59 protein-coding genes and 1 pseudogene (1 of these 60 cut by a window edge) are annotated in these 56,678 nt (G+C 44.4%); 36 read left to right on the forward strand and 24 right to left on the reverse strand.

Going from position 1 to position 56,678, the window contains the following annotated elements; genetic code table 11:
* Positions 1-220: 220 nt before the first annotated feature.
* Both HC660_RS05430 and HC660_RS05435 read left to right on the forward strand, forming a co-directional pair.
* Positions 221-1,354, forward strand: a complete 1,134-nt coding sequence (locus tag HC660_RS05430) for a DUF445 domain-containing protein (protein ID WP_168747316.1) — start codon at positions 221-223, stop codon at positions 1,352-1,354.
* Between the two features lie 92 nt (positions 1,355-1,446).
* Positions 1,447-1,800: a YlbF/YmcA family competence regulator gene (locus HC660_RS05435; RefSeq protein WP_010333576.1), complete on the forward strand. Its 354-nt coding sequence runs from the start codon at positions 1,447-1,449 to the stop codon at positions 1,798-1,800.
* A 44-nt stretch (positions 1,801-1,844) separates the two neighbouring features.
* Here HC660_RS05435 and HC660_RS05440 read toward each other — a convergent pair whose 3' ends face one another.
* Positions 1,845-2,918 carry a DNA alkylation repair protein gene (locus tag HC660_RS05440; protein ID WP_168747317.1) on the reverse strand — a complete coding sequence of 358 codons (1,074 nt, stop codon included), beginning with the start codon at positions 2,916-2,918 and terminating at the stop codon, positions 1,845-1,847.
* Between the two features lie 486 nt (positions 2,919-3,404).
* Between HC660_RS05440 and HC660_RS05445 the strand changes: the two genes are divergently transcribed.
* Entirely contained in the window at positions 3,405-4,271 is an 867-nt protein-coding gene (locus tag HC660_RS05445; RefSeq protein ID WP_168747318.1) for a Cof-type HAD-IIB family hydrolase, read from the forward strand.
* A 111-nt stretch (positions 4,272-4,382) separates the two neighbouring features.
* On the forward strand, positions 4,383-5,888 hold the full coding sequence (locus HC660_RS05450; protein WP_168747319.1) for a coproporphyrinogen III oxidase: 1,506 nt from the start codon (positions 4,383-4,385) through the stop codon (positions 5,886-5,888).
* Positions 5,889-5,906: 18 nt separating this feature from the next.
* Here HC660_RS05450 and khtU read toward each other — a convergent pair whose 3' ends face one another.
* The 3 genes from khtU to HC660_RS05465 all read right to left on the reverse strand — a co-directional run bounded on the left by khtU (position 5,907) and on the right by HC660_RS05465 (position 8,032).
* Positions 5,907-7,127 (reverse strand): K(+)/H(+) antiporter subunit KhtU, encoded by a 1,221-nt coding sequence (gene khtU, locus HC660_RS05455; protein WP_010333580.1) that lies wholly within the window; start codon positions 7,125-7,127, stop codon positions 5,907-5,909.
* 7 nt (positions 7,128-7,134) lie between these two features.
* Positions 7,135-7,632, reverse strand: a complete 498-nt coding sequence (khtT, locus tag HC660_RS05460) for a K(+)/H(+) antiporter subunit KhtT (RefSeq protein WP_010333581.1) — start codon at positions 7,630-7,632, stop codon at positions 7,135-7,137.
* Positions 7,633-7,693: 61 nt separating this feature from the next.
* A complete protein-coding gene (locus tag HC660_RS05465; RefSeq protein WP_168747320.1) occupies positions 7,694-8,032 on the reverse strand; it encodes a hypothetical protein in 339 nt (112 codons plus the stop codon).
* A gap of 165 nt (positions 8,033-8,197) precedes the next feature.
* On the opposite strand from HC660_RS05465, the gene HC660_RS05470 reads away from it, so the two are divergent.
* Complete coding sequence (locus tag HC660_RS05470; RefSeq protein ID WP_168747321.1) at positions 8,198-8,965, forward strand: enoyl-CoA hydratase; 768 nt, start codon at positions 8,198-8,200, stop codon at positions 8,963-8,965.
* A 20-nt stretch (positions 8,966-8,985) separates the two neighbouring features.
* Here HC660_RS05470 and HC660_RS05475 read toward each other — a convergent pair whose 3' ends face one another.
* Positions 8,986-9,171, reverse strand: coding sequence for a YhzD family protein (locus HC660_RS05475; RefSeq protein ID WP_010333584.1), 186 nt, complete (start codon positions 9,169-9,171; stop codon positions 8,986-8,988).
* Positions 9,172-9,299: 128 nt separating this feature from the next.
* Here HC660_RS05475 and HC660_RS05480 point away from each other — a divergent pair, with 128 nt between their 5' ends.
* The 6 genes from HC660_RS05480 (at position 9,300) to HC660_RS05505 (ending at position 17,056) form a co-directional block, all read left to right on the forward strand.
* Positions 9,300-10,196 carry an ABC transporter ATP-binding protein gene (locus HC660_RS05480; protein ID WP_010333585.1) on the forward strand — a complete coding sequence of 299 codons (897 nt, stop codon included), beginning with the start codon at positions 9,300-9,302 and terminating at the stop codon, positions 10,194-10,196.
* On the forward strand, positions 10,189-11,448 hold the full coding sequence (locus tag HC660_RS05485; RefSeq protein WP_168747322.1) for an ABC transporter permease: 1,260 nt from the start codon (positions 10,189-10,191) through the stop codon (positions 11,446-11,448). The genes HC660_RS05480 and HC660_RS05485 overlap by 8 nt, the downstream gene beginning before the upstream one ends.
* A 117-nt stretch (positions 11,449-11,565) precedes the next feature.
* The gene (locus tag HC660_RS05490) at positions 11,566-12,792 is read left to right on the forward strand and encodes a metallophosphoesterase family protein (RefSeq protein ID WP_168747323.1); all 1,227 of its coding nucleotides are present in this window, start codon (positions 11,566-11,568) and stop codon (positions 12,790-12,792) included.
* A 4-nt stretch (positions 12,793-12,796) separates the two neighbouring features.
* Complete coding sequence (locus tag HC660_RS05495; protein ID WP_168747324.1) at positions 12,797-15,694, forward strand: ATP-binding protein; 2,898 nt, start codon at positions 12,797-12,799, stop codon at positions 15,692-15,694.
* 73 nt (positions 15,695-15,767) lie between these two features.
* Entirely contained in the window at positions 15,768-16,712 is a 945-nt protein-coding gene (yhaM, locus tag HC660_RS05500) for a 3'-5' exoribonuclease YhaM (RefSeq protein ID WP_168747325.1), read from the forward strand.
* 131 nt (positions 16,713-16,843) lie between these two features.
* Positions 16,844-17,056 (forward strand): sporulation protein YhaL, encoded by a 213-nt coding sequence (locus tag HC660_RS05505; RefSeq protein WP_010333590.1) that lies wholly within the window; start codon positions 16,844-16,846, stop codon positions 17,054-17,056.
* A 39-nt stretch (positions 17,057-17,095) separates the two neighbouring features.
* On the opposite strand, the gene HC660_RS05510 is transcribed toward HC660_RS05505, so the two are convergent.
* Positions 17,096-17,968, reverse strand: a complete 873-nt coding sequence (locus tag HC660_RS05510) for a peptidylprolyl isomerase PrsA (RefSeq protein ID WP_168747326.1) — start codon at positions 17,966-17,968, stop codon at positions 17,096-17,098.
* Positions 17,969-18,127: 159 nt separating this feature from the next.
* Between HC660_RS05510 and yhzE1 the strand changes: the two genes are divergently transcribed.
* Together yhzE1 and yhzE2 are read left to right on the forward strand one after the other, a co-directional pair.
* Complete coding sequence (gene yhzE1, locus HC660_RS05515) at positions 18,128-18,214, forward strand: sporulation protein YhzE1 (RefSeq protein ID WP_003327753.1); 87 nt, start codon at positions 18,128-18,130, stop codon at positions 18,212-18,214.
* 125 nt (positions 18,215-18,339) lie between these two features.
* Positions 18,340-18,426 (forward strand): sporulation protein YhzE2, encoded by an 87-nt coding sequence (yhzE2, locus tag HC660_RS05520; protein WP_003155248.1) that lies wholly within the window; start codon positions 18,340-18,342, stop codon positions 18,424-18,426.
* Between the two features lie 70 nt (positions 18,427-18,496).
* On the opposite strand, the gene HC660_RS05525 is transcribed toward yhzE2, so the two are convergent.
* Together HC660_RS05525 and HC660_RS05530 are read right to left on the reverse strand one after the other, a co-directional pair.
* Complete coding sequence (locus tag HC660_RS05525) at positions 18,497-18,715, reverse strand: hypothetical protein (protein ID WP_081720768.1); 219 nt, start codon at positions 18,713-18,715, stop codon at positions 18,497-18,499.
* Between the two features lie 71 nt (positions 18,716-18,786).
* Entirely contained in the window at positions 18,787-19,305 is a 519-nt protein-coding gene (locus HC660_RS05530; RefSeq protein ID WP_029441201.1) for a DUF3267 domain-containing protein, read from the reverse strand.
* 207 nt (positions 19,306-19,512) lie between these two features.
* On the opposite strand from HC660_RS05530, the gene HC660_RS05535 reads away from it, so the two are divergent.
* The gene (locus HC660_RS05535; protein ID WP_024120776.1) at positions 19,513-19,854 is read left to right on the forward strand and encodes a YhaI family protein; all 342 of its coding nucleotides are present in this window, start codon (positions 19,513-19,515) and stop codon (positions 19,852-19,854) included.
* On the opposite strand, the gene HC660_RS05540 is transcribed toward HC660_RS05535, so the two are convergent.
* Both HC660_RS05540 and HC660_RS05545 read right to left on the reverse strand, forming a co-directional pair.
* Positions 19,851-20,462 (reverse strand): HTH-type transcriptional regulator Hpr, encoded by a 612-nt coding sequence (locus HC660_RS05540; RefSeq protein WP_010333593.1) that lies wholly within the window; start codon positions 20,460-20,462, stop codon positions 19,851-19,853. The two genes, HC660_RS05535 and HC660_RS05540, sit on opposite strands and share 4 nt — an antisense overlap.
* Before the next feature lie 177 nt (positions 20,463-20,639).
* Positions 20,640-20,996 carry a YtxH domain-containing protein gene (locus HC660_RS05545; protein ID WP_010333594.1) on the reverse strand — a complete coding sequence of 119 codons (357 nt, stop codon included), beginning with the start codon at positions 20,994-20,996 and terminating at the stop codon, positions 20,640-20,642.
* Between the two features lie 127 nt (positions 20,997-21,123).
* On the opposite strand from HC660_RS05545, the gene yhzF reads away from it, so the two are divergent.
* The gene (gene yhzF / locus HC660_RS05550) at positions 21,124-21,315 is read left to right on the forward strand and encodes a membrane protein YhzF (protein ID WP_010333595.1); all 192 of its coding nucleotides are present in this window, start codon (positions 21,124-21,126) and stop codon (positions 21,313-21,315) included.
* 73 nt (positions 21,316-21,388) lie between these two features.
* Here the strand turns inward: yhzF and HC660_RS05555 are convergent, their stop codons facing one another.
* From HC660_RS05555 to HC660_RS05565, 3 genes are all read right to left on the reverse strand, one after another.
* Entirely contained in the window at positions 21,389-21,907 is a 519-nt protein-coding gene (locus tag HC660_RS05555; RefSeq protein WP_010333596.1) for a tryptophan transporter, read from the reverse strand.
* 123 nt (positions 21,908-22,030) lie between these two features.
* Positions 22,031-23,110, reverse strand: coding sequence for a 3-phosphoserine/phosphohydroxythreonine transaminase (serC, locus tag HC660_RS05560; RefSeq protein ID WP_168747327.1), 1,080 nt, complete (start codon positions 23,108-23,110; stop codon positions 22,031-22,033).
* A gap of 135 nt (positions 23,111-23,245) precedes the next feature.
* The gene (locus HC660_RS05565; protein ID WP_003327743.1) at positions 23,246-23,683 is read right to left on the reverse strand and encodes an HIT family protein; all 438 of its coding nucleotides are present in this window, start codon (positions 23,681-23,683) and stop codon (positions 23,246-23,248) included.
* A 489-nt stretch (positions 23,684-24,172) separates the two neighbouring features.
* On the opposite strand from HC660_RS05565, the gene ecsA reads away from it, so the two are divergent.
* The 3 genes from ecsA to HC660_RS05580 are packed head-to-tail and all read left to right on the forward strand — an operon-like array spanning position 24,173 to position 26,851.
* A complete protein-coding gene (gene ecsA / locus HC660_RS05570) occupies positions 24,173-24,916 on the forward strand; it encodes an ABC transporter ATP-binding protein EcsA (protein WP_010333599.1) in 744 nt (247 codons plus the stop codon).
* Positions 24,909-26,135, forward strand: coding sequence for an ABC transporter permease (locus HC660_RS05575; RefSeq protein WP_168747328.1), 1,227 nt, complete (start codon positions 24,909-24,911; stop codon positions 26,133-26,135). Before ecsA ends, HC660_RS05575 begins: the two co-directional genes overlap by 8 nt.
* A 23-nt stretch (positions 26,136-26,158) precedes the next feature.
* Positions 26,159-26,851: an EcsC family protein gene (locus tag HC660_RS05580; protein WP_168747329.1), complete on the forward strand. Its 693-nt coding sequence runs from the start codon at positions 26,159-26,161 to the stop codon at positions 26,849-26,851.
* A 31-nt stretch (positions 26,852-26,882) separates the two neighbouring features.
* Here the strand turns inward: HC660_RS05580 and HC660_RS05585 are convergent, their stop codons facing one another.
* From HC660_RS05585 to hmoB, 4 genes and pseudogenes are all read right to left on the reverse strand, one after another.
* Complete coding sequence (locus HC660_RS05585) at positions 26,883-28,073, reverse strand: M20 family metallopeptidase (RefSeq protein ID WP_010333602.1); 1,191 nt, start codon at positions 28,071-28,073, stop codon at positions 26,883-26,885.
* A gap of 72 nt (positions 28,074-28,145) precedes the next feature.
* Positions 28,146-29,537 (reverse strand): hypothetical protein, encoded by a 1,392-nt coding sequence (locus HC660_RS05590; RefSeq protein ID WP_168747330.1) that lies wholly within the window; start codon positions 29,535-29,537, stop codon positions 28,146-28,148.
* A 79-nt stretch (positions 29,538-29,616) separates the two neighbouring features.
* Positions 29,617-29,932 (reverse strand): annotated as a pseudogene (locus HC660_RS05595) (hypothetical protein).
* A 50-nt stretch (positions 29,933-29,982) separates the two neighbouring features.
* A complete protein-coding gene (hmoB, locus tag HC660_RS05600; RefSeq protein WP_044156545.1) occupies positions 29,983-30,483 on the reverse strand; it encodes a heme-degrading oxygenase HmoB in 501 nt (166 codons plus the stop codon).
* A 121-nt stretch (positions 30,484-30,604) separates the two neighbouring features.
* Between hmoB and HC660_RS05605 the strand changes: the two genes are divergently transcribed.
* The 6 genes from HC660_RS05605 (at position 30,605) to HC660_RS05630 (ending at position 39,485) form a co-directional block, all read left to right on the forward strand.
* On the forward strand, positions 30,605-32,749 hold the full coding sequence (locus HC660_RS05605; RefSeq protein ID WP_168747332.1) for a transglycosylase domain-containing protein: 2,145 nt from the start codon (positions 30,605-30,607) through the stop codon (positions 32,747-32,749).
* Positions 32,750-32,869: 120 nt separating this feature from the next.
* Positions 32,870-33,931, forward strand: coding sequence for a uroporphyrinogen decarboxylase (hemE, locus tag HC660_RS05610; protein WP_010333608.1), 1,062 nt, complete (start codon positions 32,870-32,872; stop codon positions 33,929-33,931).
* A gap of 74 nt (positions 33,932-34,005) precedes the next feature.
* Positions 34,006-34,938 carry a ferrochelatase gene (hemH, locus tag HC660_RS05615; protein ID WP_010333609.1) on the forward strand — a complete coding sequence of 311 codons (933 nt, stop codon included), beginning with the start codon at positions 34,006-34,008 and terminating at the stop codon, positions 34,936-34,938.
* Positions 34,939-34,952: 14 nt separating this feature from the next.
* Positions 34,953-36,365 carry a protoporphyrinogen oxidase gene (hemY, locus tag HC660_RS05620; RefSeq protein WP_168747333.1) on the forward strand — a complete coding sequence of 471 codons (1,413 nt, stop codon included), beginning with the start codon at positions 34,953-34,955 and terminating at the stop codon, positions 36,363-36,365.
* Between the two features lie 146 nt (positions 36,366-36,511).
* Positions 36,512-37,087, forward strand: coding sequence for a TetR/AcrR family transcriptional regulator (locus HC660_RS05625; protein ID WP_168747334.1), 576 nt, complete (start codon positions 36,512-36,514; stop codon positions 37,085-37,087).
* Positions 37,088-37,157: 70 nt separating this feature from the next.
* Positions 37,158-39,485, forward strand: coding sequence for a YhgE/Pip domain-containing protein (locus HC660_RS05630; RefSeq protein WP_168747335.1), 2,328 nt, complete (start codon positions 37,158-37,160; stop codon positions 39,483-39,485).
* A gap of 38 nt (positions 39,486-39,523) precedes the next feature.
* On the opposite strand, the gene fabHB is transcribed toward HC660_RS05630, so the two are convergent.
* Positions 39,524-40,504, reverse strand: coding sequence for a beta-ketoacyl-ACP synthase III FabHB (fabHB, locus tag HC660_RS05635; protein WP_168747336.1), 981 nt, complete (start codon positions 40,502-40,504; stop codon positions 39,524-39,526).
* Positions 40,505-40,623: 119 nt separating this feature from the next.
* Here fabHB and HC660_RS05640 point away from each other — a divergent pair, with 119 nt between their 5' ends.
* The 4 genes from HC660_RS05640 to HC660_RS05655 all read left to right on the forward strand — a co-directional run bounded on the left by HC660_RS05640 (position 40,624) and on the right by HC660_RS05655 (position 43,276).
* Positions 40,624-41,400, forward strand: coding sequence for a YhfC family intramembrane metalloprotease (locus HC660_RS05640; RefSeq protein ID WP_168747337.1), 777 nt, complete (start codon positions 40,624-40,626; stop codon positions 41,398-41,400).
* A gap of 97 nt (positions 41,401-41,497) precedes the next feature.
* Positions 41,498-41,680 carry a hypothetical protein gene (locus tag HC660_RS21005; protein WP_244956487.1) on the forward strand — a complete coding sequence of 61 codons (183 nt, stop codon included), beginning with the start codon at positions 41,498-41,500 and terminating at the stop codon, positions 41,678-41,680.
* Positions 41,681-41,813: 133 nt separating this feature from the next.
* The gene (locus HC660_RS05650) at positions 41,814-42,854 is read left to right on the forward strand and encodes a M42 family metallopeptidase (RefSeq protein ID WP_010333615.1); all 1,041 of its coding nucleotides are present in this window, start codon (positions 41,814-41,816) and stop codon (positions 42,852-42,854) included.
* Between the two features lie 14 nt (positions 42,855-42,868).
* Positions 42,869-43,276 carry an ASCH domain-containing protein gene (locus tag HC660_RS05655; protein ID WP_101863797.1) on the forward strand — a complete coding sequence of 136 codons (408 nt, stop codon included), beginning with the start codon at positions 42,869-42,871 and terminating at the stop codon, positions 43,274-43,276.
* 43 nt (positions 43,277-43,319) lie between these two features.
* Here HC660_RS05655 and gltT read toward each other — a convergent pair whose 3' ends face one another.
* Entirely contained in the window at positions 43,320-44,609 is a 1,290-nt protein-coding gene (gene gltT / locus HC660_RS05660) for a glutamate/proton symporter GltT (RefSeq protein WP_010333617.1), read from the reverse strand.
* Between the two features lie 272 nt (positions 44,610-44,881).
* Positions 44,882-45,016: a protein YhfH gene (gene yhfH, locus HC660_RS05665; protein ID WP_010333618.1), complete on the reverse strand. Its 135-nt coding sequence runs from the start codon at positions 45,014-45,016 to the stop codon at positions 44,882-44,884.
* Positions 45,017-45,174: 158 nt separating this feature from the next.
* Here yhfH and HC660_RS05670 point away from each other — a divergent pair, with 158 nt between their 5' ends.
* The 4 genes from HC660_RS05670 (at position 45,175) to HC660_RS05685 (ending at position 49,284) form a co-directional block, all read left to right on the forward strand.
* The gene (locus tag HC660_RS05670) at positions 45,175-45,909 is read left to right on the forward strand and encodes an MBL fold metallo-hydrolase (RefSeq protein WP_010333619.1); all 735 of its coding nucleotides are present in this window, start codon (positions 45,175-45,177) and stop codon (positions 45,907-45,909) included.
* A gap of 12 nt (positions 45,910-45,921) precedes the next feature.
* Positions 45,922-46,917, forward strand: coding sequence for a lipoate--protein ligase (gene lplA, locus HC660_RS05675; protein WP_168747339.1), 996 nt, complete (start codon positions 45,922-45,924; stop codon positions 46,915-46,917).
* A gap of 63 nt (positions 46,918-46,980) precedes the next feature.
* Positions 46,981-47,625 (forward strand): SDR family oxidoreductase, encoded by a 645-nt coding sequence (locus HC660_RS05680; protein ID WP_168747340.1) that lies wholly within the window; start codon positions 46,981-46,983, stop codon positions 47,623-47,625.
* 117 nt (positions 47,626-47,742) lie between these two features.
* Positions 47,743-49,284 (forward strand): long-chain-fatty-acid--CoA ligase LcfB, encoded by a 1,542-nt coding sequence (locus HC660_RS05685; protein WP_168747341.1) that lies wholly within the window; start codon positions 47,743-47,745, stop codon positions 49,282-49,284.
* A gap of 39 nt (positions 49,285-49,323) precedes the next feature.
* Here HC660_RS05685 and HC660_RS05690 read toward each other — a convergent pair whose 3' ends face one another.
* Positions 49,324-49,719 (reverse strand): YhfM domain-containing protein, encoded by a 396-nt coding sequence (locus HC660_RS05690; protein ID WP_168747342.1) that lies wholly within the window; start codon positions 49,717-49,719, stop codon positions 49,324-49,326.
* A 142-nt stretch (positions 49,720-49,861) separates the two neighbouring features.
* Here HC660_RS05690 and HC660_RS05695 point away from each other — a divergent pair, with 142 nt between their 5' ends.
* Positions 49,862-51,151, forward strand: coding sequence for a M48 family metallopeptidase (locus HC660_RS05695; protein ID WP_168747343.1), 1,290 nt, complete (start codon positions 49,862-49,864; stop codon positions 51,149-51,151).
* A gap of 42 nt (positions 51,152-51,193) precedes the next feature.
* Here the strand turns inward: HC660_RS05695 and aprE are convergent, their stop codons facing one another.
* Entirely contained in the window at positions 51,194-52,339 is a 1,146-nt protein-coding gene (gene aprE / locus HC660_RS05700; protein ID WP_168747344.1) for a subtilisin AprE, read from the reverse strand.
* A gap of 442 nt (positions 52,340-52,781) precedes the next feature.
* Here aprE and HC660_RS05705 point away from each other — a divergent pair, with 442 nt between their 5' ends.
* The 3 genes from HC660_RS05705 to HC660_RS05715 all read left to right on the forward strand — a co-directional run bounded on the left by HC660_RS05705 (position 52,782) and on the right by HC660_RS05715 (position 55,528).
* A complete protein-coding gene (locus tag HC660_RS05705; protein WP_168747345.1) occupies positions 52,782-53,231 on the forward strand; it encodes a GNAT family N-acetyltransferase in 450 nt (149 codons plus the stop codon).
* Positions 53,232-53,302: 71 nt separating this feature from the next.
* Positions 53,303-54,295, forward strand: a complete 993-nt coding sequence (locus HC660_RS05710) for an NADPH:quinone oxidoreductase family protein (protein ID WP_168747346.1) — start codon at positions 53,303-53,305, stop codon at positions 54,293-54,295.
* A gap of 261 nt (positions 54,296-54,556) precedes the next feature.
* Positions 54,557-55,528 (forward strand): ABC transporter substrate-binding protein, encoded by a 972-nt coding sequence (locus tag HC660_RS05715; RefSeq protein ID WP_168747347.1) that lies wholly within the window; start codon positions 54,557-54,559, stop codon positions 55,526-55,528.
* 26 nt (positions 55,529-55,554) lie between these two features.
* Here HC660_RS05715 and HC660_RS05720 read toward each other — a convergent pair whose 3' ends face one another.
* Together HC660_RS05720 and HC660_RS05725 are read right to left on the reverse strand one after the other, a co-directional pair.
* Positions 55,555-56,136 (reverse strand): histidine phosphatase family protein, encoded by a 582-nt coding sequence (locus tag HC660_RS05720; RefSeq protein WP_010333629.1) that lies wholly within the window; start codon positions 56,134-56,136, stop codon positions 55,555-55,557.
* A 70-nt stretch (positions 56,137-56,206) separates the two neighbouring features.
* Positions 56,207-56,678, reverse strand: the 3' end of a protein-coding gene (locus HC660_RS05725) for an acetyl-CoA C-acyltransferase (protein WP_168747348.1). It continues 623 nt past the right edge of the window; 472 of the gene's 1,095 nt are visible here — the last part of the coding sequence; its start codon lies off the right edge, out of view; the stop codon is at positions 56,207-56,209.

Genomic DNA, 56,678 nt, shown 5'->3' on the forward strand with positions numbered 1-56,678 from the left:
AGCAGCGTAACGCTTCAAAAAACATCAGGAACACAGCTGTCGGTAGTCTACTTTACAGATTACGATTCAGCATCTTGCCCTATTCCTGTTAAACAAGCTGATTTTATGGCACTGTGTTTTGTCTCCTTGTTTGCTAAGTGATCACACCAACCTCTATAATACAAATAGGTCATTCTATTTATGAAAAAGTAAAAGCACAGATGGAGGCAGATGAGCAGGAATGGGTATTGCAGGAACCTTTATATTTATGATCGTGATCGGCGCAGTTATCGGCGCGGTGACGAATCATTTAGCAATTCAAATGCTATTTAGGCCGTATAAGGCATATTATTTGTTTGGAAAACGAGTCCCTTTTACTCCGGGATTGATTCCGAGAAGACGTGATGAGCTTGCGAAACAAATGGGGCTGATGGTGGTAAACCATTTATTAACGCCTGAGGGTATTAAAAAGCGGCTTGTCTCAGATTCAGCCAAAAAGCAGGCGCTACAAGTCGGGGAACAGCTGATTCAGAACCTGTCGTTATCTGAAATGACAGTAAAAGCAGCGCTTGAAAAAATCGGAGTAAAGCATCCGGGTGAAGCGGCAGACGCCTGGATCAGCCGCTGGACGGATGATAAATTGAATGAACTATTCCGCCGATATGAGCATCAAACGTTAAAAGAAGCACTGCCATTGGAAGTGCAGGAAAAGCTTGAAGAGAAGATACCGATGATTTCAGGCTATATTTTATCGCGAAGCATTCGTTATTTTGAAAGTGAAGAGGGAAAAATCCGTCTCGGCAATATGATTGATGACTTCTTAAAAGAACGCGGTATGCTTGGAAGTATGGTGCAAATGTTTCTCGGCAATTCAAGCCTTGCTGATCGCGTGCTGCCGGAGCTTCTGAAGTTTTTGCGGAATGAGGAAACGAATAAGCTGCTTTCTGATCTTCTGAAAAACGAATGGGGCAAGCTGAAGGAGTATACATTTAATGAAGCGGACGAAAAATGGAACGCAAAAGTATTAATCTTTAGCCTGAAGCGAAGAGTGCTGCAAGCATTTTCAACTGCTCCGTTTTTTGAAAATACGATTGGCTCGCTTACTGCCCGCTATGAAGATGATCTGAACCATCGTGTCCTGCCGGCGCTTTTAGACAAATTGCTTGAGGGGATTTCAACCAATCTCGAAAGTGTATTAAAACGAATGCGCCTTGAGGAAATTGTAAAGGAGCAGGTGGATCAGTTCCCGGTACAGCGTCTTGAAGAAATGGTGCTGTCGATTTCGAAAAAAGAATTTAAAATGATAACCTATTTGGGCGGCCTTCTCGGCGGAATCATAGGTGCGATTCAAGCTTTGTTTGTCATCCTTTTTTAAGAAGAAACGGGTTTCGATTAATGAAAGGAGCTCCATAGTCTGTTATAGTGGAGGGGTATGTCAATTGGCAATGATGAAAGGAGCTATGTACAATGGCTGTTAATTTTTATGATGTAGCGTATGATCTGGAAAATGCATTGCGCGGGAGCGAAGAGTTTACCCGTTTAAAAAACCTGTATGATGAAGTAAACGCAGACGAGTCTGCGAAACGGATGTTCGAAAACTTCCGTGATGTGCAGCTGAGACTTCAGCAAAAACAAATGGCTGGAGAAGAAATTACAGAAGACGAAGTGCAGCAGGCTCAAAAAACTGTTGCGCTTGTGCAGCAGCACGAAAAAATCTCTCAGCTGATGGAAGCGGAGCAGCGTATGAGTATGCTGATCGGCGAATTAAACAAAATCATTATGAAGCCTTTAGAAGAGCTTTACGGCAGTGTCGAAGGCTAATCTATCAAAATCCCTTCTGGATAAGAAGGGATTTTTTTATTCGTTCAGCAAATTTGAAAATCCAGCGACTTTTTGACCTCTCCATTAATGATCACTGATAATGTGTGAATTCCTTTGTAATGTTTTCTTGTAGATAAATCCTTAAATGATTGCGTTTTGGTATATGATTTTGTTTCGTTTTTTCCTATATTCGTTTCTGTTATTTTAAATACCTTTCGATGACGCATCCCTCTGGCTTTTACGTAATCAATGGCGTACTCAATTCTTACTTTTTGATCCCTGTTTGAATGAATGTGAAAAGTAAACTTGAGGGTTTCACCAATAGAAATACGGCTGGGCTCGCACGTTAAATCCTGCAGTTGAATCGAATCAGCATCATGATAGCCAAAAAGTGATAAAGCCTGTTTATCGCCCTTTTTTAACAAGGTCCGGTAAGCGTGTTTGATGATCCAGTCTGTATGAGGATGTGTTCCATACCATTGTTCAGCGACTTTTTTCAGCAAGTGAGGATGTGTTTTTGATATATCATTAAGGTTGTTGGCCACACTTTTTCTCACATACAAAGACTCGTCCTGCATCAGCTGCTCAAGGATCGGCAGCACGGGGGAGGGGTCCGATTTTAAAGCGGGTATCGATTTTCCCCATGGAAGGCGGGGCCTGCTTCCTTCACTCGCAAGTCTTCTCACGTGCTCATTTTCATGCTTAGACCATATCAGCAATTGCGCAATCATTTTTTCCTGATCTAAAAGCAAAAAAGGCCTCACAGCAAATTCTGAAGTAGAATAATGCGTAAAGTATTCTAATGCCTTCATTGAATCATCCCAATGCTCTAATCCGTACTGTTCCACATAGTCAGGAAAAATGATTCCGCTGAGTCCCTTAAAATGAGGAGCTGCATCCCATAATACTGCAAGCGCTTCACCGTAATGTTTCGGCAGTGTTTCGTATAAAGCAACGGTAATGCGGCGCATGCGTTCTTTTAAAGCGAGCGCAGGCCATTCTTCCTGCATTGAGAGTTCCTCGAATCTGTCTTTGTTGAACGCTGGATAGGTTTCTTTTACAGTATCTATTAATTGAGAGATCAGTTCTTGATTATAAATTTCTTTTAAACCAGTCATCGGACCACCGCTTTTCAGTTGATTGTTTCTATTATATGCGAATGTATGTTCTTGTTCAAGTGATGATATCCAATAATTAACATTCTGCGCTACCTTAGTTACACAGATATTGGTTACTTTTTTTAGTTAAAAAAACCCTTGTCTTCTGCAGAGAAAACTGCGATAATAACATTGAAAGCGCCTACACTTACCTATTTCAAATGGATACGGTCGCATATCATGCCGTTATATAGAGGGGATAAGCAACAGAGAGTAAGTGTTCGGAGCGCATCATTGGTCAAATAAGGGGTTCCTAATACATGATTTTTCGTAAATCGAAATAACGATATTAGGGAGAATGGCTGCTTCGATCGTATCCTATCATGTTTGCATAAATAAAGCCTGCTGAGTCAGGCTTTTTTTGCTGTGCAGAAAAGGTTGTTCTAAACACAGAGACAGGGTCATATCCTATACATAAGTACAGTCATCAAGGAGGGGGACATCTCTGTGTCAAAACAATTGCTTGCCTTAAACATAGATGGAGCGCTGCTTCGATCGAACGGGAAAATTCATCAGGCGACGAAAGATGCGATTGAATATGTTAAGAAAAAAGGGATTTACGTCACACTTGTCACCAACCGCCATTTTCGCTCAGCTCAGAAAATAGCAAAATCGCTGAAGCTTGATGCAAAGCTGATCACCCACAGCGGCGCCTATATCGCTGAGAAAATAGAAGCGCCTTTTTTTGAAAAAAGAATTTCTGACGACCATACTTTTAATATTGTTCAAGTGCTAGAGAGCTATCAATGTAACATCAGGCTTCTTCACGAGAAATATTCGATTGGAAACAAGAAAAAGGTCAATTCAAATTTGCTTGGAAAAGCGCTGATCCACCCGTCAGATCCCATCTTTTACCCGGTTCAGTTTGTTGAATCGTTAAGCGATCTTCTGATGGATGAACCGGTTAGTGCGCCCGTCATCGAAGTGTATACAGAACACGATATTCAGCAAGACATTACCGAAACGATCACAAAAGCCTTCCCGGCGGTTGACGTGATTCGCGTAAACGATGAGAAAATGAACATTGTTCCAAAGGGAGTTTCGAAGGAAGCGGGCCTTGCACTTGTCGCTTCGGAACTGGGACTGGCGATGGAGGATGTAGTCGCTATCGGCCATCAGCAAGACGATCTTCCGATGATTGAGCTTGCCGGCCTTGGGGTAGCAATGGGGAACGCTGCACCGGAAATAAAGAGAAAGGCCGATTGGGTCACGAGGTCAAATGACGAGCAAGGCGTCGCATATATGATGAAAGAATATTTCCGTATGCAGCAGCGAAAAGGGTTCCTCGATAAGTTCCACATGAAACGCGTATAAAAAAGCCGCTCGCGCCCAGACAGGTGCGGCGGCTTTTTTGCCGGATTGATTTTAGCTATTTATTTCTGTACACTTAAGAAAGTTTTGAATCTGATAAATTAGGTGATGAAGTTGCAAATGAAAATAGAAGGCATACACGATGACCGCCTTCATCGGCCACTGCAAAATATCGCAAATTTGTTTTATGAGGAATGCGATCTTGTCTACGGCGGAGAGGAGCCGGCGGATCTTGTCATCTCTTTAGCGTGCACGCAAACGGATGAGCATGTGACGGTTTCAGGAGAAGTGAAAGGAACCGGAATTAAGGAACACCATACGAAATCTTTTTCTCCTGATATGAATGAAAAAGAAGCTTTCAAACAAGTTAAAAACACAATTTCTTATGTTTACTTAAATCTTCTTCAAGCGCATACGGGCATGACGCAAAAGTGGGGAATCCTCACGGGAATCCGCCCGACGAAGCTGCTTCATAAAAAGCTTCAAAGCGGGATGCCGAAGGAACAGGCGCATGCAGAATTGAAAAAAGACTATTTAATTCATGATGAGAAAATCGAATTGATGCAGCAAATTGTCGACCGGCAGCTGGCGGCGGTGCCTGATTTGTATCAAGTAAAAGAAGAAGTCAGTATTTATATCGGTATTCCTTTCTGCCCGACCAAATGTGCGTATTGCACCTTCCCTGCATACGCCATCCAAGGACAAGCAGGCAGAGTCGGCTCATTTTTGTGGGGGCTGCATTACGAAATGCAGAAAATCGGCGAATGGCTGAAGGAGCATGACGTCAAGGTCACAACCATTTATTTTGGCGGCGGGACGCCTACCAGCATTACAGCGGAAGAGATGGATCTTCTGTATGAAGAAATGGTCCGCTCCTTCCCGGATGTGAAAAATATTCGTGAAATTACTGTGGAAGCCGGCCGCCCCGACACGATTACTGAAGAAAAACTTGCCGTGTTGAACAAATATGATATTGACCGGATCAGCATTAACCCGCAATCCTATGAAAACGAAACGCTCAAGGCGATCGGCCGTCATCATACGGTGGAAGAGACCATTGAAAAATATCATCTGTCACGCCGGCACGGCATGAATAATATCAATATGGATTTAATTATCGGATTGCCTGGAGAAGGCGTGAAGGAGTTCAGACACAGCCTTTCAGAAACCGGGAAACTGATGCCGGAATCGCTGACTGTTCACACCCTTTCCTTTAAGCGGGCGTCAGAAATGACAAGAAATAAACATAAATACAAAGTTGCCGGGAGAGAAGAGGTTTCTCAAATGATGGATGATGCGGTAGCTTGGACGAAAGAGCATGGATACGTGCCTTATTATTTATACCGCCAGAAAAATATTCTTGGAAATCTGGAAAACGTCGGGTATTCGATTCCGGGCCAGGAAAGCATCTACAACATTATGATTATGGAAGAAGTGCAGACGATTATCGGCATCGGCTGCGGTGCGGCAAGTAAATTTATTGATCTGGATACAGGGAAAATCACACACTTTGCCAATCCGAAAGACCCGAAATCATACAATGACCGATTTGAGCACTACACGGACGAAAAGATCAAATATTTAGAGCAGATTTTTGAGAGAACGACAAAGCAGCACTGATCACAGTGCTGCTTTTTTTTATCCCCGCTGTTTTTTCACAGGCTGAACGTCCGGCTTCCATTTAAACACCTTGTTCAGCTGGCGGTAAATCCATTTTGATTCTTTTGTTAATAATGGCCCCAAAATCGCCAGAATAAGGACATATAGTGCGGCGAATGGCTTTAATGTGGCTGACAGGCCGCCGGCTATGCCGAGATTGGCGACGATAATCGAAAACTCTCCCCGTGATACGATCGTAAGACCGATATTGGATGAGGCTTTATGAGAAAGCCCTGCGCGGCGTCCCGCCACCATTCCGGCGATAAAGTTTCCGAATATGGTCAGGATCACAGCTCCCAATGCCAGCCAAACCGCTTCACCAAGTGAAAAAGGGTCTATGCTGAGGCCGAAGCTGAAGAAGAACATCGCGCCGAAAAAGTCGCGAAACGGAACGACAAGGTGCTCAATCCGATCGGAATGCTCTGTTTCTGAAAAGACCAAACCGAGCAGCAGCGCGCCGATGGCTTCTGCCACATGAATTGTCTCTGAAAACCCGGCGATGAAAAAGAGCGCTGCAAAAATGACGATAATAAACACTTCATTCGAGCGAATGTCCAACAGCTTATTCAAAAGCGGCGGGAGCTTTCTGGCTGCGATAAAAAACAGCAGCATATAGCCAAATGCGATCAGAATGGACAAAAGCGCACTCCCGACTGATGTCGCGTCTCCAAGCACAAGGCCGGAAACAACAGACAAATACACGGCAAGGAAAATATCCTCAAACATAATAATGCCGAGAATCAGTTCGGTTTCCGGGTTGGCCGTTCTTTTTAAATCGACCAGCACTTTTGCGACGATCGCGCTCGAAGAAATGGTGATGACGCCTGCCAGCACGAGGACTTCCAGGAAAGAAAACCCGGTGATAAAGCCATAAAGCAGTCCAAGGCTGAAGTTAATCAAGATATAAATTGATCCGCCAATTGCGATGGATTTTCCAGACTTGATCAGCTTTCCGACAGAGAATTCAAGTCCGAGATAGAAAAGGAGGAAAAGCACGCCCATCCGCCCGAAAAACTCAATGATTTCACTGCTCTCTATAAACGTGAGGTCAATAATCCCGACTTTAGGGGCATGAGGGCCTAGCAGCATCCCTAAAATAATGAGAAACGGGATAATTGAAAACTTAATTTTATTTGCGATGACACTGGCAATCGCCACAAGCACAAGCGCGGTTCCGACTTCAAACACAAGATGATCCATCCGCAGATCACACGCCCTCTCTAGAAAGAAAATCATGAGTCAGCTTTTTCAGATGCTTTCTTTCACCTGAGAGGACAAGTGTATCATCTTCTTCAATCACAGAGTCAGCACCCGGATTTAAAAACTTTTGCTGGTTGTGTTTAATGATGGCGATGACAGTGACATCATAGTTTTGACGGACATCAAGTTCGCCGAGGGTGCGCCCGATTGACTTCGCGCCTTTTTCCACCTTAAACCACTCAATAATGAGGTCGCTAAACGCCATCTCAATGGACTCCAGCGCCTGTGGCTTATAGACCATGCCGCCTAAAATCGCGGCAATTTGCCTTGCTTCGGAATCATCCAATGAAATATTGGAAAGAAGCTCATCCGGATCCCGGTCATCAAACCGATAGATTTCTCTTCTTCCGTCATCATGAATAATAATCGTCATTTTTTCGCGGTTTCTTGTTTCAATTTCAAATTTTTTGCCGATTCCCGGCAGGTCGTTTTCTTTTATATTCAATGAGAATCCCTCCGAATGTAGTATTGGCATAATGACAGGGTACAAACAAAACGGTATCCATTCATATTCGGAGGTAATTAGACTGGTATTTGATCGGGATGGCACAAACCCTTTCCAGCCTGTTGATGTGAGGATCATCAAGCGGTTTGGCAGATAACGTTCTGATAGACTGCGCCAATGGATTGTACTCTTTCAAAAACTCCGCCAGATGCAGACTGCCCGGTGACGGCGTTTTGGCTGATTGTGATTCTTTTGGATATGAGGACATTGGCACATAGCTGTCAGTGCTTGCATCAAACTGGGAGGGCAGGACCACGTCAGAAGGGGGAAAGTACACCATAAATAAGCTTAATAGAAAGCTGATCAGCAATTTATCCATGTTACCTTCCCCCTTTCTCATTCGATATCCCTTCCATTTCACTATATAAAACTTTATGTTCCCATTCAAATGATATGCATTTTTCAGTATCTATTGACCTTGAAAAATAAAAAAGGTTTCTTTAAGGACGGCGGGGAATGTATATGAGAAAGAAAAAAAGAAAGCGTATACATGGAGGTGTTTCATATGGATTATATTCAATATGAACTGAAGGGGCCTGTGGCAGAAATTGTGCTGAATCGCCCTGATGCTCATCACGCCTTGAATGAGCAAATGCTGTTCGAACTGAAGGAGGCGTGTGAAAAGGTTTCTGAAAGCGAGGCGCTCATCGTCCTCCTGAGAGGTACCGGAAAAAGTTTTTCGGCAGGCGGTGATATACGGATGATGACTTCTGGTCATGATCCTGATCAATTTAGGCAGCTGATGGATACGATCGAAGCCATTACTTTAACGTTATACGAAATGAAAAAAGTGACAATTGCCGCTGTCCATGGTGCTGCCGCGGGACTGGGTCTGAGTTTAGCACTTTGTGCTGACATTGTGCTTGCAGAGAAAAATGCTGTACTTGCAATGAACTTTATCGGCATCGGACTTGTTCCTGATGGCGGGGGCCATTATTTGCTGAAAAAAAGGATTGGGGAAGCGAAAGCGAAAAAGCTGATTTGGAGCGGGAAAAAGCTATCCGCTGAAGAAGCGGCTGGCATGGGTCTCTTGGATGGTACATTTAACGGAGAGCCTGCGGAAGGTGCAAGACCTTATGTTGAAACACTTTTAGCCTCGCCTCTACTGGCAATGATTGAGACGAAAGCCATTTTTCAGAGCCTCCATATTGATGAATTGAAGAAGGTGCTGGCTCTTGAACGAAGTGCCCAGGAGAGAATGAGGATGACAAAAGATCACCAGGAAGGAATCCGTGCGTTTTTAGAGAAACGGGAGCCAAAGTTTCAAGCGTAACAGATCAGCCGGGAAGCTGATCATCTCTGAAACAAAATCAGCTTTCCGGCTGCATTCACTAAACGATGGGTATGATGATGAAGCTCTTTTTCCTTTAACAGGGCTTCACCCTGCTTTTTTGCCGCATCTTCGTTTTCCGCCTCAAATCGCTCGTTTATCAGTGTTTCTCCCGAAGGATCAAAAGCCGTAAGAAAATACTCCGCCATCATATTTCGCCTCCAACTATATCATTTATCGTTCCTTCTCCATTTATATTCTAAAAAAGCAAACCAAAATCCTTTATTATGTTTTAACCATATATAGTATATAATGGGTCGAGGAAGGAGGAGATTCGGTGCTGACGATTGATCACGTAACGAAGACATTTGGAGATTATAAAGCGGTTGACGGATTGAATTTAGAAATCCCGGAACAGCAAATGTTTGGCCTCTTAGGCGCAAACGGAGCGGGAAAAACGACGACCTTTCGCATGATTCTCGGCTTATTAAGCATTACGAAGGGTACGATCAGCTGGAAAGGCCGCCCCGTCAACTACAGTATGAGCAACAAAATCGGGTATTTGCCGGAAGAGCGCGGACTTTATCCAAAAATGAAGGTAAAGGACCAGCTTGTCTATCTGGCAAGATTAAAAGGTATGGAGAAAGGCGAGGCTGTAAAAGAGCTCGGAACATGGCTTGAACGCTTCAATATAACAGAATACGAGAATAAAAAAGTAGATGAGCTTTCAAAAGGAAACCAGCAGAAAATCCAGTTTATTTCGTCGGTTTTGCATAAGCCTGAGCTGCTGATTCTCGATGAACCATTCAGCGGGCTGGACCCTGTCAATGTCGAGCTGTTGAAGGAGGCTGTTATCTCTTTGAAAAACAGCGGTGTCTCGATTTTATTTTCCAGCCATCGGATGGAGCATGTCGAGGAGCTGTGTGAGCACCTTTGTATTTTGCAAAAAGGAAAGCCTGTTGTGCAAGGCAGTCTGAAGGAAATTAAACGTTCATTCGGCAAAAAGAATGTGACCATTCATTCCGATGACGATCTGCATTTTTTACAGGGGCACGAAGGCATTACGCAATGGAAGGAAACGGCCGGCGGCGTAAAGCTCCAAATTGCCAATGAAGACATCTCTCAAGAGATCTTCGCCATGCTCCAAGGTAAAGGTTTTATTCGAAAGTTTGAGCTTGAAGAGCCGTCACTCCATGACATTTTTATAGAAAAGGTGGGGGCCGTCTATGAATAAATTTTTGATCATGCTTTCTCATACATATAAAAATAAAATTATGGCAAAATCTTTTATTATTTCTACTGTCGTCACGGTTTTGCTTGTTTTGGCTGTCACTAACTTAGAATCGATCATTTCTTTGTTTCAAGGAGAAGACACAAAAGAGAAAATTGCTGTTATTGATGAAACAAACGAATTATATCCGATTTTCTCAAAGCAGCTGAAAGCAGTCGATACAGACAGCGATCTTGATGTGAAGCAGTCTAAGCAACCAGAGGAAAAAGTTACAAAGCAGGTCAAAGATGAAACGCTTGACGGCATGCTCATTATCAAAAGAGATGAAAAAGGGACGATCTCAGGGACGTACAAAGCGTTAACGATTTCGGATGAAAGCACGGTTCAAACACTGCAGCAGGCGTTAACGCAAACAAAAACCGCTGTTGGAACAGAGGAACTCGGCGTTTCGCAGGAAACCATCAGCAGCCTCTATGCGCCTGTCACTGTCGGGCAGGAGGCGCTGAAAGAGGGTGCAAAGTCTGAGGAAGAGCTGGGGCAGGCGATGGGGCTTGTTTACATTATGCTGTTTGTCATCTATTTCTCCGTTATTATGTATGCCAGCATGATTGCGATGGAGGTTGCGACCGAAAAATCTTCGCGTGTCATGGAAATCCTCATCTCAAGCATGCCGCCGATCCAGCAAATGTTTGCAAAGCTGTTAGGCATCGGGCTCGTCGGAATAACACAGCTTGCTGTCATTATTTCTGCCGGATATCTGTCGCTGAAGCTGAACAAAACGAGCGAAACGGCTTCATCTGTCGGCGGTTTTCTTAATCTGACCGACGTTCCCGTTTCCACCGTGATATATGCGGTTATTTTCTTTTTGCTCGGTTACTTTTTGTATGCGACACTGGCCGCGTTTCTTGGCAGCGTCGTCAGCAGAATAGAGGACGTGCAGCAAACGATCACACCGATGACGCTTTTGGTGGTTGCCGGTTTTATGATTGCCATGTTCGGACTAAACGCTCCTGAAGCAGGATTTATTACGGTCACGTCGTTTATCCCGTTCTTTACGCCGATGATTATGTTCTTGCGCGTCGGCATGCTTGAAATTCCGTTTTGGCAGGCGGCTGCCGGCATCGGGATAACTCTGCTTACCATTATCATACTTGCCGTCATTGGCGCCAGAATTTATAAAGGCGGCGTCTTGATTTACGGCAACTCAAGCGCATTTAAAGCAATCAAACAAGCGCTGCGTTTGGCAAAAAACTGATTAAAAAACAGCCTGGGAATGCTCAGGCTGTTTTTTAATTGTATTCGTTCTGACAGAACGTGCATTCGTAAGAAATCGGTGCTAAAATAAGGGTACTTCATCCTGGAAAGGAGCAGAATGTTGACTGATCTAACCTTTATTCATGCGGCAGATCTTCATCTCGACAGCCCGTTTTACGGGATATCGCATCTGCCGGAACCTATTTTTGCCCGGATCAAAGAAAGCACGTTTTCAAGCGTGAGACATATCATAGATGCTGCAATCACAGAGAACGTTGATTTCGTTTTGCTGGCGGGGGATTTGTTTGATGAGGCCAATCGAAGTTTAAAGGCGCAGCTCTTTTTGAAAAAACAGTTCGATAGACTTAGAGAGTACGGGATTTCAGTCTATGTGATTTTTGGGAACCATGATCATCTCGGCGGAGAATGGACGCCGATTGAATGGCCGGAGAATGTTCACATGTTTACATCCCCAGTCCCTGAAGAAAAATCGTTTTATAAGAATGACAGGCGCGCAGCAAGCATTTACGGTTTCAGCTATCAGACCAGAGCCGTGAAGGAAAACCAAGCCGCCCGCTACCGGAGATCAACTGACGCGCCCTTTCATATCGGGATGCTCCACGGCACGTTATCAGGATCTGAAGGGCACGATCCATATTGCCCGTTTACTCAGTATGATCTTGTGAAAAGCGGGATGGATTATTGGGCGCTTGGCCATATTCACAAACGCCAGGTTGTTTCTGCCGGGCACCCAGCCGCGATATATCCGGGAAATCCTCAAGCGCGCCATATGAAGGAGACAGGAGATAAAGGCTTTTATCTTGTCCGTGTGGAGCGCGGAGATATGTCCTATGAATTTAAGAAAGCGCATGACGTCCTATGGGAGAAAGCAGAAATTGATGTGTCAGCGGCAGAGAATATGACCGCGCTCTTTCAAATTGTCGAGGACACGTTTTCAAAACTGCGGAAAAAGGGGACTCCTGCATGTGTGAAGCTTGTATTACAGGGGACCGCGCCAGAATGGTTATTGGATGCGCCGAGAGGTTCACTGGACGAGCTGCTTGAAGCCTTTCAGGAGCAAGAGGCGGACGAGGAGAATTTTATATGGCCGCTTTCATTGGAAGATGAGATGGAAAATGAAGCAGAGCTTAACAGCCTTGATCCTTTTTTTGGCGGTTTATTGGAAGACATTGAACAGACTGAACTTGCAGGCGTGCTGGAAGGGCTTGAACGGCATCCGGTATATAGGAGACACGCAGACCGGTTTAGTCAAGAGGAGACCAAGGAAATAAAAGAGCAGGCACAGGTTCTATTGAAAAGACAGCTTAAGGTGCTTGAGACATGAGGCGGTGAAAGCTATGCGAATCATATCATTACATATCTACCAATACGGAAAATTTTCAAACCGGACCTTTCACTTTTCCGCCTCGCCTGTCCAATTAATCTATGGATTAAATGAGGCAGGAAAAACGACGATGATGTCATTTATAGAAAGCATGCTGTTTGGATTTCCGAAATCGAAAAAATATGAACCGAAATCAGGCGGCGTGTATGGCGGTGTTCTTGAGGCTGAGCACCCTGAATACGGCGTGATGAAGATTGAACGGACAAAAGGAGCCGCTGAGAAGGTAAGGGTGTACACAGAATCCGGGGAAGTAAAGCAGGAAGATTTTCTAAAGCAGCTGTTCCAGGGCACGGACAGGGCGCTGTACAAAGCCATTTACTCGTTTGATGTATTCGGATTGCAGGAAATTCACACCTTTAATCGGGACAAGATCGGGGAATTCCTGCTGTTTTCCAGCCTGTTTGGCGCTGAGGCTGTATCAAAGCTTGATTCAAGGCTGACGAAGGAAAGCGAAAGGCTCTTTAAACCGAACGGCCGAAATCCTCATTTGAATCAGGAATTGGAAACGCTGAAGCAGCTGGCAGCAAAGCTGAAACAGGCTGAGACAGAGGAGGCGGGCTATCATCAGCTTCTTGAGGAGAAAAGAACGCTCGAATCCCGTCTTGCAGCCGCTGAAACAGAGCTGAAAGAGACTGCGGAACATATTCGAAGCATTGAAAGAGCCATTGAACTGAAACCGATGCTAATCGAAAAAACTGCGCTGGAACAGGCGATTGAACAATATCCGGAGCATGCGGGGCAATTCCCTGCTGACGGATTACATCGTTTAGAAAAGTATGAATCCCATCTTCATCCGAAATCCGCACAGCTGGAGGCGCTTCGGGTAAAGCTTGCAGAGTTGGACAAACAGCTGCAAAAGCTTAAACCAAATGAGGCCATATTGAAGAATGAAGCACTTATCTCAGAGCTATCATCAGCGTATCATATGTACCAATCCTACGGGGAACAGCTTGCCGCCATCCAGGCTCAGCTGCGCCAGTCCTCTTCACAGGCAGCGGCCGGGCTGGAGCAGCTAAATAAAACAGATGAAAATGAACTGCTGAATATGAACACGTCCTATGACTATGAATGGCAGCTCCAGCAGACGGTGCGGCATTACGTGCAGGCGAGAGACAGAAAAAGACAGCTTGATGAAGTGTTTGAAGTGGCGAGGCGCGAGCTGGAAGACGCTGAAAGGGCAGTTCGTGACATATCTTCCGCCATCCTTGAAATCAGCCAAAGAAAAGAAAAAGAAGCCGTTCTTAAAGCATATGATGAAGCACAGGGACAGCATCAAGAGCAGATGAAACTGAGGGAACAGCTGAAGTTCTTCGAAAGGCAGCAGGCGAAACAAAAGAAGACCGTGATGGCAGCAGGCATTCTCTTCATGGTTCTCTTTCTGCTGCTGAAGCAATGGATTCCTGCTATATGCATCGGCGCCGCACTCGTGCTGTATGCCTTTACAACTGGCAGAAAGCCGCTATCTTCTGAAGAAGTAAGGGAGAGGGAAGAGCCAGAAATGGATATTTCTCCGCGAGAAGCCGAAGCGATTAGAGAAGCGTTATGGGAGGATGACCGCAATAAACAGCACCTTATATCGTTGCGGGCAGAGCTTCAGCAAAAAGAGGCAGCTTACGAAAGGATCATTGAGCAATTTGAACAGTGGGAGGCCGATATGGCTCCCTCCTTCACCCAAGCTGAGCAATTCATGAATGAACTCGGATTTAAGGAAGACCCTTCCTTCTTACTGGATGCTTACAATGTAATGAAGGACGTACAAAAAGAAGTGAAGAAAAAACATGAGCTGACGATCGAAGCCGGGAGACTACAAAAGCTTCGGCGGACATTTGAGGAACGCGTCAGAATGCTGCATCCTGACAAAATTCATTCTCAAACCCCCGTGGCTGATGTCCTTCACGAACTGCGGAAAAACGCGGAACGCGAAAAAGAGATTGAGAAGCAAAAAAGAGAAATGAATAAAGATATTCAATTTCACGAAGAGCAGGTGCTGGAGCTGGAGCAAGAAATACGTTATTTCCAAGCACAGATCGAACAATTATTCACTGAAGCGGGAGCAAAAGACAGAAATGAGTTTTTCGCCATAGCCGACATCAGCAAGAAATGGAAGGATATTGACACAAAGCTGTATAACGTAAATGCACAGCTTCAAGGTGTCAGCTCAGCAGAACTTAATCTGGCAGACTCCGGCACTCTTTCTGAATTGGAGCAAAAAAGACTGCAGGAACATGAAAAAAAAGAACGGCTCGATGAGGAGCTGAAACAGCTGCGCGCTCAAATCGCATTGCTTTTGGTCAAACAGGAACAGTTAGAGGCTTCGGGATTGGTCTCTGACCTCAAATTGCAAACTGAAATGCAAAAAGAGCGTGTGAAAGAATCTGCAAAAAAATGGACTTCGATTCAAATGGTCAGACATGTGATCAAAAACAAAATGGAGCGGCATAAAAAAGTCGGTCTGCCGCGTCTTTTGGAGACAGCCGAGAAATTCTTCCGCCCGCTGACTGACGGCAGCTATCAATCAATTTATTTTTCCGAAACAGATGATTCCATCCTGGTCATGAACAGTGCTGGAACGGTATTTCAGGCGGAAGAGCTGTCTCAGGGCACGTGTGAACAGCTGTATACAGCAATTCGTTTCGCTCTGGCCGTTACTCGTCAGGATGGGGCTATGCTGCCCTTCCAGCTCGACGATAGCTTTGTCCATTTCGATCAGAAACGACTGAACCGCGTGCTGGAAATGCTTTCTGTTTTATCAGGAGGGGAACGGCAGATTTTCTATTTTACATGCCATGAACATGTAAAAACCGCGTTTCAATGTGATCAAATCACCCATTTAGTGTCATAAATGAGGTTATATAGCTGATAATCGGTATGTGATATACTGATATTATGTAAGATACGGAGGGAGCTTTAATAGTATGGCTAAAGGGATTATGCTACATGAGGTTGGCGAACAGGTTGACCAATATCTATTGATTAAATCCTTAACAAAAGGGATTGCAAGCAATGGAAAACCGTTTTTAACACTGATGCTTCAAGACCAGTCAGGTGATATTGAAGCCAAGCTGTGGGATGCCAAGCAAAGTGATGAAGTAACCTATGCGCCGCAGACGATCGTTAAGGTGGTGGGGGATGTCCACCATTACCGCGGACGCACCCAGCTGAAGCTGAGAAATATCAGACCGGTGAGCGAGAACGAAAACGTCAATATTGATGATTTTTTGGAAACTGCGCCGATTCCGAAAAATGAAATGCTGGATACCATCACTCAATATATATTTGAAATGAAAAATCCAAATATCCAGCGGATAACAAGATATTTGGTCAAAAAGCACGAAGCAGAATTCATGGATTACCCGGCGGCTACGAAAAATCATCACGAGTTTGTCTCAGGTTTAGCGTATCACGTCGTCTCTATGCTGAATCTGGCAAAAGCAATTGCTGATTTATATCCGTCTCTTGATCGTGATCTTCTGTACGCAGGAGTTATCCTTCACGATCTCGGAAAAGTAAAAGAGCTGTCGGGGCCAGTTGCCACTTCCTATACAGTAGAAGGCAATCTGCTAGGCCACATTTCGATTATGGTCACAGAGCTGTCAAAAGCGGCTGAGGAGCTTCAAATCGATTCTGAAGAGGTTTTGATCCTCCAGCATTTAATCCTGAGCCATCACGGCAAAGCAGAGTGGGGCAGCCCAAAACCGCCGATGGTAAAAGAAGCGGAAATTTTGCACTATATTGATAATCTGGATGCGAAAATGAATATGATGGACAGAGCGCTGGAACGCGTGAAGCCGGGCGAGTACACTGAACGTGTATTTGCACTTGAAAACCGTTCCTTTTATAAACCGACGTTTCATAAATAATCAATAATGAAAAAGGACTGATGCTGACATGTTCAACTCAGTCCTTTTTTACATGCTTTTCCCGCTCATAACCTGTCTTATTCCTGCATAAGGTTAAAAATAAAGAATCTATACAAAAGGGGGAGAAGCCCGTGTTGTTTTTTCCATGGTGGGTATATCTTTGTATTGTGGGCATCATTTTCAGTGCATATAAGCTGGTGTCAGCAGCCAAAGAGGAAGATAAGTTAGACCAGTCTTTTATTGAAAAAGAAGGTCAGATCTACATTGAGAGGATGGAAAAAGAAAAAGAACGCCGCACGTCCCAGCAGCGTGAGGAAGAAAACCAAAATCATTCCATCGCATAAAAAAAGCTGCGCAGCTCAGTGAGCCTGCACAGCTTTTTTTTATTTAGAATTGCTTGAAGAGCTGCTATTTGAAGAAGTGTTAAATGTATCCTTCAAATCTTTATCCTTCACATCGATGTCAGCTTTTTTCATTACTTTTTGAACGGCTGCCTGCACAGCTGTGTTGTCATTAAGTTTTTGGTCGAGAACATCAGATTTCAGCTCTTTTTTCATATCTTCATATTTTCCGCGTTCTTCAGTCTTTTTGATGATATGGTAGCCAAATTGTGTTTTCACAGGTTCGCTGACTTCGTTTGTTTTCAGTTTGAATGCAGCTTTTCTGAATGTAGAATCCAGTTGTTCGTTATCTTTTGAAATCCAGCCAAGTTCGCCACCGTTTGTAGCTGAGCCTGTGTCTGTAGAGTATTCCTTCGCAAGGGCATCAAATTTCTCGCCTTTTTTCAGTTTTTTCTCTACTTCCTCAGCTGTCTTTTTGTCAGCGACAAGGATGTGGCTTGCGCGAATTTGGCCTTTTAAGTTTTCCCAGTATTCTTTAATTTCGTCATCTGTAACTTTGATGTTATCTTTAGCTGCTTTTTGTGTAAGCAATTCATATTTAACTTGTTCTTTTAGGTAATCTTTTCCATATTGATCTTCTAACGCAGTATATTGATCACCGAGCTGTGTTTTGTATTCTTTCATCTTGTTGTCAATTTCTTTATCTGATACTTTGTATTTCTTGTCCAAAACTTTTTCTTGCACCAGCTGAGTCAGGACGCTCGCTCCAGCTTGCTTTTTCATGTTTGTGTAAAGTTCGCCTTTTGTTACATCGCCTGCGTCTGTTTTTGCGATGACTTCTTTGTCGCCGCTGCTGCAAGCACTGAGAGTGAGGATGCTTGTAGCAGTGATAGCTGCTATTGCGATTTTCTTCATTGTTTTCAAACACTCCTAATCATTCCAAATTGAATTGCCTATGCGTATCATAACATATTGTGGCTTTCTGTAAAAAGATTTTAAATAAAGGGCATTCGTCTAGTCAAACTTTTCCTGATGACATACAAATATATTGATCAAGAAAAGGAGGTATGTAACATGAGCGGAGGATATTCAAACGGTTTCGCTTTGCTTGTTGTACTGTTCATTTTGCTTATCATTGTAGGTGCAGCTTACATCTACTAAGCAGCAAAAGGGATCGCTTGTTGAAAAAGCGATCCTTTGCTTTCACAAGCGCCTAATCGTTTCATCAATTAACTGCATAAGATGTAATTGGAAAATAAAGCTTTTTACAGGAGGTGCTTTTTAAGATGGGTGAAGTATTTGCAGGCGGTTTCGCTTTATTGGTCGTCTTATTTATCTTGTTGATTATCATCGGCGCTTCTTGGCTTTACTAATCAATGTAAAAAAGCATAGCTGCCAGTTCTAACGAGGCGGGCAGCTATGCTTTCTTTACTTTCCTCATATTTAAACAGTAAAGGATATCTCCACAAATGAAGAGATCAGTAAAATTAATATACATACATTGATAAATCGAAATACCTTATCCTGGCGCTCTTCAGGAATCTCTCTGACAAGGCATAGTGTATTGGTGAGCCTGTTTATAAAGTAAACAATAAACAAGGCAGCCACGATAAAATAGAATAAAATGATGGGAGATTCCCCCTCTCTCTGAACTGCTCCCATATTACATTACCAAATATTGATCAAAAAAGATAGAATGCAAACTGAAAAATCGGCACAGCGTCAAGCGTCAGCTACTTTTCGACCAAAATATCAAAGCCGTCTGCTTCCTGATCGATAAAGCATGCTTTCGGTGCTTGCATCAGCTTCAGAGCCAGCAAAAAGTCCGGCAGACAGTAGCCTGCATGAATGCCTGAAATCATGCAGAAGTAATGGGCGTGATTCGGAAACGCCAGTGCGGCGTAAAATAATACAGGTGTTATCAGCATAAAAGGGCTTAACAGTGAAATCAGCATCGTCGTTTTCGGTATCCGTTTCCACGTTCGCATACGCCATACGTAAATCTTTTTTTCTATTTTTCTTTTTTTGCAGATGATCGGCAGGACATGGATGACTTTATGTACAAATAAAATAACGACGAGCAAAACGCCGAACAGCGGTACATATTCATCACTCAAGCTTGTTTTAGGCCGCAAAAGCTCAAATGCTAAGAAGTTAGATATAAAAACCATAATCATGAAACACACAGCAATCAATATTATGCGAACGGCACCATAATCTTTCATCAGATTTATGGTTTTCCAGCAATTCATCAAAGTCATCCTTCCGTACATCTTGAGTAGAATCTCAAAATAATTTACTCCTCTCAAGAAAAAAAATCAATGCTTTTTTAAGAAAAAATATCTTTCAGCAGGTATTTTTTTGAAAGGGGCAAACAATCTATGAAATATGGGGTTAGAACTTTCTTCTCAGTGAATTATCAGCTAAAATAAGATTAAAGATAGAAAGAAGTGGTGTGGATGGATTCGATGGATCATCGCATTGAGCGATTGGAATATTACATACAATTATTAGTGAAAACAGTGGATATGGACAGGTACCCTTTCTATGCGCTGCTGATTGATAAAGGGCTGAGCAGAGAAGAAGGGGAAGAGGTTGTGCGCATATGCGGTGAGTTGTCAGAGGAGCTGGCAGCACAAAAAGCGCAAGGATTTGTAACCTTTGATAAGCTCCTTGCGCTTTTTGCCGGACAGCTGAATGAAAAACTAGATGTTCATGAAACGATTTTTGCCCTGTATGAGCAGGGGCTTTATAAAGAACTGATGGAGGTTTTTATAGACATTATCAGACACTTTGATTAACTGTTTACAGGTTCAAGTTCTTCGGCTGATTCATCCGCAGCAGTGTCCGTTGCTTTTTTCTTCAGTTTTCCGTTTACGCTTTCAAAGTCGCTGTCGATATTTGTGAGTGATGTTTCAAAGATTTCCATAAAATCATCACCGTATATATGGCGGATCATACACATCATTTCTGCCACTTCAGGGAACTTTCCGAATAAATGATACAGAGGCTGTGACCCTTTAAAAACCGCGTTGCGCGTCGGATCAAATTCTTCAAGCAAGCTCCAGAATACCTCAGTTCCTTCCTCAGTCAGCTGAACATATGTGTTTCGTTTATCGTTCAGCCGTTTTGAAAACCTTAAATACCCGCGTTCTTCGAGCTTTTTTGAAAAGTTAAATGCCGTTGATACGTGCATGACCCCGAACTTTGCTATTTCAGAAATGGAAGCTCCATTTAGCTGATAAGCAATCCATAAAATATGGTGCTCATTAATATTCAGGTCATACGGTTTGAGCCATTGCTGCCAATCCTTCTCAATCGATTTCCAAAGAGCCTTGCTAAGCTGAGCCATTTTCTGGGTGAAGACCAGAGCCTCTTTCACATCATAAGGCGGTTCCACTTGATTCATTACGTCACCTGCTTCTCTTTATCTTTTTCTCTATTATGCCAATAAAATAAAGATTAATAAAGATGAAAATGTAAGAATTTTTTAATAAATTCTTGAGCCGTTGCTAGGAAAGGCTTTTGCGAATAAAAAAAGTGCAGGTCATGTTTTGACCCGCACTTTTTTCCTTTGAATAGGATATTAGTTTTGTAAGGTTTTCTCCAGCTGTTTGATTTTTTCTTCAATATCGGCGATTTCTTTTTGAAGATCCTGCTGATGAGGTTTGATCTCTTCCTGCCATTTTTTAATTGAGGTTTGCAGTTCACCGCTTACGTCTTTAATGACATCTGCACTTTCTTTTGCCGCTTTTACTAGCTGGTCCTTTAAGGTTACACCATCTGATTTTAAGCGCTTGATCGTTTCTTCAAAAGAATCGCAATTGGTTTTTATTTTTTCACGCAGCTGTTTACCTGAAGAAGGTGCTGATAGAAGAACTGCAGCACCTCCGATGATGCCGCCCACAAATAGTCCTGTTAATAGAGAACGTCCGTCCGCCATTAAAATCACCCCGTTTTTTTCTTGAAATATGATACATTCAGATTTTTCCATTTTGTTCGAAGAATGAACTTCTATACATAGCTTGCTTTATTTTAGCATATTTTTTAAGTGAAAAGGAGGGAGAAGGTTGTCTGTCTTTATGATTGTGTTATCCTGCATCACCCTTGCCTTTGCAACAGGCGCCATTTACTATATCAGACTTCTCAGCCAGGCTGCTTCTTATCCGCCGAAGAAAGTCATTCGGCAGAAAGCGCTTGTTTGTTCAACCGGAACCGCCTTTACACTATGTCTTATCTTTATCACAAAACTCATCGCTTAAAACATACTGACATGCTGCGAGCTCTTTTAAAGAAAAAACCTCTCCCGGAAGCGGAAGAGGTTTTGTGTCACATTTATTTTGCAGCTTCCATAAAACTTGAGCGTCTTAAAATGGTTTGCACGATCGGATACATCATGATCATGGCGATTGTATTCAATACAGCTGCCGGCAGAACGACTGCGGCGAATAATGCGGCGAAACCGCCAGGCAAACCGACGATACATAAAGCTGACGTTAAAAATACAGTTCCTGATAAGATGGTGCCGATGACTGTCAGAACTGCGACTACAGCTGTTTTCTGGCTCTTTCTCACCAGAAGGAACAGGAAGAAAAACAGAAACGCTGATACAGGTTTGTCAATGATATTTGGAATCTGTCCGGCAGGAAACGCGGTTGTAAGAGCTGAAATGATTCCGGTCACAATCCCGATAACGAGAACGTTTTGCACCCGCGGGAACAGTAGAATGCCCATAAACATCATGATCAGCATCATATCAGGTTTCATCCCGCCTAAAAAGGGCGGAATAATGGAATGGAGCGCTGCGCCGATTGCGGCAAACAGAGCCATAACGACTAACTCTTTTGTTTTCATATCTATGCTCTCCTCTGCTAAGCTTTTTGCCCTCCAATAATATGCTCATCATTTATTGCGAAGGCTTAAAGAATTTGTTATGCAAACAGTATACCAAACGAACGGTTTGCACAGCCAGACTTTTTACTCATTTTCCTGCTGGAATTTCTTCATGAAAGCAGTTAATGTTTCACAGTCTTCCAGTGACACCGCATTATAAATGGAAGCACGGCAGCCTCCTACTGAACGGTGTCCGCCAAGGCCTACCATTTTTGCTTCTTTCGCCTCCTGGACGAACTTTTTCGTTAAACTGTCATCACGGAGCGTAAAGGTAACGTTCATGCGTGAACGGCTGTCTTTTCTGGCATGGCCTTTATAGAAGCCATTGCTCTCGTCAATGCAGCTGTAAAGAAGCTGTGCTTTTTGTTCGTTGCGCTGTTCAGCAGCTTCAACTCCGCCGTTTTTCTTCAGCCACTCAAGGACGAGGCTCAGCATATAAATGGCAAATGTGGGCGGAGTGTTGTAAAGAGAATCCGCTTTGACATGTGTTGAATATTTAAGGATTTTCGGAACGTTGGCATTTTCATTTTGCAGCCATGATTTTTTCATTACGACAACGGTAACACCTGAAGGACCAAGGTTTTTTTGAGCACCGCCGTAAATGACGTCAAATTTGGATACATCGATTTTTCTGCTTAAAATATCGCTGGACATGTCAGCGACGAGAGGAATAGGAGAACTCGGGAATTCCTGCCACTGTGTGCCGAAAATCGTATTGTTAGACGTAATATGTAAATATGCGCCGTCTTTTACATCTGTAAGGTCAACCTCGGGAATGTAGCTGTAATTGTCTGATTCGCTTGTCGCCGTCACAGATGTGTTTCCGAACAGTTTCGCTTCAGCGAGCGCTTTTTCAGACCAAGCGCCTGTCATCACAAAATGAGCGGTTTTTTCAGGTGTTAAAAAGTTCATCGGAAGCATTGAGAATTGAAGGCTCGCCCCGCCTTGAAGAAACAGAATGTCATAGTCATCCGGGATGCCCATCAGTTCAATCAGCAAGCTTTTCGCTTTTTGATGCACCGCTTCATATTCTTTGCTGCGGTGGGAAAGCTCCATAACGGACATGCCGGATTCATTAAAATCAATAAACTCTTTCTGTGCTGTTTGCAGAACTTCTAATGGTAGCGCTGCAGGACCTGCGTTAAAATTCGTTGTACGTTCCATCATGATCTCTCCCTGTTTTCCACGTTAATGTAACAAATAATACAATTATCCTATCACAAAAATTCAGTTTTTTTGATAAAAATTTAGAATTATCAAAAGAAATTGCGAATTGTTCACAATAAAAAAACCTCATCTTTATGATGAGGCTAAGCGTTTCGCAATGGATGAAGAAATGTCTTGCAGATCTTCCGGTTTGTAATCATCTGCATGTGTTTTCCACACTGCTCCGAATCCGTCGCCTTTTCCGTAGCGTGGGATAATATGCATGTGGTAATGGAAAACAGATTGTCCTGCTTTTTCGCCGTTGTTGTTTAACGTATTTAAGCCGATCGGTTCAAATTCATCCCTGATGGCGCGGGCAATTTTCGGAACGGCGTGAAAATACTGTTTCGCTAATTCGTCTGTGAATTCGTAAACATTTTCAATATGTGTTTTCGGGATAACGAGGGTGTGGCCTTTCGTCACTTGGCTGATATCGAGAAATGCCAGCACATGTTCATCTTCATAAACCTTTGCTGACGGAATTTCGCCGGCGATAATTTTACAAAAGATACAATTCTCTGCACTATGCATGAGGGTTCCTCCTTATGAAATTGTGTTTTTATGTATAAACTCATCGTACCACAGAAATGCAGAAAATAGAAAACAGGATGAACGGCGGAGCGTTCATCCTGAATGCAGAGGAATCAGCTTTATGAAGAAAATGTGATATGCCTTTGGTAAGCACCTCATTTGTCAATAAAATGAAGACTTGTTTAATGCCTAACGATTCCTGCGATAAACACCTCATCTGACAGTCAGCTTCAAAATTGAAGATTTATCAATTCAGTGAATGAGAAAAGGTTTGAGCATAGGACATGTTTATTTTCTATCCAACTGTGCCTAAGACGTCTTTGACAAACACCTCATTTTTCAGTTGATATGCTTTTTCCTCTACAACAATTATAATGTCCAGGAACCTGTCTCTTTATGACAGCAAATTCATCATTTGTTAAAAGGGAATTGTTTCAAATCAGGCTTTGTTTTGGTACTATGAAGAAAAACAATATAAGGGGAGAAACTATGTCTCTGCTATCGGTAAAAGACTTAACCGGCGGTTATACGAGAAATCCGGTTTTGAAAAACGTGTCATTCAGCCTTGAGCCGAACCAAATTGTCGGTTTAATCGGTTTAAATGGTGCAGGTAAAAGTACAACAATCAGACATATCATCGGGCTGATGGACCCGCACAAAGGATCTATTGAGTTAAACGGAAAAACCTTTGCCGAGGATCGGGAAGGCTATCGGTCCCAATTCACTTATATTCCTGAGACTCCCGTTTTATATGAAGAGCTGACGCTGATGGAGCACCTTGAATTGACAGCGATGGCCTACGGCCTTTCAAAAGAAACGATGGAAAAAAGATTGCCTCCGCTGTTAAAGGAATTCCGAATGGAAAAGAGGCTGAAGTGGTTCCCGGCTCATTTTTCTAAAGGGATGAAGCAGAAGGTCATGATCATGTGTGCGTTTTTGGCAGAGCCTGCGCTCTACATCATTGATGAGCCGTTTCTGGGACTTGATCCGCTGGCCATCAATGCGCTGCTTGAGCGGATGAATGAAGCCAAGAAAAGCGGAGCGAGCGTGCTGATGTCAACACACATCCTAGCAACGGCGGAGCGCTACTGTGATTCGTTTATCATCTTACATAACGGCGAAGTGCGGGCGCGCGGCACGCTGTCAGAGCTCAGAGAGCAGTTTGGAATGAAGGACGCGGCGCTGGATGATTTGTATCTAGAGCTCACAAAGGAAGACGCTGGCCATGAATAACATGCTGGATATTTGGCAGTCACGGCTGCAGGAGCATATCAAAGAAACAAGAAGGTACATGAAATATATGCTCAACGATCACCTCGTTATCGTTTTGATCTTTTTTATCGCAGGTGCCGCGAACTGGTACAGCAAATGGGTACGGGACATTCCCGCCCACTTTCCGTCCTTTTGGGTGATGGCCGTGCTGTTTTCACTCGTTCTGACAGGGTCTTATGTGCGGACGCTCTTAAAGGAGGCTGACCTTGTCTTCTTATTGCCGCTTGAGGCTAAGATGGAGCCGTATTTGAGACAGGCGTTTGTTTACAGCTATGTGTCCCAGCTGTTTTCGCTGATTGCACTGAGCCTCGTAGCAATGCCGCTTTATTTCGCTGTCACGCCGGGGGCCTCGCTCGTTTCGTATGCGGCGGTATTTGTACAGCTTCTGCTGCTGAAAGCGTGGAATCAGGCCATAGAATGGCGTATGACGTTTCAAAATGACCGAAGCATGAAACAGATGAATCTTGTCATTCGTTTTGCCGCTAATACAGTCGTCCTGTATTTTGTTTTTCAATCGGTTTATGTGTATGCGCTTGTCATCTATATCATTATGGCGGCTCTTTATCTTTATGTGTCTTCCGCTGCAAAAGGAAAAACATTCAAATGGGAGAGCCATATTGAATACGAGTTGAGACGCAAGCAGCGTTTTTACCGGATTGCCAACCTGTTTACGGATGTGCCGCATTTAAAGAAACAAGCGAAACGGAGAGCGTATCTCGACTTTTTGCTGCGGTTTGTGCCGTTTGAACAGCGTAAAACGTTTGCTTACATGTTTGCCCGCGCGTTTTTGCGTTCAAGTGATTACTTAGGCATTCAAGTCAGATTAACCGTTATTTTTGCGCTGATCATTATGTATGCCTCTGCAAGCCCGATGATCGCAGGGATTTTGACTGTGTTTACCGTCTTTATCACAGGTATTCAGTTTCTGCCGCTATTTGGCCACTTTGACCATCTGGCGCTTCAAGAGCTATATCCTGTCAAAAAGGAAGCGAAGCTGAAAAGCTATTTCTCTCTATTAAAAGCTGCGCTTAGCGTGCAGGCTCTGCTCATGGCAGCGGCCTCTGCCTATGCTGCGGGCGCTGCAGGTTTTCTGTACGCGTTGATCGGCTCTGCCGTCTTGATCTTTGTTGTTCTGCCGTCCTACATGACCGCCAGATTAAAAAAACACGGAAAGCTGTGATGCTGAAAAAAGGGGTAGGTCAAATGAGCGAGAATCTGCTGATGCAGGAAGCTCTTCAATGGAAAATGCATTTTTTGCGAAAGGATTCCATGTTTGAACGCTTCTCAAAGCGTGTGCAAACAAAGATGAATGAACGGATACCTGAAAAAATTCATGCAGCAGTAACTGAAAGCGTGAAAAAAATGGTGGAAGCCACGATGGCGGGATCTAATATCATCACCTATAAGAAGGATACAAGCACACTTTCACTCAGAGAAAAAAACGAGCTTGCCAAAAAAACGATCGCTTCTTATCAGAAAGTGGCGGCTGCTGAAGGAGTCGGCACCGGGGCGGGCGGCATCTTTTTAGGTATTGCTGATTTCCCGCTGCTGCTCTCCATTAAAATGAAATGTTTATTCACTTTGTCCTCGATATACGGCTTTGATGTGAAGAATCCAGAAGAAAGGATGTTTTTGCTGCTTGTATTTCAGCTTGCTTTTTCGAGTGATGACTGCCGCAAATCGCTTTTTTCTGTCATTGAAAACTGGGAGACGGAGAAAAAGGATATTGACTGGAGAGTATTTCAGCAGGAGTATCGCGATTATATTGATGTCGTCAAGCTTTTTCAGCTTTTACCAGGGGTAGGGGCCGCAGTCGGCGGAATTGCCAATTATAAACTGCTTGCTCAGCTTGGAGATACAGCAAGACACGTTTTTCATCTGAGAATATTAAAGTAAACAGCCGGAGAGTAAAACTCCGGCTGTTTTTTTATGATAAATGATAAGTGATTGCAGCACCTGCAAGCACTTTGGCAGCAGTCAGCATTGCTTTTTCATTGATATCAAATTTCGGATGGTGGTGGGAATAGATACGCTCAGGCTGTTCAGGAGCGGCTCCGGTAAAGAAAAAGGTTCCTTTGACATGCTGTAAGTAATAAGAAAAATCTTCGCCGCCCATTTGCGGTTCACCTTTAAGAACCTGATGAACGCCGTCTGTGTTTTTTGCGACGTTTACCAGATGGTCGGTCTCCGCGGGGTGATTGACTACCGCTGGGTATCCGCGTTCGTAGTTGTAGTCATAGGAAGCGCCGTGCATGCTGCACACTCCTTTTACAACGGCTTCAATTTCTTTTTCCAGAATGTCGCGGACATTGTCATTAAACGAACGGGCTGTGCCAATGAGTGTTGCATGGTCTGCAATCACATTAAAGGGATTATCAGCCATAAAAGAGCCTGTCGATATGACGGCGGAGTGAATCGGATTGACTTTGCGGCTGACTATATGCTGCAGCGAGGAAACAATTTGCGAGCCGATCAGGACGGCGTCTTTTGTATCATGGGGGTGAGCGCCATGGCCGCCCTTTCCGTGAATGCTGATTGTAAATCTGTCAGCTGCTGCCATTACGGCGCCGGAGCGGCAGAGAATGGTTCCAATCGGCTCAGTCGCCCAAAGATGGGTACCGAATATGACGTCTGCGTTTTCAAGACAGCCGTCCTCAATCATCGGTTTTGCACCTCCTGGCGCGTACTCTTCAGCGTGCTGGTGGATCATAATAAACGTTCCTTTGAGATCATGCCTGTTCTGATAAAGCACCTTTCCAACGGCAAGCAGAGCCGCTGTATGGCCGTCGTGGCCGCATGCGTGCATGACACCGGGCACTTTGGAAGCGTAAGGAACATCTTTTTCATCTTGGATGGGAAGGGCGTCAAAATCGGCCCGCAATGCGACAGCAGGACCGGGTTCGCTGCCTTCAATATAAGCCAGAACCCCATTGCCGCCGACTTTGGTGCGGATCGGGACTCCTAACGATTCGTAATAGGAAGCAATAAAAGCGGCCGTTTTTTCTTCCTGATTGGAAAGTTCAGGGTACATATGGAAATGGCGCCTGATTTCCACCATTTCATTGAAACAGCTGTCGAGCTGTTTGTTTATCTCTTTTTGCAGCGTGTTGATGGACAAAGCCGCTTCCCCCTTTTCTAAGCTTTTCCATGATTGTATAGAAAAAGTCTGAATATTTCAACTGGTTGTGTTTCAAAGCATGATCATCGCTGCAATGGTTGTCACCGAAAGCCCGATGACTACGGGGAGGAAGTTCTTTCTGGCAAGCTCGAATGGATCGACCTTGCAAATGGCTGCAGCGGGAATGAGCGCCCATGGAATAAGCGTACCGCCGCCCACCCAGATGGCTGATATTTGCCCGAGTGCAGTCAGGACGGCTGGATCAGCATGAAGAGCAGATGAAAAAAGCTTGGCGATGGAGCCGGCGAGGGAAATGCCTGAAAATCCTGAACCGTCGAGCCCGGTTACGGCTCCAGCGGCAGTCAAAGCTGCGGCCGCAAGCTCTTTGGACATAGGCATCGCGTGGGATAGGGCGATGCCGAGATCATTGACAATGCCGTGTGAATGTTTAGGAAGTTCAGTACCCAATATGCTCTCATAGCCGGAATCACCAAGATAAAAGAAAGCGGCAATCGGGATAACGGGACCGAAAACCTTAAAGCCGAATTGAAACCCCTCGATAAAATATCCAGTAATTTTTTCAAGCCCTTTCTGTTTATACACAAGGAAATGGACGATCAGCAGGATGCAAATGGAAGATCCGCCAATTAACGCGGTTGCATCATTTCCTTGAAGGTTGAATATGACCATACAGGCGATATCAGCTGCAAATACAAGAGGAATCAAAAGAGCCAGCAAAGACCGAAGACGTTTCGGCAAATACATTGAAGTGTCATGTTCATCTGACATCATCGGGGAAAAAGAAGCGGGCCGCATTTGTTTTTTGCGTTCACGCTGAATCAAAAAGAAAGCGGCAGTTGTTGTAGTCACGCCCATAATCAGAACGAGCGGAATGCTTGCTGAGACGACATCACCGACAGGGATGCCTGCTGCATCAGCTGTCAGTTTTGGCGCTGCCTGAATGACAAAGTCTCCTGAAAGGGCAAAGCCGTGCCCGAATAAATTCATTGCCATGGCGGCAGCGATAGGCGGCAGGCCGGCACGGGCGGCTGCCGGAAGCAGAACGGCGCCAATTAAAGCGACACCCGGCGAAGGCCAGAAGAAAAGAGAAATGGCAAACATCAGTCCGCCTATCAGCCAGTATGCCCTCACAGGTCCTTTAACTAGTCGTACAAAGGGAGAAATCATCGCTTCATTTATCCCTGTTTTCGTTAACACATCACTCATAGATACGATAAAACAGATAATGAAAATCGTAGGCAGCAGCTCAGATGCCGCGTAGATGAAGCTGTGGAATAAACTGCTGACCGAAGCTGAAAGCGAATGGCTGGCCCATAACGAAATGATGAAAATCCCAAATAACGATATAAAGGTTGTATCTTTTCGCAGCAGCATAAAAAGAATGATTGCTCCAATAAAAAACACATAAAGAACATGAACAGACATAATCCCGATTTCCATCATTGATCACTCCTTCCGCTTCCTACAGATTATTCATAGGCGGGCGGAAGGTGCTGGGACAGAAGGTATCCGATAGCAGATATTACTTCAGATCAACAAGGATATGTTTTAGCTGCTCGACCAACTCATGCTTCAATCCCTTTTTAGCGCTGCTGCTGGTGCTGCGGGTAGCATTCGGGTGAAAAAATAACGGCACCGGCCGCAAGCCATTTTTTTCGGTAGGCGATTATGCTTTCCGAAGGTTCTAAGTAAGAGCCGTCCTCACTCGTCATTTCATAATCGTCGAATCCGAATTGGAAGCCGCAGCACAAGCAGATTTCATAGGAGTGATTCCCTCGGTCATCATATGCTGGTTCTGTCAGCCCTTTAAACCCGCAGACTGGGCAAATATATTTCAACTCACTTCCCTCCCTTTCGCCATAAAAAAAACTGCCGGACATTCCGGCAGCTATTCGACAGCAACATATGTGGTGACATACGAAGGCCGGGAGAAGATGGACGTTGTGTCAACTCCGGCAGACGTGCCGCGTTTTTTGTGGGCTTCTTTGTATGAGCCTGACTGCTGCCAGTCTTGGAAGGCTCTTTCTGTTTCCCACAAGGTGAGAATGACGTACGTATCGCTGTCAAGGGGACGCAGGACACGAATGGCTTCAAAACCGGGCTCGTTTTCGACTTTTCCCGCTCTGTTTTTAAATCTGTTTTCAAACAGCGGCCGCCCTTCCTGTGTGACGGCTATATTGTTCAATACTGCGAAACCAGGATGCTTCATGTCCCCGACTTGGTCAATGACTTCATAAGAATGGGGGGCCTGAAAAACCGTTTCTCCGTTTGTTTCGTGAATTAAAATCGCATTTTCCTGTCCCTGCATCAAAAGCATATTTTCCGAGGAATGTTTTTGCACGATGTTTTTCAAAAAATCGGCTGTCCCATATGTAATATATACCTTCATATCAGCCACCTCCTGCTTGCTAGTATATCAAAACAATGGTATAAGTTTCTATTGGCGACTGCTTCAAACATAAATCAAAACAATTTTTCCCATACTACCTTTAGAAAGGCGAGGTGAGTTCATGTTTAAGATAAAGAAAAAGAAACTTTTCATTCCCATCATTATTTTAGTGTTAACTGCTTTTCTCGCATTAATAGGATATATTTCAATCATTTTTCTCGGTCATTATGTCATAGATGAAAAGAAACTGGTCCTTCACGCATCTTCAAAAATTGTTGACCAAAACGGGGATGAGGTCGCAAGTCTGTATACAGAAAATCGTGAACCGGTCTCCATTAATGAAATTCCGAAAGAGGTCAGAGAAGCATTTATCGCAGTGGAAGATAAGAGGTTTTACGAACACCACGGTATCGATGTGAAATCTGTTGGAAGAGCGGTGTACCGCGATATATTAGCAGGAGGAAAAGTAGAAGGCGGGAGCACGATCACCCAGCAGCTTGCCAAAAATATCTTTCTGACACATGACAAAACGTTTTTAAGAAAAACGAAAGAAGTGATCATAGCGATCAACCTTGAACGGGACTACAGCAAGGACAAGCTGCTGGAAATGTATCTGAACCAGCTATACTTCGGACACGGGGTTTATGGCATTCAAGCTGCGTCCCACTATTATTTTAATAAGGAAGTTAAAGATCTAAGCGTATCCGAAGGCGCGGTCTTGGCTGCTATTCCGAAGGCGCCTTCTACGTATTCTCCTGTTTTGCATCCTGATAAAAGTAAGGAGCGGCGGGATACGATTCTCGGCATGATGAATGACCAAGGCTATATCAGTGCGAAAGAGGCTGTCAGTGCGCAGGGGAGGACGCTCGGGCTGAACGTGAAGAAACAGTCAAAAACACCTTGGTTTGACAGCTATATTGACCTTGTGATCGAAGAAGCGGAGGATAAGTATTCCATTTCCGGAGAGCAGCTGCTTCAAGGCGGGTACACGATTAAGGTGCCGCTTGATTCAAAACTGCAAAAAACGGCTTATCAAGTCATGAAGGAAGCCAGCTATTATCCCGGAACAGATCAAGATGCGGAAGGAAGCGCAGTTTTTATCAACAATAAAACGGGCGGTGTGGAAGCGGCGATTGGCGGAAGAGATTACACGGCTAAAGGATATAATCGTGTGACAGCTGTGCGCCAGCCGGGATCAACGTTTAAGCCGCTGGCTGTATACGGACCGGCGATGCAGGAAAAGAAATTTAAGCCGTACTCTCTGTTAAAGGATGAATTACAATCCTACGGAGACTATACACCAAAAAATTATGACGGGCGTTATGAAGGGGAAGTCACGATGTCGGATGCCATCACTTACAGCAAAAATGCGCCGGCAGTGTGGACGCTGAATGAGATCGGTGTGGAAACGGGAAAATCTTATTTAAAGTCAAACGGTATTGATATACCGGATGAGGGGCTTGCTCTAGCTCTCGGCGGTTTAGAAAAAGGCGTGTCGCCCCTCCAGCTTGCCGGCGCTTTTCATACGTTTGCCGCAAATGGAACATACACCGAGCCGTACTTTATTTCAAACATAACCGATGAGGACGGGGAAATAATAGCCGATCATAAAGAAGAAGGAAAACGAGTATTCAGCAAACAGACGTCTTGGAACATGACGAGAATGCTTCAGCAGGTGGTTAAGAAGGGAACGGCAACGTCCGGCGCCTTTCACGGCGATCTTGCTGGGAAAACCGGTTCTACCTCATATACTGGCGTTTCCGGCGCCACAAAGGATGCCTGGTTTGCAGGCTATACGCCGGACATAACGGGTGCTGTCTGGATGGGCTATGACAAAACAGATCACAACCATTACTTAAAAGGCGGAAGCGCATATCCAACCAGAATGTTTAAGGATATTTTGACACAGGCTGGCCAGACGGGTTCTGCGTTTACAAAGCCTAAAAAAGTAAAAGAACTTGAAAGCCCAATTGAGCTTGAGCCTGTCAAAACGCTGACGGCTGACTATACATTTAGGGCAGCGGGGCTGTTTACGATTGAATTAAAATGGGATGCGCAAGAGGATGATCGGGCAGTATACAGAATTTATGTAAATAAGGACGGCAAGGATACGCTTCTTGATTCTGTTGAAGGAAAGGGAAGCTATGAGATCCCATATGCCAATTTGTTTTCGGGTGCTTCCTATAAAGTGGTGCCTTATAATACACAGACAAAAAAAGAAGGAGAAGGAACCGATTACGTTCAGCCGAAGTTGTTTTCCTCTTAATGGAATTCGGCGATTTTTTGAACTTTGGGCCGGATTTCTATACCATTTGCCCAAAACGAGGTATAGTGTAATGGTCAAGGAACACGAACGTATGGTTGCAGTATGAAAGGTGGAAATCAAATGAGGAAACGAGAAACGTTTAACGAGACGTTTTTAAAAGCTGCGCGGGGAGAAAAAGCGGATCACACGCCTGTTTGGTACATGAGACAAGCCGGGCGCTCACAGCCGGAGTACCGTAAGCTGAAGGAAAAATACGGATTGTTCGAAATTACACATCAGCCCGAATTGTGTGCGTACGTCACAAGGCTTCCGGTCGAGCAATACGGAGTCGATGCTGCAATCCTTTATAAAGATATTATGACGCCGCTTCCGTCGATCGGTGTGGATGTTGAAATTAAAAATGGAATCGGGCCGGTGATTGATCAGCCTATTCGTTCTCTGCAGGACATTGAAAAGCTCGGAAAGCTTGAGCCGGAACAGGACGTGCCGTACGTGCTCGAAACGATCAAACTGCTTGTCAATGAACAGCTTGACGTCCCGCTAATCGGTTTCTCTGGTGCGCCTTTTACGCTTGCCAGCTATATGATCGAAGGCGGGCCTTCGAAAAACTACAATAAAACAAAAGCCTTTATGTACAGCATGCCGGATGCCTGGAACCTGCTGATGACAAAGCTTGCCGACATGATTATCGTGTATGCGAAAGCGCAAATAAAGGCGGGCGCAAAAGCCATTCAAATCTTTGATTCATGGGTTGGCGCGCTGAATCAAGCGGATTACAGAACGTACATCAAACCAGTGATGAACCGGATTTTTTCTGAGCTGGCGTCCGAAAATGTGCCGCTTATCATGTTTGGTGTAGGTGCCAGCCATTTAGCAACGGATTGGCATGACCTGCCTCTCGATGTTGTCGGGCTCGATTGGAGACTGAGCATTGATGAAGCCAGATCAAAAGGCATCACCAAAACAGTGCAAGGCAACCTGGACCCGTCCATTTTGCTTGCTCCGTGGGAAGTGATCGAGAAGAGAACGAAAGAAATTCTTGATCAAGGCTTACAATCGGATAGCTTCATTTTTAACCTCGGGCACGGCGTATTTCCTGATGTCAGTCCGGAAGTGCTGAAAAAGCTGACTGCATTTGTACATGAATATTCTCAATCAAAGAAAATAGGCCTATACTCCTGAGCATATTTTTTGGTATCAGGATAAAAGCCTGTCAAAATTGTTTTGTGATAGATCATCTAAAGAGGGTGTAAACAGTGGGTAAAAAGAAAATGGGGCTTCTCATTATGGCGTACGGCACGCCTTACAAAGAAGAAGATATAGAGCGTTATTATACACATATTAGAAGAGGCAGAAAGCCTGAGCCTGAAATGCTTCAGGATCTGAAAGACAGATATGAAGCAATCGGGGGCATTTCGCCGCTTGCCAAAATCACAGAGGAACAGGCTTATAAACTTGAACAGCACTTAAACGAGATTCAGGATGAGATTACGTTTAAAGCGTATATCGGGCTGAAGCATATCGAGCCGTTTATTGAAGACGCTGTGGCAGAGATGCATAAGGACGGCATTACAGAGGCAGTCAGCCTTGTATTGGCACCGCACTTCTCCACATTCAGCGTGCAGTCCTACAACAAACGTGCGAAAGAAGAGGCTGAAAAACTCGGCGGGTTAACAATTACGTCTGTCGAAAGCTGGTACGATGAGCCGAAGTTTGTGAAATATTGGGTTGACCAAGTGAAGGACACGTATGCGTCAATGCCGAAGGAAGAAAGAGAAAACGCGATGCTCATTGTTTCCGCGCACAGCCTCCCGGAAAAAATTAAAGAGTACGGAGACCCGTACCCGGATCAGCTTCATGAATCCGCGAAGTTGATCGCTGAAGGAGCAGGCGTATCTGAATACGCTGTCGGCTGGCAAAGTGAAGGCAACACGCCTGATCCGTGGCTTGGACCTGACGTGCAAGATCTGACACGTGATTTATTTGAACAAAAAGGCTATCAAGCATTCGTATATGTGCCTGTCGGATTTGTCGCGGACCATTTAGAAGTGCTTTATGACAACGATTATGAGTGCAAAGTGGTGACTGACGATATCGGCGCCAGCTATTACCGGCCGGAAATGCCGAACGCTAAACCGGCATTTATTGATGCTTTAGCAACAGTCGTTTTGAAAAAATTAGGACGTTAAAGAAGGCGATGAACATGAGTGACGGCAAAAAGCATGTAGTCATCATCGGCGGCGGCATTACCGGTTTAGCCGCCGCCTTCTACATGGAAAAAGAAATTAGAGACAAAAATTTGCCGCTTGAGCTGACGCTTATTGAGGCAAGCCCGAGAGTAGGCGGAAAAATCCAGACAGTCAAGAAGGAAGGCTATATCATCGAAAGAGGGCCTGACTCATTCCTGGAACGAAAAAAAAGCGCTCCGCAGCTTGTCAAAGACTTAGGTCTTGACCATCTGCTTGTGAACAATGCGACTGGACAATCCTACGTGCTTGTCAACCGCACTTTGCATCCGATGCCGAAGGGAGCTGTAATGGGAATACCAACCAAAATCGCGCCGTTCGTGTCAACGGGGCTGTTTTCTCTGTCAGGGAAGGCGAGAGCTGCAATGGATTTCATCCTGCCCGCAAGTAAATCAAAAGAGGATCAGTCACTGGGTGAATTTTTCCGCAGACGTGTCGGGGATGAAGTTGTCGAGAATTTAATCGAGCCGCTTTTATCAGGCATCTATGCAGGTGATATCGACAAACTCAGCCTGATGTCAACATTCCCGCAATTCTATCAGACGGAACAAAAGCACAGAAGCCTGATCCTGGGGATGAAAAAAACAAGACCTCAAGGCTCCGGCCAGCAGCTGACAGCCAAAAAACAAGGGCAGTTTCAGACGCTGACAACAGGCCTGCAGACGCTTGTCGAAGAGATCGAAAATCAACTAAAGCTGACAAAGGTATACAAAGGCACAAAGGTTACCAACATTAGCCGAGAGGGCACGGGCTATTCGCTTGATCTTGATAACGGCGTATCCCTTGATGCCGAATCAGTGATTGTAACAGCACCGCATAAAGCTGCCGCGGGAATGCTTTCCGATTTGCCGGCTGTTGCAAACCTGAAAAACATGCATTCCACATCTGTGGCGAATGTCGCCTTAGGCTTTCCGGAAGGTACCGTCCAGATGGAGCATGAGGGCACGGGCTTTGTCATTTCAAGGAACAGTGATTTCGCGATCACAGCTTGTACGTGGACGAACAAAAAATGGCCGCACGCAGCGCCGGAAGGCAAAACACTGCTTCGGGCATATGTCGGAAAGGCCGGAGACGAATCCATCGTCGACCTCTCAGATAACGACATTATCAACATTGTGCTGGAAGACTTAAAGAAAGTAATGAAAATCAACGGCGAGCCGGAAATGACATGTGTCACACGCTGGCATGAAAGCATGCCTCAATACCATGTCGGCCATAAACGGCGTATCAATGAGCTCCGAGAAGCGCTGGCTTCCTCCTATCCTGGTGTGTACATGACTGGTGCATCTTTCGAGGGTGTTGGAATTCCGGACTGTATCGATCAAGGAAAAGCAGCTGTGTCAGATACGCTGAAATATTTATTCGACTAAACCTCCGTACCGGTACGGAGGTTTTTTGTGTCTAGGTGATGGCAATATTGTGTAAAAAATGTTTGAATTGTTCAGCATGGTATGATACATTTGCATATGTACTTATTGACTAAAATGTTCAAATGGTCAGTTTTGAGGTGATATAAATGTCAATAGATCGAAGAAAGCTCATTTTGGAGGCTGCCACAAAGTCTTTCACACAGTTTGGCTATAAAGCGACGACAATGGATTTGGTGGCGAAGCTTGCGAACGTGGGAAAAGGAACCATCTATACGTTTTTCAAAAATAAAGAAGAGCTGTTTGACGATATTTTCTCTACGTTATTGAGAGAAATGAAGCAAAAAGCCGACGAAGCGATGGAGCCTGATCTCCCGTTCCATGAAAATGTCCACAGGGCGTTGTTTGCCATTCTGGAATTCAGGAAAACACATCAGCTGACGATTAAAATTTTTCAAGAAAATGCTGAGATTGGTACAATGGCAGTTCAGGACGTGATTCAGAAAATGGAGCGTTCCATTCTTTCTTATATTAAAAATAAGATAGAAGAGGGTGTCGAAAACGGAGATATCAAGCCATGTGATCCTGAGCTGACGGCTTTTGTCATGTTGAAGCTTTATATCGCGCTCATTTTTGATTGGGAAAAACAGCATCCTCCGCTTGATAAAGAAACGATTGCGGAACTGCTTGAGTTGTATGTTGTCAAAGGATTGTCAGCCAACTAGATAATCCTTTCTCTTTACAAGAAAATGACCATTTTTCATGATGAGTCAGTTTTAGAATGGAGGCATCAGGATGAACACAATACGAAGTCAATGGAAAGACATCGTAACGAGTAAAAAATTATTGATTCCCATCATCGCCATTTTGTTTGTCCCGCTTATTTACAGCGGTGTTTTCTTAAAGGCTTATTGGGACCCGTACGGCACAGTTGACCAGCTGCCTGTCGTTGTCGTTAACCAGGACAAAGGAACGACATATGAGGGAGAAAAGCTTCAAATCGGTGATGATCTGGTAAAAGAATTAAAGGATAATAAAAGCTTTGACTGGCATTTTTCCAATGATCTCGACCAATCATTAAAGGACTTATTAAATCAAAAATACTATCTAGTAGTCGAGATTCCAGAAGACTTCTCTAAAAACGCCAGCACTGTAATGGACAAAAATCCGAAAAAACTGGATTTGAAATACCATACGAATGCCGGTTCAAACTATGTAGGGGCAACGATCGGCGAAAAAGCGATTGATAAACTGAAAGCTTCTGTTTCTAAAGAAGTGACCGAGCAATATACAAAAGTGATTTTTGATAACTTTAAAGATATTGCCAAAGGTCTCAGCGACGCGAGCAGCGGAGCGAAAAAAATTGATGACGGCACAAAGGATGCGAAAAACGGAAGCGCCCAGCTGAAAGAAAATCTGGAGAAGCTGACAGAAAGCACTGCGACAATCAGTGACAAAACGGCGCAGCTGGCAGAAGGAGCAGCTAAAGTAACAAGCGGCATTCAATCGCTTGACAGCTCGCTCGGCAAATTCCAGGACAGCAGCAATACCATTTATGAAAATTCAGGAAAAATTGCCGCGGGATCAAGTGAGCTGACAGGCAAGCTGAATGAACTTCTTGCCGGCCAGCAGACATTGCAGCAGGGATTTCCAAAGATTACAAACGGGCTGGATCAGCTTAATACAAAGGCCGCAGAGGCTTCTCAGAAAGTAGAAAAAGCAGAGAAGGTCATAAACGCAGTCGATTTGACACAGCTTGAAACAGCTGTCAGCAACCTTGAAAAATCTGAAACTGCGATGAACGAATTTAAAAAGCAGCTGACAGAGTTTGAAAACAGCTTAAAAAACCGTGATCAGGCATTTAAAAATCTGATCAATTCAAGCGAGTTCTTAACAGCGGAACAAAAAAGCCAGCTGATTCATTCTGTTGAGAAGAAGCTACCACAAGTGGATGCGCCTGATTTTGACCAAATCATAAGCAGGCTCCCTTCAGTGGATCAGCTTCCTGACATTTCAACGATTAAAGCCTCTCTGGAAGATGTAAAAGAGCAGGCGGCACAGCTGAAAGCAATGCCGGAAGCTACATCTAAGCTTTTTAACGGTGCAAAAGCGACGCAAGATGCAATTGACAAATTAACTGAAGGAACCGAGAAGATATACAACGGTTCACAGCAGATCACAGATAGCCAAAATAAACTGACAGCCGGTATTGGAGAATACAATAAACAGTTTGGTAAAGCAAAAGCAGGCTCAGAACAATTGGTGACAGGCGGCAGCCAAGTGTCAGGCGGCTTACTGAAACTGTTAGACGGTTCTAAACAAATTCAAAATGGATCATCAAAACTCGCTGAGGGATCTGAATCGCTTGATACAGGTTTAGGCAAGCTTCTGGACGGCACAGGACAGCTGTCTAATAAGCTGAATGATGCGGCTGATCAAACAGGGGATATCAGCGCTGATGATGAAACATACGGTATGTTTGCAGATCCGGTGAAAACCAATGACGACGCCATACATTCCGTCCCTAACTACGGAACAGGACTGACGCCTTATATCCTATCAATGGGCTTGTATGTCGGCGGCATTATGCTGACGGTTGTATTCCCGCTGAAAGAAGCATCAGGCCGTCCGAGAAATGGATTTGAGTGGTTCTTCAGTAAATTTAATGTCATGATGCTGGTGGGAATCATTCAATCGCTTATTGTGGCGACAGTTCTTCTTCTCGGAATCGGTCTCGAGGTGGAGAGCACATGGAGATTTTACGTGTTTACGATCATTACAAGTCTCGCTTTCCTTGCAATGATTCAATTTTTGGCCACGACGATGGGCAATCCGGGACGGTTTATTGCAGTCATTATCTTAGTGCTGCAGCTCGGGGCCAGCGGAGGAACCTTCCCGTTAGAATTGCTTCCGCATTTCTATCAGGTGATCCATGGCGCGCTGCCGATGACCTACAGCATAAACGGGTTCAGAGCAGTGATTTCAAACGGAGATTTCGGCTACATGTGGCAGATGGCCGGTGTCTTAATCGGCATTGCTCTTGTCATGATCGCGCTGAGCATTACCTACTTTACGATCTTAAGCCGGAAGGAAGACACTTCAGAAGAACAGCCGGCTTCCTAATGAAAAAGACCTTGTTTCTCAGGAAACAAGGTCTTTTTTTATTTAACATCCCATTTGACCAGAAGTCCGGTATACGTTAATCCTCCGCCAAATCCGAAAAGCATCAGGGTTTGGTCTTTTTTCAGCTTCCCGGCTTTCACTGCCAGATCAAGGGCCAAAACAATAGAGACTGAGGATGTATTTCCGTAGTATTCGACACTGGTGAGTGTTTGTTCAATCGGAAACGGTGTTTTTTCACAAATCGATTCGATCATGCGCAAGTTGGCGCTGTGGGGAACAAACCAATCAAGATCAACACGGCTGAGCCCTGCTTTGTGTAAAAGATGTTCAAATTCACGGGGAACGGTTCTGGCGGCCCACTTGTACACTTCGCGTCCGTTTTGGACCATTTTCCCTGAATCCGCAAGCGGCATGCCATTGAGTTCGCTCCGCAGTCCTGCCCGATACAAAATATCTGCACCTTTTCCATATGTTCCTTGGACGGAGGCGAGGAATCCCGGTGCCTCTTCAGTTCGTTCAACCAATAGTGCGCCCGCAGCATCGCCGAACAGAACGCATGTCGTTCGATCTGTATAATCAGTCACTTTTGACAAAGTTTCTCCGGCGATGACGAGAATTTTTTGATGAAGCCCGGATGTAATCAATCCGTTTGCCACATGGAGACCGTATGTCAGTCCTGCGCATGTCGCATTGATATCTAACGCGCCGGTGTTCTCCCAGCCGAAATATTCCTGCACCCGGCAAGCTGTACTCGGAAAGGCATAATCTGCTGTTGTTGTGGCGACGAGAATCATATCCACATCTTCAAGTGTTCCGTCGTAACGGCTCTCGAGATCTTTCACTGCTTCAATGCATAAGTCTGAAGTGAACTGCTGCTCATCGGCAATCCGCCGTTCTCTCATTCCTGTGCGCTGAACAATCCATTCATCAGACGTATCTACGATTTTTTCCAGATCCGCATTGGTTAAACGCCGGGTCGGCGCATAGGTTCCGATTGCTGTAATGTTTGCTTTTGACATCATAACAACTCCTTTTATTATCAGATTATAACACTAGATATTAGTATCTGGTACTAAAAAGAGGATTTTTGATAAAAAAAGAGAAACTGTCAGTAGAAAACCAGAAAAGGAGGAAAAAAATGGTCAGTCAAGGAGCGATAGCCTCTATGATTATTTCCGGGGTTATTGCGTTTTTGTTGCCGATCGGACTGATGATGTGGTTTAGGCGAAAGTATCATGCGTCGCTTAAGGTGTTTTTTATTGGCGCTCTTACGTTTTTTGTCTTTGCTCAGCTATTGGAGGGCGGCGTTCATGTTTATGTGCTGCAAATGAATGAAACGACAAAAGAAGTGATGAAGCATCCAGTGTGGTATGCCCTTTACGGATGCTTGATGGCCGGGATTTTTGAGGAATGCGGAAGGTATATCATGATGCGTTTCTTTATGAAGCGCCGTCTTTCCTGGTCGGACGGTCTGGCCTTCGGAGCGGGCCACGGCGGTCTGGAGGCGATCCTAATAACCGGCTTGTCCAGCATTACGCTTATCGTGTACGCTTTTGCGATCAATAGCGGCACTTTTGAACAGCTTTTGATTCATCAGGATGTGAAGCAGGCGCTTATGCCGATTCAGGCGCAGCTGCTGAATACACCTTCGTATGAATGGCTGCTCGGCGGAATGGAAAGAATTAGCGCCATCTCTGTTCAAATCGGTCTGTCATTATTTGTGCTGTATGCGGTTAAAAGCCGCCGGCCGCTGTTTTTGCTGTATTCGATACTCTTACACGGGCTCTTTAATGTACCGGCGGTTTTATACCAAAAAGGAGTGATAGAACATGCGGCGGCTGTTGAACTCATCGTGGCTGTGATAGCCGCGGCATCAGTGGTTTGGATTGTAAAGGCAAAAAGGCTGTTTCAATAAAAAATCCAAGCAGCAGTAACAGCCCGCTTGGAAAAATATGAATGAAATATTCGTTTAGGCATGGGGTATCAGAATATTTCTGATTCAGTCCTTAGCAATGACAGCAAGAGTGGCAGCGTTTTTTGCAAGAGCAATTTCTTTTCTTTTTCTTCTTTTTCTCGCAAGGGTCATGGCATTCTTTCTCTTTCTTGCAATGGTCGTGGAAATCTTTATCGAACCACTCGTCAAAGAACCAAAAATCATCGAACCAATGGCGACAATGACATTTCTGTTCATGTGAATGACGACAGCACATAGATATCCCTCCTCTTCCCATGCTTACTACAGCATATGAAAGGTTGATAGGAAAAGATTGGACGGGTCTATCAGGAAAAGAGTATATTTTAAATAGAAAATAAAAGGAGGAATGTCCGATGACGTCCGTTCGGAAAACGATGGAGCTGATTAAAGAACTTGTGTCTATTCCAAGTCCGACAGGGAATACATATGAGGTGATCAAATACGTTGAACACCTTTTAAAAGAATGGAAGGTCGAAACGGTTCTGAACCATAAAGGTGGTTTGATTGCCACACTTCCGGGCCGCGACACATCCCGACACAGAATGCTGACGGCGCACGTTGACACCTTGGGCGCAATGGTGAAAGAAATTAAGGCAGACGGCCGGCTGAAAATTGATTTGATCGGCGGTTTCCGCTACAACTCGATTGAAGGGGAGTATTGCCAAATTGAAACGGCCTCGGGTAAAACGTATACGGGGACCATTTTAATGCACCAAACGTCTGTTCACGTGTACAAAGACGCGGGAAAAGCGGAGCGCAATCAAGAGAACATGGAAATTCGCCTGGATGAGCCTGTACACTGCCGTAAGGATACGGAAGAGCTTGGCATTGGCGTAGGGGATTTTGTTTCATTTGATCCCCGTGTCGAGATCACATCAAGCGGATTCATTAAATCACGCCATTTAGATGACAAAGCAAGCGTAGCCTTGTTGCTTCGCTTAATTCATCAAATTCAAACAGAAGACATTGAACTGCCGTATACGACTCATTTTCTGATTTCTAATAATGAAGAAATCGGATACGGCGGAAACTCCAATATTCCTGCTGAAACTGTTGAATACTTGGCGGTGGATATGGGCGCTATCGGTGACGGGCAGGCGACAGACGAATATTCGGTTTCGATTTGCGTGAAGGATTCGAGCGGTCCGTATCATTATCAGCTGAGAAAGCATTTGGTCGATTTAGCTGAAAAGCATCATATTGACTATAAGCTTGATATTTATCCATATTACGGGTCGGACGCCTCAGCAGCGATCAAATCAGGTCACGATATCGTGCACGGCCTGATCGGGCCGGGAATTGACGCTTCGCACGCTTTTGAGCGCACGCATAAGTCTTCCCTCCGCCATACAGCGAAGCTTCTATATTATTATGTGCAATCACCGATGGTATAAGAGGGAGAAAATAAATGAAAATCTATGAACTGAAAAGCACTTTCGGCTGGGAAGGCGATGAAGGTCTTGGAGAACAGCTGATCCAGCAAATCCTTGCTGGAGAAAAAACGGCCACCTGCGCGCCGAAATCATTATATTCAAAAGATGAACTGAGTGATGTATATCAAACAGCGGGACAGCTTGTAACCGTTTATGATAAACATGATCATCCGAGATGCAATATAAAAGTGACAGATGTGTTTGAAACGACCTTTGGAGCGCCTGATATGAGGTTAGTCAAAGGCGAGGGCAACGGAGACCGAATTGATGAATTTCAGGAGGACCATCGGAGAGCATGGGCGGAGCTGATCAAAAACGGCGAAATGGAGCTGAATGAGGACACTGTTTTGATTACAGAACTGTTTGAGCTAGTTCAAGATTAAAAAAAAGCCTGTGGGGCGATAAGAACCCCGCAGGCTTTTTTGATTAACCGGAAATGGTTGCGTTTTGATCTGCTTTAGATTGGGTCATGACAGCTTCTGCTTTTGCAGGATTAAACATGCCTTCCCATTTAGACATGACAACGGCAGCAAGTGCGTTACCAGTCAGGTTTACAACTGTACGTGCCATGTCCATAATGCGGTCTACACCGGCAATAAAGGCAAGTCCTTCTGCCGGAACACCGATCGTGCCCAGTGTTGCAAGTAAGACGACAAAAGAAGTTCCCGGAACGGCAGCCATTCCTTTAGATGTCACCATCAAAACTAATACAAGCGTAATTTGGTGCCAAATCGTTAAATCAATGCCGTATACCTGTGCCAGAAACAGCGCGGCAATAGACTGATAGAGAACGGAGCCGTCTAAGTTAAACGTATATCCAATCGGGATAACGAAAGATACAATACCTTTCGGACAGCCGATTTTCTCCATTTTTTCCATGATGCGCGGAAGAACGGTTTCAGAGCTGGACGTACTGAACGCCAATAAAATTTCGTCCTTCATATAAGCTAGGAATTTGAAGATGCTGATGCCGGCAATTTTTCCGACAATCCCAAAAACGACGATTAAGAAGAAAGCAAGCGCGACATATACCAATCCGACAAGCTTTCCGAGAGATAGAAGAGAACCGAGTCCGAATTTAGAGACAGTAACTCCGATTAGAGCGAAAACCCCGAACGGCGCTACTTTCATCACAAGATTTACCACATGGAACATCGAATGGGAAACGCCTTCAAAAAAGGCTAATACTGGCTTGCCTCTTTCACCGATTGCGGAAATTCCCAACGCAAATAGTACGGTAAAGAAGATGATGGCAAGAAGATCCCCTTCGACCAAGGATTGGAAGAAGTTTGTCGGCACAATGTGCAGGAATGTTTCTGCCACTGATTTATTGCTTTGTTCTTTTTCTGTTTCAACATATTGACTGATGTCTGTTTTTTGAGCTTCGTGTATATTAACTCCTGTACCCGGGTGGAAGATGTTTGCAAGGGCTAGTCCGAGAATGATGGCAAAGGTCGTAATAATCTCAAAGTACAGAATTGTTCTGAAGCCTAATTTACCAACTTGCTTTCCATTTCCGGCTCCGGCTACACCGATGATTAAACTGGAGACAACAATAGGAATCACTATCATTTTGATTAAGCGTAAAAAGAGATCCCCGATTGGCTGCAGATAAGTAGGCAGTGCTGGGTTGCCGTACCAAATAACGCCAACAATAACACCTAGAATAAGTCCAACGAATATTTGCGTGGCTAATCCAAACCTAATTCTTTTCATAGATTACCTCCCAAAAAACAAAGTATCAACATATATCATGAATAGACATATATTTAATCTCACTATTAGATCAAATTATAATAGATAAGAAATAGGTTCGTCTATAGTAAATTATATTTCGAAAATATAGAATATTCAAAAACAGAAAGAGAATCACCAGAATTATCTAAAAACAGGTGAGCTTTGACCCAACCCTAACTATTATTTCAATATAAAGAGAAGTTAGAAGAATGAAGAAAATCTCACACTATATGCGTGAGATTTTCGCCTCTTTACATATCGCTTACTTTTATACAGTCATTGCAAATATTTCCATAGCACTCATGCTGCTCATCTATCTTTTTTCCGCATTCCGTGCACTTTTTCGAAGGCAGGTTTCTAAAAAATTCAGTAATTTTCCCTAGCATAACCAATCCCTCTTTCCCCTTTGTAATGTCTTCATTGTAATATAACAGAAAGTAAAATTCAATATCTGTTTTGATACAATGTTTAAAACATGCTTTTTTTTAGAAAAATGGGTATATTGAAGGAGGATCAATTTTCTTTTAAAAAGAAGGAGGACATTATGAAAGTTACAGTTATCGGATGCTACGGCGGTTTTCCGGCCGCAAATGAAGCGACGTCGGGCTACTTGTTTCAATCGGGGGATTATTCATTGCTTGTGGATTGCGGAAGTGCCGTGTTATCTAAGCTGTTTGGATATGTCCCGGCGGAAAAGCTGAATGCTGTGGTTCTGTCTCATTATCACCATGACCATATTGCCGACATTGGGCCGCTGCAATTTGCCAAGCAAGTCGGATCGTTCCTCGGCAAAGGAGAGCACACGCTTCCGATTTACGGACATGATGCTGATATAGAACAGTTTCAAAAGCTTACATATAAAACGCATACGCAAGGGATTGCCTATCAGCCTGATCAGCCGCTGACTGTCGGTCCGTTTACGATTACCTTTTTAAAAACGGTTCACCCGGTGACTTGTTATGCGATGCGGATTACTGACGGCAGCCATACTGTTGTGTATACTGCTGATTCCAGCTATCAGGATTCATTTATTCCGTTTGCGGCAAATGCTGATTTATTGATCTCAGAATGCAATTTTTATGCTGATCAAGACGGGACAAGCGCAGGCCATATGAACAGCTTGGAAGCAGGGCGAATTGCAGAAGAAGCGGGAGCCGGCGAGCTGCTGTTGACCCATTTGCCTCATTTCGGCGTGCATGACAATCTTCGCAAAGAAGCCAAGACCGTTTTTAACGGGGAAGTGAACATTGCGAAATCTGGTTTTGTGTGGGAAGGATAAAGGAGGAGCACCATGTTATTTATTGACAATCAACATATCAATGATCCGCGGATCAATCTGGCCATCGAGGAGTATTGCCTGAAATATTTAGACCCTGAACAGCCGTATTTGCTTTTTTACGTGAATCAGCCGTCTATCATCATCGGAAAAAACCAAAATACAATAGAAGAAATCAATACAAAGTATGTAGAGGAAAATGGAATTATCGTCGTCCGCCGTTTATCAGGCGGCGGGGCTGTGTATCATGATTTAGGGAATTTGAATTTCAGCTTTATCACGAAGGATGACGGTGACAGCTTTCATAACTTCAAAAAATTCACTGAGCCGGTGATTCAAGCGTTACATCAGCTTGGAGTGGAAGCGGAATTAAGCGGCCGGAATGATATTGTGGTAAATGGACGCAAAATATCAGGGAACGCCCAATTTGCCACAAGAGGCCGCATCTTCAGCCACGGCACCCTCATGTTTGATTCAGCCATTGATCATGTTGTGTCCGCTTTAAAAGTCAAAAAGGATAAAATTGAATCAAAGGGCATCAAATCAATCAGAAGCCGTGTGGCAAACATCAGTGAGTTTCTTGATGATAAAATGACGACCGACGAATTCCGCAGTCATTTGCTCAGACATATTTTCAACACTAATCACATTCAAGATGTGCCGGAGTATAAGCTGACTGAAAAAGATTGGGAAGTCATTCGCAAAATCTCGGAAGAACGCTATCAAAATTGGGACTGGAACTACGGCCGCTCACCCAAATTTAACCTGAACCATTCGAAGCGTTATCCGATCGGGTCCATAGATTTGCGTTTGGAAGTAAAAAAAGGGAAAATTGAAGACTGCAAAATTTTCGGTGATTTCTTCGGTGTGGGCGATGTATCGGAAATCGAAAACCTGCTGATTGGAAAGCAATATGAGCGCAGTGTGATTGCTGATGCCCTGGCTGATGTGAATCTGAAGCATTATTTTGGGAACATTACGAAAGAAGATTTTCTTGATCTGATTTATTAATGTGAAACACATTGTTTGAAAGGAAATTTGTGTTTTGAAATAATGGAGGCAGGAGGGATTCACATGAAAGTGTTTTTAATCGGAGCGAACGGACAAATCGGACAAAGACTTGTTTCTTTATTCAAAGAGAATGCTGATCATTCCGTCAGAGCGATGGTCAGAAAAGAAGAACAGAAAGCATCTTTGGAAGCGACCGGCGCGGAAGCTGTGCTAGCAAATCTAGAAGGAAGCCCGGAAGAAATCGCAGCCGCGGCAAAAGGCTGTGATGCGATTATTTTTACGGCGGGTTCCGGGGGCAGCACAGGCTATGATAAAACGCTGCTGGTGGATCTTGACGGAGCGGCAAAAGCAATAGAGGCTGCGGAAATCGCGGGAATCAAACGTTTTATTATGGTCAGCGCCCTGCAGGCCCACCGCCGTGAAAATTGGAATGAGGCACTTAAACCTTATTACGTGGCCAAGCATTATGCTGATAAAATTCTGGAATCCAGCGGCTTAGCCTATACGATTATTCGTCCGGGAGGCCTTCGCAATGAACCGGGAACAGGAACGGTTTCCGCAGCTCCAGATCTAGAGCGGGGTTATATATCACGAGAAGATGTTGCGGCTGCAGTCATTGCCTCTTTAGATGAGACCAACACGGAAAATCGGGCTTTTGATCTGACTGAAGGAGATACACCGATTGCCGAAGCTTTGAAGAATCTATAACAGTACTGACACTCGGGGCTTTTTGCTCTTGAGTGTTTTTTTGTGTTTCTCTATAATGAAGAGGAAAGCTTATCTTCAATAATGAATGACTACTCATTCACTTTAAGGGGTGGGAGAATGAATCTGGTTTCGAAATTAGAAGAGACAGCATCTGAGAAGCCGGACAGCATCGCATGCAGGTTTAGGGATCAAGTGATTACTTACAAGGAACTGAATGACAATATTCAGCGTTTTGCGGATGGCCTTCAGGAAGCGGGTATGGAAAAAGGGGACCATCTTGCTTTGCTGCTTGGCAATTCGCCTGATTTTGTCATCGCATTTTTCGGCGCATTAAAGGCCGGTATTGTGGTGGTGCCGATCAATCCGACGTACACGCCGACAGAAATCGGCTATATGCTGACAAATGGTGATGTCAAAGCAATCGTAGGAGTAGATCAGCTTTTGCCGATTTATGAAAGCATGCATGAATCTTTGCCAAAGGTCGAACTCGTCATTTTATGCCGGACGGGAGAAAATGAGCCGGAAGCTTCAGATCCCGAGGTCAGAATGAAAATGACAACGTTTACAAAATTGTTGCAACCGACACACGGTGCTGCACGCCATCCAGAGCTTGTACCTGATGATACAGCGGTTATTTTATATACATCAGGAACAACGGGAAAACCGAAAGGCGCGATGCTGACCCACCAGAATTTGTTCAGCAATGCAAACGATGTCGCCGGGTATTTGGGAATGGATGAGAGAGACAATGTAGTCTGCGCTCTCCCGATGTTTCATGTTTTTTGCTTAACTGTCTGCATGAATGCTCCGCTGATGAGCGGCGCATGCGTGCTGATTGAACCGCAGTTCAGCCCTGCATCTGTCTTTAAGCTTGTAAAGCAGCAGCAGGCAACCATTTTTGCCGGCGTGCCTACGATGTATAATTATTTATTCCAGTATGAAGAAGGCAAGGCAGATGATTTTTCTTCTATTCGGCTGTGCATCTCGGGTGGCGCAGCTATGCCGGTCGCGCTGCTTACAGCATTTGAAGAGAAATTCGGCGTAACCATTTTGGAGGGCTACGGGCTTTCAGAAGCATCGCCGGTCACATGCTTTAACCCGTTTGACAGAGGGAGAAAACCAGGCTCCATCGGGACAAGTATTTTGCACGTCGAAAACAAGGTCGTCGATCCGCTCGGACGTGAAGTCCCTGATCACCAGGTGGGCGAATTGATCGTAAAAGGGCCCAATGTGATGAAGGGCTATTATAATATGCCGATGGAAACGAAGCACGCCTTAAAGGACGGGTGGCTCTATACGGGAGATCTGGCAAGGCGGGATGAGGATGGTTATTTTTACATTGTTGACCGGAAAAAAGACATGATTATTGTAGGCGGGTACAATGTGTATCCACGTGAAGTGGAGGAGGTGCTGTACAGCCACCCGGACGTAAAGGAGGCTGTTGTCATCGGCGTGCCTGATGCTGAAAGCGGCGAAGCGGTAAAGGGATATGTCGTACCGAAACGGTCTGGTGTCTCAGAAGCAGAAATGATGGCGCATTGCGAAAAGCATCTGGCAAAATACAAACGGCCTGCCGCGATCATCTTTCTTGATGACATTCCGAAAAATGCGACAGGCAAAATGCTCAGACGGGCGCTGAAAGATATGTTGCCTCATTAATGTGAGAAAAGCGAAGCAGCGGGCTTCGCTTTTTCATTTTTAATCCTTTGCTTCTTTTTTAATGATGTTTTGCAGCGCTTTGGTATCGTTTCGCGTTAATTTGTAATACGTGCCGTCTTTTAAAAAAATGGCCTGCTGGCTGTCGTCAATCCATAATCTGAATGAGTCAAATCTGTCTTTATGAAATTTTACCGTGCCTTCATAATCAGGAGCTGATGTTTTCTCAGTTTTCAGCTGTTTTCCCTGATTCATAATGTCCAGCATATCTTTGACGTGCTGTCTTTTTTCGATTTCAATCTTTTCCCGCCCGTCTGAAGACAGGGTGATCAATTCCGCATCAACTGATTGATACACATCGCCTGACCGGCTGTAAAGGTAGAAAAATGCAATAAACACAAGACCGATAACCACGATAGCTGCTACTAATTTTTTCATCTGCATCACTCCAAACATTTGCTAGTTTCTCCAGCAGGGGGTGATTCCATGCGGAAAAGTCCGAAATCACAGCTTGGTTCTAAGAAATTGGATTTATGATTACAATAGAAGTAATGGGTCTAGATGTGAGGAGTGAGGCGTTATGCGCAAGTGGATTGCGGGTGCAGGGCTTGCATATGTGCTGTATGGAATTTTTTTCTATTGGTATTTCTTTATGTCCGGCGATTCCGCTGTGCCGGAGGCCGTGAAAGGAACACAGGCTGACCCGTCTTCTTTCATGAAGCCGTCTCAATTGGCTGTCGCCGAACAGTATTCTGACGTGAAGAACTTTTTATTTTTTATCAGTATTCCTCTTGATTGGTTTCTGTTTTTTGTATTGTTGGTCAGCGGTGTTTCAAAGAAAATCAAGAAATGGATGGAAGCGGCCGTGCCCTTTCGTTTTTTGCAGATGATTGGTTTTGTGTTTGTGCTTTCGCTGATCACAACGTTAGTGACGCTGCCTTTAGATTGGATAGGCTATCAGGTATCGCTTGATTACCATATTTCGACGCAGACAGCCTCTAGCTGGGCTAAGGATCAGGTCATAGACTTTTGGATCAGTTTTCCGATCTTTACGCTCTGCGTTCTCGTGTTTTATTGGCTGATCAAAAAGCATGAAAAAAAATGGTGGTTTTACGCCTGGCTGTTAACAGTGCCGTTTTCGCTGTTTCTGTTTTTTATTCAGCCGGTGATTATTGATCCTTTATACAACGATTTTTATCCATTGAAAAACAAAGAGCTGGAAAGCAAAATCTTAGCACTGGCAGATGAAGCCGATATCCCGGCTGATCATGTGTATGAAGTGAATATGTCAGAAAAAACAAACGCGCTTAATGCCTATGTGACAGGAATTGGGGCCAATAAGCGGATTGTTCTGTGGGATACAACGCTGAATAAACTCGACGATTCGGAAATTCTCTTTATTATGGGGCACGAAATGGGCCATTATGTCATGAAGCACGTGTATATCGGATTGGCCGGCTATTTAATCGTGTCGCTAGCGGGATTTTATATGGTTGATAAGCTTTACAAGCGGGGGGTACGCTTTGCACGAAATCTGTTTCATGTAGAGGGCCGGCATGATCTTGCGGCATTGCCGCTGTTATTGCTTATCGTGTCTGTTTTGAGTTTTGCCGTTACGCCTTTTTCTAATGCCGTTTCCCGTTATCAGGAGAATAAGGCAGACCAATATGGAATTGAGCTGACAGGGGACAGCGAAGCCGCAGTCAGAACGTTTCAGGATTTGGCTGTTACGGGGCTGAGCCAGGTTGATCCGCCTTTTCTCGTGAAACTTTTCAGAGGGAGCCACCCTTCGATCATGGAGCGGATTCAACATGCGGAAACCGATGAAAATACGTCAGAACACCCGGCCTCAGAACAGGGGGCCGATTAATAAAAAAGAAGCAGGTATGGAGTGGCCTGCTTCTTTTTTATCTTATTGTGCAGCTGCTTGTACGTTGATTAACCCTTTTCCATAGTAGAAAGAGCTTCCAAGGTATGTTGCAGTGTTTTCTAAACGATCACGGACTTGCGCGTTTGTCCAAGTCGGGTGCTTAGAAAGAATTAACGCTGCTGCTCCGGCAACGTGAGGAGTCGCCATTGACGTTCCGTTGTAAGCTCCGTAAGTGCCTCCAGGCAGTGTGCTTTGGATGGATACGCCAGGAGCCATCACATCAAGTTCAGAACCTGCGCTTGAGAATGAAGCTCTTTGGTTGCTGCTGTTTACTGCGCCTACCGCAATAGTAGAAGGATATTTTGCAGGATAGCCGACTGTGCTTGTGCTGCCTGAACTTCCTTCGTTTCCGGCTGCGGCAACAACGACGATACCGCTTGCAACCGCTTTATCGACTACTGTTTTCAACGCTGTAGACCCAGTAGGTCCGCCAAGGCTCATGTTGATGACATCCATGTTGTTAGAAATCGCCCATTCAATGCCGTTAATAATCCAGCTGTATTGGCCGCTTCCTGTAGAATCAAGCACTTTTACTGCATATAACGATGCGCTAGGCGCTACGCCCAGAACACCAATTGTGTTATTAAGAGCGGCAACAGTACCGGCTACATGTGTGCCGTGAGAACTGCCGTCTTGGTATGGGTTTGTTTCAGAAGGTACGAAGCTTGCTCCGCCTCGAACGTTTAAGTCAGGATGAGAAGAGTCAATTCCGCTGTCGATGACAGCTACTTTTACATTAGAGCCTGTGTAGCCTTGAGAGTGAAGAGCCGGCGCTTTAATTTGAGAAATGCCGTAAGGAACAGATTGCGCATATTCATGTGCAACATGATCTTCTTCCACATAAGCAACACTCGGATCTTTTTTCAGTTCTTTTACAGCTTTTTCATCCAATGTTGCCGCGGCTGCATTTACATACTTAAATTGCTTTTGAACTTTCCCGCCTTTTTCAGAAATAACATCTTTTTTCTTGGCGGTGCTCATAGCCCCCATTGTCTGTTTAAATCCGACAATGTACTTCTTTTCTTCACTGTTTTTTCCGGCAGCCTGTGCAGACATGTTGCTGAATGCCATCGTGAAGATTAGCGTGAACGCAAACAACAAGCTGATCCACAATTTTTTGCTTCTCACTCTTTACCCTCTCCTTTTACAATTTCAGAGCAGCCTATTGATAGACTATTCTGTGAATTTATTGTAATAGATTGGATAATATTTTAGTAGACCCATTTTTTTGAGATTGTTTTATTTCTATTTAGGTATATCATCTCTCGCTATTTTTATAGTGGCTCGAAATAACTGTATACATACAGAAAAGAACGAAAATAGACATGAGTAAATAATCATTATGTTGAAATTTCATGTTTTTTCAGGTTAAATCCTCCCACGACCAGAAAGAACCCTGTCGAATAAATCAGTTCCAATGACCTGCATGTTTTTCTTTGAGATCAATGGATATTATCGTGATATTTTTTCCATGCATGCTGAAAAAAGTATTCTGAACAATGTGGTTTACAGAAAATTCTATTAAATATAAAATGAAATTCTTAACAACATATAGAGAGAAGGAAAAGGGATGAACATTCGACAAGCTGAAACAGCAGATGCGGCAGCCGTTGCGCCGCTTTTTAATCAGTACCGGGAATTTTATAAGCAGGCGTCTGATCTGGAAGGAGCAGAGGCTTTTTTGAAAGCACGCCTGGAAAATAAAGAGTCTGCTATTTTTATCGCGGAAGAAAATGGGGAATTCATAGGTTTTACACAGCTTTACCCAGCCTTTTCTTCCGTGGCTATGAAAAGAATCTACATATTAAATGATTTATTTGTCGCTCCTTCTGTACGAAAAAAGGGAGTTGGCCGGCGGCTGCTTTCCGCTGCAAAGAATTATGCCTCGGAAAACGGAGCGAAATGTGTAAAGCTGCAGACGGAACATCACAACCGGACGGCAAGAAGTTTATATGAGCAAAACGGCTATGAAGAGGAGTCGGCATTTGTGCATTACAGCCTTAATGTGCCGGAGAAGTGAAAATAGAGGCCTCATGATTTGGTTTTTTGGCTGATGTTCGGTTACGATAAAGATGAAAAGGAGTGTGCCGAATGTCAACGTTATTTCAAGCATTGCTGGCAGAAAAAAATGCAGATGATGTTTCAGTCAATGTCAAAACCATATCAACAGAGGATTTGCCGAAAGACGGCGTGCTGATTAAAACAGCATATTCTGGCATCAACTACAAAGACGGCTTGGCCGGAAAAGCAGGCGGGAATATTGTTAGAGAATATCCGCTTATTTTAGGCATTGATGCCGCAGGTACGGTTGTCTCTTCAAATGATCCGCGTTTTGCCGAAGGAGATGAAGTCATTGCGACAAGCTATGAGCTTGGTGTCTCACGCCATGGCGGATTAAGCGAATATGTTTCAGTGCCTGGCGACTGGCTGGTGCCTTTGCCAAAGAACCTTTCGCTGCAGGAAGCGATGGCGTACGGAACGGCGGGGTTTACAGCGGCGTTATCTGTCCATCGTCTTGAACAGAACGGACTCTCTCCTGAAAAAGGGAGCGTGCTTGTCACCGGAGCAACCGGCGGTGTCGGCGGAATTGCAATATCGATGCTCAGCAAACGCGGCTACAATGTGGTCGCAAGCACAGGAAACCGGGAGGCGGCTGACTATTTGAAGCGGCTCGGTGCTGATGAAGTGATCAGCAGGGAAGATGTCTATGATGGAAAACGTAAGGCGCTGTCCAAGCAGCAATGGCAAGGAGCCGTTGATCCTGTCGGAGGGAAGCAGCTTGCCTCGCTTTTAAGCAAAATTCAATACGGCGGATCTGTCGCAGTCAGCGGTTTAACGGGCGGGGGAGAGGTTCCTGCAACGGTGTATCCGTTTATTCTTCGCGGAGTCAGTCTGCTGGGAATCGATTCAGTGTACTGTCCGATGGATGTCAGAGCCGCTGTTTGGGAGCGCATGTCTTCTGATCTCAAGCCTGATCAGCTGCTGACCATCGTAGACAAGGAAGTCTCTTTAACAGAAGCACCTGATGCGTTAAACGATATTTTGCAAAATCACATTCAAGGAAGGGTCCTTGTAAAACTGTAAAATAAGAAGTTTCGGCTTGCAGAAAAAAAGATGCTATTTCTGCAAGCTTTTTTGTTTGTCTAGAATATGCAGATTCATTCAAGGCAAAGCTTCTGTATCACATGACAGCATATCCGTTTTAAACATTCCTCCCAATCGTTACCCCATTCCAAATGAAACTTTCTATTCTGATTTTCAATAATAATAGTGATAATGATTATCATTACGTGTTATACTATCTTTTGGACACCTCAATTGAGATACAGGAGAGACTGGAATATTATGAAAAAAACACTGATTATTCTTACAGTTTTACTTCTTTCTGTCTTGACGGCGGCTTGTTCTTCTTCAGCCGGCAATCAAAACAGTGAAGAAAATAAAGTAGCGGTAACACATGATTTAGGGAAAACGAACGTGCCTGAGCATCCGAAGCGGGTCGTTGTGCTTGAGCTTGGCTTCATCGACACTTTGCTAGATCTCGGCATTACGCCTATTGGAGTGGCGGATGACAATAAAGCGAAGCAGCTGATCAACAAGGATGTACTGAAAAAAATTGACGGCTACACATCTGTCGGCACACGATCACAGCCAAGCATGGAAAAAATTTCTTCGCTGAAACCCGATTTAATTATTGCAGACACGACTCGTCATAAGAAAGTATATGATCAGCTGAAAAACATCGCGCCGACGATCGCGCTTAATAATTTAAATGCTGATTATCAGGATACAATTGACGTTTCGCTTACCATTGCAAAAGCAGTCGGCAAAGAGAAGGATATGGAGAAAAAGCTGACAGCGCATGAAGAAAAACTGAATGACACAAAGAGAAAGATCAGTGCGAACAGCCAATCTGTGCTTTTGATTGGAAATACAAATGACACGATTATGGCCAGAGATGAAAATTTCTTCACATCGAGACTTTTAACACAAGTCGGCTATCAATATGCGATCAGCACGTCCGATAACAAAAAAACCGGTAATGGCGGCGACTCTGTGAACATGAAAATGACACTTGAGCAGCTGCTGAAAACAGACCCGGATGTAATCATCCTGATGACAGGAAAAACAGACGACATTGACGCGGACGGCAAACGCCCGATCGAAAAAAACGTTCTGTGGAAGAAGCTGAAGGCAGTGGAAAACGGACATGTGTACCATGTTGACCGTCAGGTATGGTCTCTGCGCCGCAGTGTGGATGGAGCGAATGCCATTTTAGATGAACTTCAAAATGATATGGCAGCGGAGAATAAATAAAAAGACAGGCAAACGCCTGTCTTTTTTTATTGAATAAAACCGGATAAGTGGCTATTGATGTTATAATCTTTAATTTTCCATTTTTCTTCTGCAAATTCAATGTTGCTGAGGCAGGCATTGACAAGGCGCGTATTTTGAAGCTCGGGATCACCGCCGGAAATCTCTGTCAGCAGTGCGTGAATCGCTGCGCCGTGCGCGACAATCAGTACCTTTTGATTTGGATATGCGTGATTTACTTTTACCAATCCGCCCATCAGCCTGTCCGTGAGCTCTTCCAGCGTTTCCATGTTTGGATAGTTCTTGTCCGGATAGCGCTTTGTCCGTTCTTCAAGCGGCATCCCCTCCGCGTCCCCGTAATCACGCTCCTTAAAGTCATCCATCTCGACGATAGGAAGATTGAGGTATTCATTAATAATGTCCGCGGTTCTTCTGGCTCTTTTCAGCGGGCTGGAGACAATGATATCCCAAGAGAAATCTTTTAAGTATTCTCCGGTTTCCTTTGCTTGGCGTTCGCCTGTCTCGTTCAGCGGGATGTCTGTTTTCCCTTGGCATTTTTGCTGCAGGTTCCAATCGGTTTCTCCGTGTCTTACTAAGCAAACGGCTGTCATAAAATCCCCTTCCTGACTTTGATCTTATCGTTATTATACTAAATTAGAGGCATGCATCCTATGAAAAAGCCTATGCCAACACCTCAAATAATAAAGCCAAACCGATTCCGCCGCCGCTTCCGATGGCAGCGACAGCATATTGACAGCTTGTCCGTCTTTGCGCCTCATAAAACAATCTGGTGACCAGTGCAGCCCCGGAAGCGCCGTAAGGATGGCCGAGAGCTAATGCGCCGCCCCGCACATTGATTTTTGAATAGGGAATACCAAGTTCTTGTGAGCAGACGCATATTTTAACGGCAAAGGCTTCGTTGATTTCGTATAAACCGATATCGTCAGTCGTCAGCGCGTTTGCAGCTAAAAGCTTTCTGATCGCTTCAACCGGAGCGGCGGACGGATAGTTGGGATGAATGCCGCTAACGGCGCTTCCGATAAAGCGCAGCACAGGTTTATAGCCGAGGGATGCAGCTTTTTTCTCTTCCATGACAAGGAGTGCAGCCGCCCCATCTGATATGCCGCTGCTGTTGGCGGCTGTAACCGTTCCG

Source organism: Bacillus mojavensis (genome assembly GCF_012648005.1).
Taxonomy (GTDB): domain Bacteria; phylum Bacillota; class Bacilli; order Bacillales; family Bacillaceae; genus Bacillus; species Bacillus mojavensis.

Excerpts from the sequence above, each read along its gene's own strand:
- HC660_RS05530 (WP_029441201.1), bottom strand. The coding sequence starts at position 19,305 with ATGAATTGCTGGAAAACCATAAATCTGATGAAAGATTATGGTGCCGTT.
- HC660_RS05435 (WP_010333576.1), top strand. The coding sequence starts at position 1,447 with ATGGCTGTTAATTTTTATGATGTAGCGTATGATCTGGAAAATGCATTG.
- HC660_RS05625 (WP_168747334.1), top strand. The coding sequence starts at position 36,512 with ATGTCAATAGATCGAAGAAAGCTCATTTTGGAGGCTGCCACAAAGTCT.
- HC660_RS05670 (WP_010333619.1), top strand. The coding sequence starts at position 45,175 with ATGAAAGTTACAGTTATCGGATGCTACGGCGGTTTTCCGGCCGCAAAT.
- HC660_RS05490 (WP_168747323.1), top strand. The coding sequence starts at position 11,566 with ATGTTGACTGATCTAACCTTTATTCATGCGGCAGATCTTCATCTCGAC.
- HC660_RS05590 (WP_168747330.1), bottom strand. The coding sequence starts at position 29,537 with ATGATGGAAATCGGGATTATGTCTGTTCATGTTCTTTATGTGTTTTTT.
- fabHB (WP_168747336.1), bottom strand. The coding sequence starts at position 40,504 with ATGTCAAAAGCAAACATTACAGCAATCGGAACCTATGCGCCGACCCGG.
- HC660_RS05575 (WP_168747328.1), top strand. The coding sequence starts at position 24,909 with ATGAATAACATGCTGGATATTTGGCAGTCACGGCTGCAGGAGCATATC.
- khtU (WP_010333580.1), bottom strand. The coding sequence starts at position 7,127 with ATGGATCATCTTGTGTTTGAAGTCGGAACCGCGCTTGTGCTTGTGGCG.
- HC660_RS05690 (WP_168747342.1), bottom strand. The coding sequence starts at position 49,719 with ATGAAAAAATTAGTAGCAGCTATCGTGGTTATCGGTCTTGTGTTTATT.
- HC660_RS05555 (WP_010333596.1), bottom strand. The coding sequence starts at position 21,907 with ATGAAAACAAAAGAGTTAGTCGTTATGGCTCTGTTTGCCGCAATCGGC.
- HC660_RS05470 (WP_168747321.1), top strand. The coding sequence starts at position 8,198 with ATGGATTATATTCAATATGAACTGAAGGGGCCTGTGGCAGAAATTGTG.
- HC660_RS05565 (WP_003327743.1), bottom strand. The coding sequence starts at position 23,683 with ATGCATAGTGCAGAGAATTGTATCTTTTGTAAAATTATCGCCGGCGAA.
- HC660_RS05680 (WP_168747340.1), top strand. The coding sequence starts at position 46,981 with ATGAAAGTGTTTTTAATCGGAGCGAACGGACAAATCGGACAAAGACTT.
- HC660_RS05475 (WP_010333584.1), bottom strand. The coding sequence starts at position 9,171 with ATGGCGGAGTATTTTCTTACGGCTTTTGATCCTTCGGGAGAAACACTG.
- HC660_RS05540 (WP_010333593.1), bottom strand. The coding sequence starts at position 20,462 with ATGAATCAAGTGGAACCGCCTTATGATGTGAAAGAGGCTCTGGTCTTC.
- serC (WP_168747327.1), bottom strand. The coding sequence starts at position 23,110 with ATGGAACGTACAACGAATTTTAACGCAGGTCCTGCAGCGCTACCATTA.
- hemY (WP_168747333.1), top strand. The coding sequence starts at position 34,953 with ATGAGTGACGGCAAAAAGCATGTAGTCATCATCGGCGGCGGCATTACC.
- HC660_RS05510 (WP_168747326.1), bottom strand. The coding sequence starts at position 17,968 with ATGAAGAAAATCGCAATAGCAGCTATCACTGCTACAAGCATCCTCACT.
- gltT (WP_010333617.1), bottom strand. The coding sequence starts at position 44,609 with ATGAAAAGAATTAGGTTTGGATTAGCCACGCAAATATTCGTTGGACTT.
- HC660_RS05630 (WP_168747335.1), top strand. The coding sequence starts at position 37,158 with ATGAACACAATACGAAGTCAATGGAAAGACATCGTAACGAGTAAAAAA.
- yhzE1 (WP_003327753.1), top strand. The coding sequence starts at position 18,128 with ATGAGCGGAGGATATTCAAACGGTTTCGCTTTGCTTGTTGTACTGTTC.
- HC660_RS05525 (WP_081720768.1), bottom strand. The coding sequence starts at position 18,715 with ATGGGAGCAGTTCAGAGAGAGGGGGAATCTCCCATCATTTTATTCTAT.
- HC660_RS05535 (WP_024120776.1), top strand. The coding sequence starts at position 19,513 with ATGGATTCGATGGATCATCGCATTGAGCGATTGGAATATTACATACAA.
- HC660_RS05705 (WP_168747345.1), top strand. The coding sequence starts at position 52,782 with ATGAACATTCGACAAGCTGAAACAGCAGATGCGGCAGCCGTTGCGCCG.
- yhzE2 (WP_003155248.1), top strand. The coding sequence starts at position 18,340 with ATGGGTGAAGTATTTGCAGGCGGTTTCGCTTTATTGGTCGTCTTATTT.
- HC660_RS05695 (WP_168747343.1), top strand. The coding sequence starts at position 49,862 with ATGCGCAAGTGGATTGCGGGTGCAGGGCTTGCATATGTGCTGTATGGA.
- HC660_RS05640 (WP_168747337.1), top strand. The coding sequence starts at position 40,624 with ATGGTCAGTCAAGGAGCGATAGCCTCTATGATTATTTCCGGGGTTATT.
- HC660_RS05440 (WP_168747317.1), bottom strand. The coding sequence starts at position 2,918 with ATGACTGGTTTAAAAGAAATTTATAATCAAGAACTGATCTCTCAATTA.
- HC660_RS21005 (WP_244956487.1), top strand. The coding sequence starts at position 41,498 with ATGACAGCAAGAGTGGCAGCGTTTTTTGCAAGAGCAATTTCTTTTCTT.
- HC660_RS05465 (WP_168747320.1), bottom strand. The coding sequence starts at position 8,032 with ATGAGAAAGGGGGAAGGTAACATGGATAAATTGCTGATCAGCTTTCTA.
- HC660_RS05655 (WP_101863797.1), top strand. The coding sequence starts at position 42,869 with ATGAAAATCTATGAACTGAAAAGCACTTTCGGCTGGGAAGGCGATGAA.
- HC660_RS05715 (WP_168747347.1), top strand. The coding sequence starts at position 54,557 with ATGAAAAAAACACTGATTATTCTTACAGTTTTACTTCTTTCTGTCTTG.
- ecsA (WP_010333599.1), top strand. The coding sequence starts at position 24,173 with ATGTCTCTGCTATCGGTAAAAGACTTAACCGGCGGTTATACGAGAAAT.
- HC660_RS05720 (WP_010333629.1), bottom strand. The coding sequence starts at position 56,136 with ATGACAGCCGTTTGCTTAGTAAGACACGGAGAAACCGATTGGAACCTG.
- lplA (WP_168747339.1), top strand. The coding sequence starts at position 45,922 with ATGTTATTTATTGACAATCAACATATCAATGATCCGCGGATCAATCTG.
- HC660_RS05650 (WP_010333615.1), top strand. The coding sequence starts at position 41,814 with ATGACGTCCGTTCGGAAAACGATGGAGCTGATTAAAGAACTTGTGTCT.
- HC660_RS05710 (WP_168747346.1), top strand. The coding sequence starts at position 53,303 with ATGTCAACGTTATTTCAAGCATTGCTGGCAGAAAAAAATGCAGATGAT.
- HC660_RS05545 (WP_010333594.1), bottom strand. The coding sequence starts at position 20,996 with ATGGCGGACGGACGTTCTCTATTAACAGGACTATTTGTGGGCGGCATC.
- HC660_RS05430 (WP_168747316.1), top strand. The coding sequence starts at position 221 with ATGGGTATTGCAGGAACCTTTATATTTATGATCGTGATCGGCGCAGTT.
- HC660_RS05685 (WP_168747341.1), top strand. The coding sequence starts at position 47,743 with ATGAATCTGGTTTCGAAATTAGAAGAGACAGCATCTGAGAAGCCGGAC.
- HC660_RS05580 (WP_168747329.1), top strand. The coding sequence starts at position 26,159 with ATGAGCGAGAATCTGCTGATGCAGGAAGCTCTTCAATGGAAAATGCAT.
- HC660_RS05485 (WP_168747322.1), top strand. The coding sequence starts at position 10,189 with ATGAATAAATTTTTGATCATGCTTTCTCATACATATAAAAATAAAATT.
- hemE (WP_010333608.1), top strand. The coding sequence starts at position 32,870 with ATGAGGAAACGAGAAACGTTTAACGAGACGTTTTTAAAAGCTGCGCGG.
- yhfH (WP_010333618.1), bottom strand. The coding sequence starts at position 45,016 with ATGCTAGGGAAAATTACTGAATTTTTTAGAAACCTGCCTTCGAAAAAG.
- HC660_RS05605 (WP_168747332.1), top strand. The coding sequence starts at position 30,605 with ATGTTTAAGATAAAGAAAAAGAAACTTTTCATTCCCATCATTATTTTA.
- yhaM (WP_168747325.1), top strand. The coding sequence starts at position 15,768 with ATGGCTAAAGGGATTATGCTACATGAGGTTGGCGAACAGGTTGACCAA.
- hmoB (WP_044156545.1), bottom strand. The coding sequence starts at position 30,483 with ATGAAGGTATATATTACATATGGGACAGCCGATTTTTTGAAAAACATC.